Raw genomic sequence first — 55,906 nt, forward strand, 5'->3', positions numbered from 1 at the left:
CTGAACCCTTACGGCGTGGCCGCGGCAGATCGATGCTCAGATCCAGTCCGATGTGGCCCTCTTCAATCAGGATCACCCGATCCGCCAGCGCGATGGCTTCGCTGACGTCGTGCGTCACCAGCAGTACGGTAAAACCGTGCTGTTGCCACAGCGATTCTATCAGCCCTTGCATCTCGATGCGCGTCAGGGCATCCAGCGCCCCGAGCGGTTCGTCCAGCAGCAGCAGGCGGGGGCGGTGGATCAACGCGCGTGCCAGGGCGACCCGCTGCTTTTGTCCGCCGGACAGCGCCGCCGGCCAGTCGCGGGCGCGATCCGCCAAACCGACCGCGGCCAGCGCCTGCAGCGCCGCGTCGCGCCAGTGGCCGCGCAGCCCCAGACCCACGTTGTCGATCACCGTTTTCCACGGCAACAGGCGCGCATCCTGAAACATCAGCCGGGTATCCTCTTTGGCGGCGGCAAGCGGCGCATTGCCGCTGAGCAGCGCTCCGCTGCTGGCCTGTTCCAGGCCGGCCAACAGACGCAGCAGGGTGCTCTTGCCGCAGCCGCTGCGGCCGACCACCGCCACGAACTGCCCGGCAGAGATGCGTAGCTGAATGTTATCCAGCACGGTGCGGTTGCCGTAACGTTTGCCGATGGACTCCAGCGTCACCGGCGTGCCTTGCGCAAGGCGAGCGGGAAGGGTCATAGCGCTTCTCCCTGTTTCAGTTGATAGGCCGGATGCCAGCGCAGCCAGACGCGTTCCAGCAGTTGCGCACCCACGTCTGCCAGCTTGCCGAGCAGGGCGTACAGCACGATCGCCACCACCACCACGTCGGTTTGCAGAAATTCACGCGCGTTCATCGCCAGATAACCGATGCCGGAGTTGGCCGAGATGGTTTCGGCGACGATCAGCGTCAACCACATGAACCCGAGGGCGAAACGCACGCCGACCATAATCGACGGCAACGCGCCCGGCAGCACCACCTGCGTGAACAGGCGAAAACCGCTCAGACCGTAGCTGCGCGCCATCTCCAGCAGGCCGCGATCGATGTTTTTGATGCCGTGATAGGTATTGAGATAAATCGGGAACAACGTGCCGAGCGCCACCAGAAAGATCTTGGCGGATTCATCGATGCCGAACCACAGGATCACCAGTGGGATTAGCGCCAGGTGCGGCACGTTGCGGATCATTTGCACCGAACTGTCCAACAGGCGTTCACCCCAGCGCGACAGCCCGGTAATAAAGCCGAGAATCAGTCCGATGCTGCCGCCGATGGCGAAGCCTAACAACGCACGCTGGCTGCTGATGCTCAGGTGCTGCCACAGTTCGCCGCTTTGGCTCAGGCGCCAGAAGGCGGCCAGCACCGCACTCGGCGCCGGCAAAATGCGGTTGGACAGCCAGCCGGTTTCGACGGCGACTTGCCAGATGATCACCAGCGCCAGCGGCAGCGCCCAAGGGGCCAGCCGGTACAGGATGCGTTGCGCGTTCTTTGCCATCGGGGCGCTCCTCAGCTCTGCGACACTTTTTGCGGAACATAGATGTTGGCCACTACTTCGCCCTGCGGGCGCACCGGTTGAAGGCGCGCGGGTGTTTCCTCCTGCGCCAGATCGAGGTGCGGAAACAGCAGTTCGCCGACGCGGTAGGCCTCTTCCAGATGCGGATAGCCGGAGAGAATAAAGGTGTCGATGCCCAGATCGGCGTATTCCTGCATGCGCGCCGCGACCGTCGGGCCATCGCCCACCAGCGCGGTGCCGGCGCCGCCGCGCACCAGGCCGATGCCGGCCCACAGGTTCGGGCTGATCTCCAGATTATCCTTCTTGCCGCCGTGCAGCGCCGCCATGCGCCGTTGGCCGACGGAGTCGAAGCGGGCAAAGGCCTGCTGCGCGTTGGCGATGGTTTCCTCATCGAGGTGAGCGATCAGCCGATCGGCGGCGCGCCAGGCTTCTTCGGTGGTTTCCCGCACGATGACGTGCAGACGGATGCCGAAGCGTACCTGCCGGCCCTTCGCCGCCGCTTTGGCGCGCACCTCTTCGATCTTCTCTTTGACCTGTGCCGGTGGCTCTCCCCAGGTGAGGTACATTTCTACCTGCTCGGCGGCCAGATCCTGCGCGGCGGCGGAGGATCCGCCGAAATAGAGCGGCGGGCGCGGTTGCTGCACCGGCGGGAACAGCAGTTTGGCGCCTTTCACCTGAATATGCTTGCCGTGGAAATCGACGGTTTCACCTTCCAGCACCCGGCGCCAGATATGAGTGAACTCGGTCGAGGCCTCGTAACGCTCTTCATGACTGAGATGCAACCCCTCCGCCGCCAGCTCTTCCGGATCGCCGCCGGTGACCAGATTGAACAGGGCGCGCCCGTTGGACAGGCGATCCAGCGTCGCCGCCTGACGCGCCGCCAGCGTAGGGGAGATGATACCCGGCCGCAGCGCGACCAAAAAATTTCAGCCGCTGGGTGACCGGAATCAGCGAGGCGGCCACCAGCCAGGAGTCTTCGCAAGAGCGACCGGTGGGGATCAGCACGCCGCCGAATCCCAGCCGGTCCGCCGCTTGGGCGATTTGTTGCAAGTAACCGTGATCGACGCTGCGAGCGCCCTGTGCGCTGCCAAGATAGTGGCCGTCGCCGTGGGTGGGTAAAAACCAGAAAACGTTCAGGCTCATCGTCAATGCTCTCCCGTATTTATTGCGCGCTTGGGCGCCAGATGCGTTGCGAGATGTCGACCTTCACCGGCACCAGCCGGTTGGCGTAAAACAGGTCGGCGGTTTGCTGCTGCGCGGCGATCGTATGCGCATCGAGCGGTGTGATGGCGGTCGGGGGACGGTGATCCAGATAGCTGGCGATCACCGGTTCCGGCAGCCCCATGGCGTTGGCCAGCAAGGTCACGCTTTGCGCCCGGTCGCTGCGGGTGAGTGCATCGGCCTGGGTCAGCACCGTCAGGACCTGGCTGATAAAGGCGCCATTGGCTTCGACATAAGGGCGCGCCGCCAGATAGAAGGAACCGGTCTGGTTCAGATCGGTGCCGTCGCCGAGCACCCGAACGCCGCCCTGCAGCAGCGCGGCGGAATAATAAGGATCCCAGATAGCCCAGGCATCGACGTTGCCCTGCTGGAATGCGGCGCGCGCATCGGCGGGGGTCAGGTAGGCGGGTTGGATATCCGTAAATTTCAGGCCGGCCTTTTGCAGCGATCGCAGCAGCAGGTTGTGTGAGCTGGATCCTTTCTGAAATGCGACCTTATGGCCTTTCAGATCGGCGACGGTTTTGATCGGGCTGTTTTCCGGCACCAGGATCACTTCCGCCTTCGGTTTGGGAGGCTCAACGCCGACATACAGCAGGTCCGCCCCGGCGGCCTGCGCGAAGATCGGCGGAATATCACCGGTGCTGCCCAGATCGATGCTGCCGACGTTCAAGGCTTCCAGCATCTGCGGACCGGCGGGAAATTCAATCCAGCTGATGCGGGTGGCGGGGAAGCGCTCCTCCAGCAGCCGGTGGCTTTTCGCCAGCACCAGACTCACCGAGCCTTTCTGGTAACCGATGCGAAATTGCGCCGGATCCTGCGCGACGGCGGCGTTGGCCCAGACCAGCGACAGCAGGCCGGTGAAGGCCGCTGCGTTCAGCCAACGTCGCAAAGCGTTGCGTTCTTTCATTCAGGCTCTCCTTTTCCAGGCATTTCAGGCGGTTTGACGCGCCGTCAGCGGCGAGGCGACGCGCAGCGCGGGCGGTTTGCGGCGCCCAAGCGCCAGATAGAAACTGGCGAGCGCTTCTTCCAACCGGGCGGCCACGGCGTCGGTGAGCGTGGCGCTTTCGCCGGTCAGCTGGATCTGACTGTCGTCGGCGAACACGCCGTGCAGTACCTCTTGCGCTTTGAGCGCCGCCAGCACCGGTTTCAGCGCATAGTCCACCGCCAGCATGTGACCGACAGAACCGCCGGTCGCCAGCGGCAGCACCACTTTATGGTCCAGCGCGCGTTCCGGCAGCAGGTCCAGCAGGGTTTTCAGCGCGCCGGAGAACGACGCTTTATAAACCGGCGTGGAAATCAGCAGGCCGTCGGCCTGCGCCAGCTGGTCGGCAAACGCCTTGATCGCCGGACTGTTGAAGTTGGCGTACAGCAGATCTTCGGCATCGAAGTCGTGCAGGGTATAGGCCGTCACCTCCACCCCTTGTTGCCGCAGCCAGTTCTGACTCAGCGAGAGCAGCGCGGCGGAACGTGATGGGATGCGTGGGCTACCGGCCAGTGATATAACGCGCATTGCCACTCCTTATAACTAAAAGTTAGGTTTAATTAGAAAATTAATGGGAAGTGTTTTAAACCTACCAGCAACCAGGCGCGTTTTTTAAATCTCATTTTTTGATTTGGATATGCGTAAAAGCGGATTGGCGCCGATTTGGCGATGAAGAGGGAAAACGATTGCGTAAAAACGGCTTTTTTTTGCCTTTTAATCAATTCCAATTAGGCGGGGGATACCGGATAATACGCCCCCGGTTTGCAACCGGGAAATCAGGAGAGTCCATGTACTACCCCCTCATCAGGAAAGCGTTGTTCCAGCTCGATCCGGAGCGCGCGCACGAAGTGACCTTTCGTCAGCTCAGCCGTATTACCGGCACCCCATTAGCGTTTCTTGTCCGTCAGTCCGTGCCGACCAAACCGGTCAGCTGCATGGGGCTGTCGTTTAAAAACCCGCTGGGATTGGCCGCCGGTCTGGATAAAAACGGCGAATGCATCGATGCGTTCGGCGCGATGGGCTTCGGCCATGTGGAAGTCGGCACTGTGACGCCGCGTCCGCAACCGGGCAACGACAAGCCGCGCTTGTTCCGCGTGGTTGAGGCGGAAGGCCTGATTAACCGCATGGGGTTCAATAACCATGGCGTGGACAATCTGGTTGAAAACGTTAAGAAATCCCATTTCGGCGGCATTCTTGGGATCAATATCGGCAAGAATAAAGACACGCCGGTCGAGCAGGGCAAAGACGATTATTTGATCTGCATGGATAAAGTTTATCCGTATGCCGGATATATCGCGATTAACATCTCTTCACCGAATACGCCGGGGTTACGATCCTTACAGTATGGCGAAGCGTTGGACGATCTTTTGGCTGCGATTAAAAATAAGCAGCAGGAATTACATGCGCGCCATCACAAATATGTGCCGGTGGCGGTAAAGATCGCGCCGGATCTTTCTGAGGAAGAATTGATCCAAATTGCCGATAGCCTGGTGCGGCATAATATCGATGGCGTGATCGCCACCAATACCACGTTGGATCGAAAATTGATCCAAGGGCTGAATTACTGCGAACAAGCGGGCGGGTTAAGTGGGCGTCCGTTGCAATCACGCAGTACCGAAGTGATCCGTCGCCTCTCCACCGAACTGCAAGGGCGTCTGCCGATTATCGGCGTAGGCGGCATCGATTCGCTGACGGCGGCGCGCGAAAAAATGGAGGCCGGCGCGAGCCTGCTGCAAATTTATTCCGGATTTATCTATCACGGCCCGCGTTTGATTAAAGATATCGTTACCCATATCTAATATTTTTCCTCTCATTTTATTCCGGGGGTTTATTTCTGTCCCCGGCTCGTCTATATTTTGTTCGTTAGCTTAAATATCGTTCGCGGAATTATCCGATGTTTAAGCTATTTCATCGGTGATAAAATCGCCTTTTAGGGTGAGTGCGGCGTTGGCATGGGCAGCGAGAAGGATACGAAATGAAGATAAAACCTGACGATAATTGGCGTTGGTATTTTGATGCCGAACACGATCGGCTAATGCTGGATTTAGCTAATGGTATGATCTTTCGTTCACGTTTCCCGGCCAAAATGTTAACGCCGGACGCCTTCGATGAATGCGCTTTTTGCGTGGATGACGCCGCCCTTTATTTCACCTATGAAGAACAGTGCAAGCAGGTCAAGCTGAGCCATGAACAGCGCGCCGAGCTGGTGTTGAATGCGCTGGTCGCCTACCGCTTCCTGAAACCTCTGATGCCGAAGAGCTGGCATTTCTCGCAGCAGCACTACCCGTTGCAGCCGAAAAACGGCGAGCTGGCGGCGGTGAAAGTGATGGAAAGCGGCGCGGAAGCGCGCCTGCTGGTGGTGGAGGCCGGGGATAACGCCAGCCTGTGCCTGCTGGCGCAAAATCAGCTGACGGTCGCCGGCCGCACCATGGTCTTGGGCGACGCCATCAAGGTGATGCACGATCGGCTGAAACCTTGCGCGCAGGATGAAAGCGCCGCCCCGGCTTACGACAGGGCGGTATAAGGCGGATTACGCCAACGTTAAATCAGTTTTCGGGATGCAGCTGCAGCACAGGATGGTGCCGTTGTCGCCCAGCGCGCTTTTCTTCAGGGGCGCGACTTCACCGCTCAGCAACGTAATGCGGCAGCTGCCGCAAATCCCGGCGCGGCACGAGTAAGGCACGCGAATGCCTTGCTGTTCCAGTTGTTCGAGCAGGATCTGCTGGTTATTGCCGGTAAATACCTTTCCTTCATATTCGATCGTGACGCTGTGCGCGCTGTCCTGCGGCGCCTGCACGCTCTCCACCACTTTACCTGCGCCATAAGGGCGCGGCGGCTTGGTTGACAAGACTTCCACCGTATCGCCCACGCGAATGACGCCGCTGTTGCGCGCGATCATATTCTGGCCGAAATCGATGTCGCCGTTGTCGGCGGAGCGGAATTTTTGCAGCGTGCTGAGCGGTTCGCCGCTCGGGTGCTTGCGGCCACGCTCGGTGCTGACGGTGGTGAGCACGCAGCGGCTGCAGGGTTTCACCAGATCGAACATCACGTCGCCGACGCGGATCACCTGCCAGCCGTCTTCAGCCCAGGCGGTAGCGCCGCTCACCACCAGATTGGGGCGGAACTGTTCCAGCTTGATGCTGCCGGGGCAACGCTGCTGCAGGTCGTTGAACGAGGCTTGGTTAATCAGCAGATAAGGGTAGCCGTCGGCAAACGTCAGCGGGATTTCAGGGTGTTTCTTGACCCGGCGGGTCAGCTCCGGCCCCAGCCAGCGCAGCTGCACGTCGCGCTGGAAGTAGCCGCTCAGCCAGCGGTTGATCTCATCCGGCGCGATCAGCGCGGTGAAATGGTTGCCCCACACCTCGGTCGGCTGCGGCGTGGCCGCGAAGTCGCTGAAGCGAATGGCGGCGCTTTCACCGTCCGGCGCGGTCAGAAACAGCCCGTCCGGCAACAGCGCCGGCGTGAACAACACCATCTGCGGATATTGGCGCGCGGTAATAAAGGTGCCGTCCGGTTCGGTGATCATAAAGTTGCGGTCAAAGGCCAGACCGCTGCTGCCGACCTGGGCGTAGGAAAGCTGCAAGCCGCGCAGTGATTTAACCGGATGGACGTAGAGTCTGGAAAGCGTGATCACCCTTATCTCCGTGCGATGATTAAATAGAAGGGAGCAACTTTATGACAAGCGGTGCGGATTAGCTATAATGCGCAACAATTTTCTTTTTGGTGATAAGTACGATATGAACTCTCTGTTTGCCAGCACGGCGCGTGGATTGGAAGAACTGTTAAAAAGCGAGCTGGAAACGCTTGGCGCTCACGACTGCAAAGTGGTGCAGGGCGGGGTACATTTTCAGGGTGACGATCGTCTTCTGTACCAAAGCCTGCTGTGGAGCCGCCTGGCTTCGCGCATTTTGTTGCCGCTGAACGAATTCCGCGTGCACAGCGACCTGGATCTGTACCTCGGCGTGCAGGCGATCGACTGGCCGAGCATTTTTGGCGTGGATAAAACCTTCGCCGTGCATTTCAGCGGCGTGAACGAAGAGATCCGCAACAGCCAGTATGGCGCGCTGAAGGTGAAAGACGCCATCGTTGACAGCTTCACCCGTAAGCTCGACCAACGCCCGACGGTTGCCAAACAGCAGCCGGACATTCGCGTTAACGTCTTCCTGCAACGCGATATGGCCAGCGTGGCGCTCGATCTGAGCGGCGAAGGCCTGCACCAGCGCGGCTACCGCGATCTCACCGGCCAGGCGCCGTTGAAGGAAAACCTGGCGGCCGCCATCGTGTTGCGTTCCGGCTGGCAGCCGGGCACGCCGATGCTCGATCCGATGTGCGGCTCCGGCACGCTGTTGATCGAAGCGGCGATGATCGCCGCCGATCGCGCGCCGGGCCTGCACCGTCAACACTGGGGCTTCAGCGCCTGGAATGGTCACAACGCCGAACTGTGGCGTGAAGTCACCACCGAAGCGCAGGTGCGCGCGCGTCGCGGCCTGCAGGAAACTACCTCTCGCTTCTTCGGTTCCGATATCGATCGTCGGGTGATTGAGATGGCGCGCGGCAACGCCCGCCGCGCCGGCGTCGCCGAGCTGATCACCTTCAACGTCGGCGACGTCGCGCGCTTGACCAACCCGCTGCCGGAAGGCCCGCACGGCACGGTGATCAGCAACCCGCCGTACGGCGAGCGTCTGGAAAGCGAACCGGCGCTGATCGCGCTGCACAACATGCTGGGCCGCGTGATGAAAAGCGCCTTTGGCGGTTGGCAGCTTTCGCTGTTCAGCGCCTCGCCGGAGCTGTTGAGCTGCCTGCAGCTGCGCGCCGAGCGCCAGTTCAAGGCGAAGAACGGCCCGCTGGAGTGCGTGCAGAAAAACTATCAGCTGGCGGCAAGCCCGGCCGGCAACGCTACCGGCGGCGTGCAGGTGGCGGAAGATTTTGCCAACCGTCTGCGCAAGAATTTGAAGAAGCTCGACAAGTGGGCGAAGCAACAAGGCATCGAATGCTACCGCCTGTACGATGCCGATCTGCCAGAATACAACGTCGCGGTGGATCGTTACGGCAGCAAGGTGGTGGTGCAGGAGTATGCGCCGCCGAAAACCGTCGATGCGCAGAAGGCGCGTCAGCGCCTGTTCGATGTGATCAACGCGACGCTGGCGGTGCTGGAATTGCCGTCGAATCAGCTGATCCTGAAAACCCGCGAGCGGCAGAAGGGCAAAAACCAGTACGAGAAACTGGCGCAGAAGGGCGAGTTCTTGCTGGTGGAAGAGTATAACGCCAAGCTGTGGGTCAACCTGACCGACTATCTCGATACCGGCCTGTTCCTCGATCACCGCATTGCGCGCCGTATGCTGGGCGAGATGAGCGGCGGCAAGGACTTCCTCAACCTGTTCGCCTATACCGGCACCGCCAGCGTGCATGCCGGGCTGGGCGGCGCGCGCAGCACCACCACGGTGGACATGTCGCGCACCTACCTGGAATGGGCGGAGAAGAACCTGCGCGCCAACGGCCTGACCGGCCGCCAGCATCGGCTGATCCAGGCCGACTGCCTGTCGTGGCTGAGCAATGCCAATGAACAGTTCGACGTGATCTTCATCGATCCACCGACGTTCTCCAACTCCAAGCGGATGGAGAACACCTTTGACGTGCAGCGCGATCACCTGGCGCTGATGAAAGATTTGAAACGGTTGCTGCGTCGCAACGGGACCATCATGTTCTCGAACAACAAGCGCGGTTTCCAAATGGATATGGCAGGGCTGAGTGCGCTGGGCCTGGAGGCGAAAGAGATCACCGCCAAGACGCTGTCGCAGGATTTTGCCCGTAACCGTCAGATCCACAACTGCTGGCTGGTGACTCACGCCGGCGAAGGAAAATAATTACTATGTCGTTAATCAGCATGTCCGGCGCCTGGCTCTCTTTCAGCGATGCGCCATTGTTAGACAACACCGAAATTCATATCGAAGACAACGAGCGCGTGTGTCTGGTCGGGCGCAACGGCGCCGGCAAATCCACGCTGCTGAAAATCCTCGGCAAAGAGATCCCGCTGGACGACGGCCGGGTGATCTACGAACAGGATCTGATCGTGGCGCGTCTGCAACAGGATCCGCCGCGCAATATCGGCGGCAGCGTGTTCGATTTCGTGGCGGAAGGCGTCGCGGAGCAGGCGGAACACCTGAAGGCGTATCACGCGATCTCCCACCTGGTGGAAAGCGACCCGAGCGAGAAAAACCTGGCGCGCATGGCGCAAATCATGGAGATCCTCGATCACCAGGGGCTGTGGCAGCTCGACAGCCGCATCAGCGAAGTGCTGCTGCAGCTGGGGCTGAACGGCGACGCAGAGCTTTCCTCGCTGTCCGGCGGCTGGCTGCGCAAAGCGGCGCTGGGCCGCGCGCTGGTGAGCTCGCCGCGCGTGTTGTTGCTCGACGAACCGACCAACCACCTGGATATCGAAACCATCGACTGGCTGGAAGGTTTCCTGAAAGAGTTCGACGGCAGCATTGTCTTCATCTCGCACGACCGTTCGTTTATCCGCAACATGGCGACGCGCATCGTCGATCTGGATCGCGGCAAGCTGGTTTCCTGGCCGGGCAACTACGATCTGTACCTGCAGAGCAAAGAAGAAGCGCTGCGGGTGGAAGAGCTGCAAAACGCCGAGTTCGACCGCAAGCTGGCGCAGGAAGAGGTCTGGATCCGTCAGGGCATCAAGGCGCGCCGCACCCGCAACGAGGGCCGCGTGCGCGCGCTGAAGGCGCTGCGCGTCGAGCGTTCAGAGCGCCGTGAAGTGATGGGCACCGCCAAGATGCAGGTGGAAGAGGCGACCCGCTCCGGCAAAATCGTATTCGAGCTGGAAGACGTCAATTATCAGGTTGGCGAAAAGGTGCTGGTACGCGGTTTCTCCGCCCAGGTGCAGCGTGGCGACAAGATTGCGCTGGTGGGGCCGAACGGCTGCGGCAAAACCACGCTGCTGAAACTGATGCTCGGTCAGCTGAAAGCCGACAGCGGCCGCGTGCACTGCGGCACCAAGCTGGAAGTGGCCTATTTCGACCAGCACCGCGCCGATCTCGATCCTGAGCGCACGGTGATGGACAACCTGGCGGAAGGCAAGCAGGAAGTGATGGTCAATGGCCGTCCTCGCCACGTGCTGGGCTACCTGCAGGACTTCCTGTTCCACCCGAAACGCGCGATGACGCCGGTGAAGGCGCTGTCGGGCGGTGAGCGTAACCGCTTGCTGTTGGCTAAGCTTTTTCTGAAACCGAGCAATCTGCTGATCCTCGATGAACCAACCAACGATCTCGACGTCGAAACGCTGGAGCTGCTGGAAGAGCTGATCGACGGCTATCAGGGCACCGTGTTGCTGGTCAGCCACGATCGTCAGTTCGTCGACAACTCGGTGACCGAGTGCTGGATCTTCGAAGGCAATGGCGTGATCAACGCCTTCGTCGGCGGTTACTACGATGCGCATCACCAGCGCGCGACAGCGAAACCGATTCGTCAGGCGGCACCGAGCGCGAGCAAGCCGGCGGCGGAGAAAAAGGCCGAACAGCCGAAGAAAGCGGCGGTCAAGCTGAGTTACAACCTGCTGCGCGAACTGGAACAGTTGCCGCAGCGGCTCGAACAGCTGGAAGCGGAAATCGAAGCGCTGCAGGCGCAGATGAGCGACGCCGACTTCTTCACGCGGCCGCACAGCGAAACGCAAGAAGTGCTGACGGCGTTGGCTAACGCCGAGCAGGCGCTCGAGCAGGCCTTTGCCCGCTGGGAAGAGCTGGAAGCGATGAAAAACGGCTGACCGTTGCGATACCGCCCGCGCGCTGCTGCGGGTGGTATCGACGTGCCGGTGAGCAACGTTATTTAGGAGGAATATGGTGTGTTCCCACAACAATCATCAGCAGCATAATCATTCCGCACCCTCGGCGGCGCAGCAGGATAACCTGATGCTGTGCCCGCAGTGCGACATGCTGGTGGCGCTGCCGCCGCTGGCCTATGGCAGCAAAGCGGTATGCCCGCGCTGCAAAACCACGCTCAGCGCCCGCTGGGACGAGCCGCGCAAGCGGCCGATCGGTTACGCGCTCAGCGCCTTGTTCATGCTGGTGCTGGCCAACATTTTCCCGTTTATCAACATGCGCGTCGCCGGCCTCGGCAACGAAATCCGGCTGATCCAAATCCCGGAAGTCATGGTGGCGGAAGACTACGCCAGCATGGCCACCTTGTTTATGGTGTTCGTGCAGCTGATCCCGGCGTTTTGCATGGTGGCGATCATCCTGCTGTGCGCCAGGGTGCGCTTGCCGCTGGGTCTCAAAGAGTGGATGGCCCGGGTGCTGTTCCAGTTCAAGACCTGGTGCATGGTGGAAATTTTCCTCGCCGGGGTGCTGGTCAGCTTCGTCAAGCTGATGGCCTACGGCGACATCGGCATCGGCAGCAGCTTCGTGCCTTACTGCCTGTTCTGTCTGCTGCAGGTGCGCGCTTTCCAGTGCGTGGATCGGCGCTGGCTGTGGCAGGATATCGAACCGGCGCCGCGGCTTAATCGCCCGCTGACGGTGGGGCGCACCGGCATGCGCCAGGGCGTGCGCTCCTGCGCGTGCTGCACGGCGATCCTGCCGGCCGATCAGGTGCGCTGCCCGCGCTGCCACACCAAGGGCTACGTGCGTCGCCGCCACAGCCTGCAGTGGACGCTGGCGCTGCTGGTGACCTCTGTCATGCTGTATATTCCGGCCAACCTGATGCCCATCATGGTGACCGAGGCGCTGGGTAACAAGATGAATTCCACCATCATGGCGGGGGTGATCCTGCTGTGGGGGGACGGCTCTTATCCGGTAGCGATGGTGATTTTCATCGCCAGTATCATGGTGCCGTCGCTGAAAATGTTGGCGATCGGTTGGCTGTGCTGGGATGCGAACGGCAGGAAGAAACCGCGCGCCGACAGCGAGCGTATGCATCTGATTTATGAAGTGGTCGAATTCGTTGGTCGTTGGTCAATGATCGACGTGTTTGTGATCGCCGTGTTGTCGGCGTTGGTGCGAATGGGGCAGTTGATGAGCATTTATCCCGCGACGGGCGCCGTGCTGTTCGCGCTGGTGGTGATCCTTACCATGTTCGCCGCCATGACATTTGATCCCCGGCTGACCTGGGATCGCGCAAGTGAAACAATAAACAAGGAGCCGCAAGGTGACGGAAAATAATCATAGCGTCGCGGACGTCGAGAAGATCAAACGCTGGTCGCCGGTGTGGATCATTCCCATCGTGACCGCGCTGATCGGCGCCTGGATCCTGTTTTACCACTTCAGCCATCAGGGGCCGGTGGTGACGCTGGTGACCACGACGGCGGAAGGGCTGGAAGCGGGTAAAACCAAAATCAAAAGCCGCAGCGTTGACGTCGGCGTGGTGGAAACCGTCACGTTGAGCGATGACCTGAGCAAGGTGATGGTGCAGGCGCGTCTCAATTCCGGCATGGAGAAATTGCTGCGCCAGGATTCCGCCTTCTGGGTGGTGAAGCCGCAGATCGGCCGTGAAGGCGTCTCCGGGCTGGGCACGCTGCTCTCCGGCGCCTATATCGAACTGCAGCCGGGCAACAAAGGCAAAGACGGCAAAGACAACTATCAGCTGCTCGATGCGCCGCCGCTGGCTTCCCCGGACGCCAAAGGGTTGCGCATCGTGCTGGACAGCGAGAAGTCAGGCCAGCTCAACGCCGGCGATCCGGTACTGTTCCGCGGCTATCGCGTCGGGTCGGTGGAAACCAGCTACTTCGATCCTAAAGAGCGCGCCATGCGCTATCAGCTGTTCATCACTGCGCCTTACGATCAGTTGGTCACCACCAACGTGCGCTTCTGGAAAGACAGCGGCGTGGCGTTTGACATGTCGGCACAGGGCATGCGGGTGGAGATGGGCTCGTTGACCACGCTGTTCAGCGGCGGCGTCAGCTTCGATGTGCCGGACGGCTGGGATCGCGGCGAACAGGCGAAAGAGAAAGCGGAGTACCGGCTGTTCGACAACCAGCGCAGCACGCAGGATTCGCTGTATACCGTGCATAAAGACTACCTGCTGTTCTTCTCCGACTCGGTACGCGGCCTGCAGCCGGGCGCGCCGGTCGAGTTCCGCGGCATCCGTCTGGGGACGGTGGCGCAGGTGCCGTTCTATAAAGACGGCATGGCGCAGCGTCTGGATAACGACTACCGCATTCCGGTGCTGATCCGCATCGAGCCGGATCGCTTCCAGAAACAGCTGGGCGGCAACTTCGATATTGAAGGGCACTTGAAAGATGCGGAATCCCGCGGCATGCGCGCCTCGATGAAGTCCGCCAACCTGCTGACCGGTTCGCTATACATCGATCTCGACTTCTATCCGCAGGAAAAACCATGGAAAGGGCCGCGCGAGCTGTTCGGTTATCCGCTGATGCCGACCACCAGCGGCGGTCTGGCGCAGATCCAGCAGAAACTGATGCAGACGTTGGATAAGATTAATTCGATGCCGATCAATCCGATGATCAGCGAAGCGACCAAGACGCTGGCGGAAAGCCAGAAAACCATGAAGTCGACGCAGCAGACCATGAAGTCGTTGAACGACATCATCGCCAGCAAAGAGATGCAGGCGCTGCCGCAGGACATGCAGAAAACGCTGCTGGAGCTGAACCGCAGCATGAAAGGGTTCCAGCCTGGTTCACCGGCTTACAACAAGATGGTGGGCGACATGCAGCGCCTCGATCAGGTCTTGCGTGAGCTGCAACCGGTGTTGCGCACCCTGAATGAGAAGAGCAACGCGCTGGTGTTTGAAGCCGCCGGCAGCAATGACCCTCAGCCGAAGAAGGCCACGAAATGATGAAATGGATCCCGGTAGCCCTGGCGCTGTTGCTCAGCGCCTGCAGCAGTTCGCCTCAGAAGACTTACTATCAGTTGCCGGCGCTGGGCGCGCCGGCCGTGGCCGGCAGCAGCGCCGCCTCCACGCGCCAGCTGTGGCTGGAGCACGTGAGCGTGGCGGATTATCTGGCGCAGAGCGGCGTGGTGTATCAGACCAACGACGTGCAGTATGTGATAGCCCAGAACAACCTGTGGGCCAGCCCGCTCGATCAGCAGCTGCAGCAAACGCTGGTCACCAACCTGAGCAGCGCGCTGCCGGGGTGGGTGGTCTCTTCGCAGCCGATGAGCAGCGATCAGGATGTGCTGAACGTGACCATCAGCGGCTTCCACGGCCGCTTTGACGGGAAAGCGATCATTCGCGGCGAGTGGGTGCTGAACCGCCAGGGGCGTTTGATCAAAAGGCCTTTCAACCTGGAGCTGAAACAGGGTGAAGACGGCTATGATGCCCTGGTGCGCACTCTGGCGCAGGGGTGGCAGCAGGAAGCCCAGGCTATCGCAGCACAGATGGGCGGCATTTAGTCATAATTTGGTCTAAAATCGTCTAATCCCTGTCGGCGTGAAAAGTCGTTTTTTCTCGCTGGCAGGGATTTCTATTTTATTTCAATTGGTTAACCCCTTCCCCTGCAGATCAGCCACTTAGCATTTTCCTCGGGCGTAGCTCACAAATATGACATTGGCGTGAATTTTGCGCATTGATCTTCTCTTCTTTTAGCGCTATTGATTACTCGTGGCTGCGCAAAAAGCAGCCATTGTTTTCTTTCCACCAGACCAAAATGAGGGAAACGAGGCATGAAGAGACAGAAACGCGATCGTCTGGAAAGGGCGCATTCGAGAGGGTATCAGGCAGGTATTTTAGGGCGTTCCAGGGAACATTGTCCCTACCAATCATCAGTGGACGCCCGGTCTCAATGGCTGGGAGGTTGGCGAGAAGCCATGGAAGACAGGGCTGTGACCGCTTAAGCGGCTCCCTGTCAAATAAAAGGAATAACCTCCGCCCCCTGGCGGAGGTTTTTGTTTCAGGCGCTTATTCATCCCGCCAGCGTTTCAACAAAATACTCGCATTCACGCCGCCAAAGCCGAAGCCGTTTGATAAGGCGTAGGTCATGTTCATCGATTCCGCCTGTTTCGCGACCAGATGCAAACCTGCCGCCGCCGGGTCGGGGTTATCCAGATTTAGCGTGGCAGGGGCTATCTGATCGCGCAGAGCCAAGGCGGTAAAGATGGTTTCCAGCCCGCCGGCGGCGCCCAGCAGGTGCCCCGTCGCTGATTTTGTTGAGGTCACGGCGACAGTCCCGGCCGTGCCAAACAGGTGTTTGATGGCGTTGATTTCGCCCAAATCCCCTACGGGTGTCGACGTCGCGTGCGCATTTAAATGCTGTACCTCCTCGGGAACGACGTTCGCCTGCTTCAACGCGATTTTCATCGCCCGATAGGCGCCGTTGCCGTCTTCAGCGCCGGATGTCATATGGTAGGCGTCGGCGCTGGTGCCATAGCCGACGATTTCCGCGAGCGGGGTGGCGCCGCGCGCCAGCGCGTGTTCCAGCGTTTCAATGACCAGCATGCCGGCGCCTTCCCCCATGACAAATCCGTCCCGGGCGCTGTCGAAGGGCCGAGAGGCCTGGTGCGCCAATTCGGCCGGAGCGGTGGACATGGCGCGCGCGGCGGCGAACCCGCCCAGGCTGACGGTATCTATCGCGGCTTCGGTACCGCCGCACAGCGCGATATCGGCCTCATCATTGCGGATCAGACGCACCGCGTCGCCAATGGCCTGCACGCCGGCAGCGCAGGCGGTGACCGGTGCGCCAATCGGGCCTTTGAAGTAATGCTTGATGGAAACATGGCCGGCCGCCAGATTGACCAGGAAAGAGGGGATGGTGAATGGCGACAGGCGTTTGGCACCGCGGCTGTCGGTGGTGCGTACCGCTTGGGCAATCGCTGGGAAGCCGCCGATGCCCGAAGCGATGACGGTGGCGGTGCGTTCTTGTTTCTCCTCCGTATCGGCTATCCAGCCGGCCTGACGAACGGCTTCATCCGCTGCTGCCATGGCAAACAGGATAAAGCGATCCATTTTCTTTTGGTCCTTGGGGGCGACGGAAGCGTCGGGGTTGAATCCCGCTTCAGCATCTTGCGCCAGCTCCTGTACCTGGCCGCCGACCTTGACCGGCAAATCTGCGACGATCTCGTCAGGCAAAGCCCGAATGCCGGATTCTCCTTTTAACAAACGTTGCCAGATAGTCTCCACGCCGCACCCTAACGGTGAAACGGCGCCCATGCCGGTAATAACGATACGACGATTGCTCATGACTGCTCCTTGGTAAGTTCGGATAAATCGGCGAGGCGCCGCTGCCGCATCAATTCGGCGCGTTGACGTATGCCGTCATTTGCCGCAGGCCCTGGCGCCAATGTGACAAACTGCGGCGGCACCGGCTGTTGGGTATCGACATTGACCAACTGGACCTGGATCGGCCGATCGGTGCGTCCGTCGACCAACAGGGCGCTGACGTCCCCGTCGGTCAGATGATTGTTGCCCCATTGTGAGAGCGCCGCCAACACCGGGAGAAAATCGTTGCCGCGCTCAGTAAGCAGGTAGTGATAGCGCGCCGGCCGCGTTTGATAACGTTCCTTATGCAGAATGCCGTGGGCCACCAAATCCTTCAGGCGACGCGCCAGTAGCGTGGGTGACATCCCCAGACTTTGTTGGAATTCGTCGAACCGGGACAGTCCCTGAAAAGCATCGCGAAGGATCAGGATGCTCCACCATTCCCCCACGCGATCCAATGCACGCGCTACGGGGCAAGGCGCGTCGCTAAAGCGGGTTTTTTGCATACCTTTCTCACTAAGTACAATAATTGTAGTTACTATGCTAGTCATGTTAGAGGATCTTGAGGGGCAAGAGAATAACCGGATGCAAAAAAACCGCTATCGCACTGATGCGGGTATTGAGGGAGGCCGCCTTTCAGGCTGCCTGTTGCTTTGGCCGCTTCGGGTAAGCATAGGGCAGAGAGCGGTGGGGGAAGACATTTCGATGTCGGGCGATGAAATAAGGAGCACCCAGCGTCTTCATATCGCCCAACAGTGCATCTTCGCTATCGGCCCTAATCCTCTTTGATGAGAACTGAATAATAAGATGATGCTAACGGCGGCTAAAAAGAGGGGCGGGAGTCTTTGAAAGGCCGGGAAAGGATAAGAGAAAGAAATGCCATCACGTCGAACATGACGGCATGCGAAGAACGTTAGAGAGAAGGCGGTAGCCGCCTTCTCGTCAGCGTGATTAGAACGCGGTGGTATCTTTGAACAGACCCACTTTCAGATCGGTGGCGGTATAGATCACTTCACCGTCAACCAGCACTTCGCCATCGGCGACGCCCATGATCAGCTTGCGGGTGATGACGCGTTTGAAGTTAATACGATAGGTTACCTTTTTCGCGGTCGGCAGCACCTGGCCGGTGAACTTGACTTCACCGACGCCCAGCGCGCGGCCTTTGCCTTCGCCACCGAGCCAACCGAGGTAGAAACCGACCAGCTGCCACATCGCATCCAGGCCCAGGCAGCCCGGCATGACCGGATCGCCGATAAAGTGGCAACCGAAGAACCATAGGTCCGGATTAATATCCAGCTCCGCTTCCACATAACCTTTGTTGTGAGTCCCGCCGTCTTCAGTCATTTTGACCACGCGGTCCATCATCAACATGTTACCCGCCGGCAACGGTGGGCCACCGGCGCCGAACAGCTCGCCGCGGCCGGATGCTTCGAGGTCTTCTTTCGTATAGGAATCGCGTTTATCTACCATGTTCTCAGTAAGCCTTATTTTAATGAAGGACGCAGGTTAGCTAACACGTGTACGCTGAACAAGTCCGATCAGCCGTGGTTGAACCAGTTGAGCCAGCGTAGCGGCCATGGACGACGGCGTTCCTGCAGGCTCACCTGCGCAATCCGTTCCTGAATGGCCGCCAATAAATTCGGCTGTTGTTCGTCAGAGTAGAGGCAACCGGTGAGCAAAGGCAAGGCTTCCGCCGCGCTCTCTACCGCCCACAGGTGGAATTGCCCCTCGCGCACTGCGTCAACGACATCCTGACGCAGGCACAGGTGGCGCACGTTGGTCACGGGCAGTATAACGCCCTGTTTGCCCGTCAGGCCGCGGCGTAAACAAACCTCGAAGAAACCTTCGACCTTTTCGTTAACGCCCCCTATCGGCTGTACGTTGCCGAATTGGTCAACGGAGCCGGTGACGGCGATCTGTTGTGTGATCGGCTGCTGTGACAGGGCGCTGATCAGGGCGCACAGTTCAGCCAGCGAGGCGCTGTCGCCGTCCACTTCACCGTAAGATTGTTCAAAGACGATCGAGGCGGAGAAGGGCAGCTGCTGATCCAGGTCCAGTTCGGCGATCACGAACGCTTGCATGATCATCATACCTTTAGCGTGCAGGTTGCCGCCCAGCTCGGCCTTGCGTTCGACGTCGGTAAATTCGCCGTCGCCGAGATGCACAACGCAACTGATGCGCGACGGTTCGCCGAAGCTGCGTGGGTGGCCGGGATAATCCAGGACTGACAGGCCGTTGATTTGCCCAACCACTTCACCCTCGGTCTCGATCAGGATCTGACCCAGTTCGATCTCATCCTGCATACGCTCGGCGAGATAGCTTTCACGCCATTCGCGGGCATTCAATGCCGCTTCAAACGCTTTGGCCGTAATGCGGTCTTCTTCGGCGTACAGTGCAGCTTCGGACAACTGCTGCCCAAGCCAAACCGGTGAGAGTGGCAGGATGCCCTGATCGCCACTATAACGCACCGCCTGAACGATCAGCGGCAGCCAGGCATCGGCCGCCAACATCGGTAACTGCCGCTCGGCGATCACACCGTTGACGTAGCCGCACCACTGCGCCATATCATCAACTTCAGTCAGTTGCAGATCGTCTTCATATTCGCCATAGACCGCTTGTTCACTCAGTTCTGGCTCGATATCGTGGAAATCGGCCAGGCCGTGGCGGTCGCCGACTACAATCAGCCGCAGATCTAGCGGCATCGGCGGAATAGCGACCGGCAGCGGGCGGGTTTCGTCAGGCGAAACCCAATGGAACTGACGCTGGCCGATCATTTGCTTCAACCGCAGCCATAGCAACGGCTGGGCCAGCAGCGCCCGGGCTGACAGGATCAGAATACCGCCGTTGGCCTGGTGCACCAGGCCGGGCTGCAGAGTGATGTCGCCATTGTGGATCCGCACGCAACCAAACAGCTGCTCCGGTTCAATCCACTCTTGGAACACGCAAGCACCGCCGGCAGCGAAAGGTTCATCGCCATGGCTGGCAGGCTCTACGCTGACCTTGCCATCCTGAATGACATAGTGGCTGCCGAGGCATGCCGTGTTTTGCGGCAGCAGTGGTTTGACGGCGTTAGCGATCAGTTCCAGGTATTCTCGCGTTTCTTGCGCTTTCAACAGCATGAATCGCGGTGGCGATTGGGGGTGACAAAATAGCGTCAGGGCATTTTCCAGCCGAGGCTGAATGGCGGAAAAGGGCACGGGTGCCAACTGAGCGGCGGTATCAAATATCGCCTGATAAGGCGTTACGTCCGGCAATAAAGATTGCCATTCAAGTCGGTTATTGGTCAAAGTGTTAGATGCAATCGTTAAAAAGGGAAAGGGCGATTATACAAGAATAACGGCAGCTTGATACATGTGGAGTGCCAGTTGGCATCAGGGAGTTTGACATCGCGCGATGACTGTGCAAAAAACAGTCTAAAAGACGGCTTAATTGCCGGGGAAATTCGGCGTAAAGCTGTTATGCTTATTTGAAGTTACGCGGTCACTGAAGAGCTCAAGATGAAATATCAGCAACTGGAAAATCTGGAGAGCGGTTGGAAATGGAAGTACCTGGTGAAGAAGCACCGGGAAGGGGAACTCATTACCCGCTACATTGAAAACAGCGCTGCTCAGGAAGCGGTTAACGAGCTGCTGAAGCTGGAAAATGAGCCGGTAAAGGTACTTGCATGGATTGCCGCTCATATGAATCCGGATCTGGATAACCGGATGAAACAAACGATCCGCGCCCGCCGCAAACGTCATTTTAACGCAGAACACCAGCATACGCGTAAAAAATCTATCGATCTGGAGTTTTTGGTTTGGCAACGCTTGGCTGCCCTGGCGCGTCGTCGCGGCGTGACGCTGTCGGAAACCGTCGTGCAGCTTATCGAAGATGCTGAGCGCAAAGAGAAGTATGCGAATCAGATGTCGTCGTTGAAAGAAGACCTGAAGGCGATTCTCGGCAAAGAACCTAAGTAAACGGGGCAGCGTGCCTCGTTGGGCCTGGCCTTGAATGCTCTGACAAAAACAGGACGAAAAAAACCCCGCATTGCGGGGTTTTTTATTAGGCGAGTAAACTTAGCCTTGAGGCTGAGTTACAACGTCTTTGATACCTTTAACTTCGATCTCTACGCGACGATCTGGTGCCAGGCAAGCGATCTGAGCTTTGGTAGCGCGGCCAGATTTGTAGCCACAGGTGTTGCCAGTAACTGGCTCTGCTTCACCCATACCACGTGCAGAGATTTTGTCTGACGGGATGCCTTTGGAGACCAGGTAGTCAACAACGCTCTGTGCGCGTTTTTCAGACAGTTTCTGGTTGTACTGGTCAGAACCAACGGCGTCGGTGTAACCCAGAACCACTACGGAACCGTCTTTAGGATCCATGGAGCTCAGCTGGGTGTACAGCTGATCCAGAGCCTGCTGGCCTTCTGCTTTCAGAGTAGACTTGTTGAAGTTGAACAGCACGTCAGACTTCAGAGTGAAACGCTTGGTTTCAACAACTGGAGCCGGAGCTGGAGCTGGAGCAACTGGAGCAACTACGTCATCCTGACCGAAGCGGTAAGAAACGCCCAGGCTCAGCATGGTGTTGTCTGGACGCGCGCCAACGGTACCTGCATCGCCGATGTTGCTTACGAACTGGTAGTCCAGGCGGGTAGCCCAGTTTTTGGTCAGTGCGTATTCAACACCAACAGCAGCCAGCGGAGAAACGCCGGTGTCGTGGTCGCTCAGACGAGTGCCGTTGCCGTAGTTAGCTTTGGAGTCTGCGCGCCATACCATACCACCCAGACGAGTGTAGATGTCCAGATCGTCAGCAATTGGGTAGCTCAGTTTAGCGGCCAGTTGAACGCCCTGTGCTTTGAAAGCACCGTTGTTCACGCTGCCTTTGTAAGGCATACGGCCAAGCCAGTCATAGCCCAGTTCGAAGCCCAGGTATTGGTTTGCCTGGTAGCCCAGGAACGCGCCTGCACCCAGCTGATCTTTGTGGGTTGGGCCGTTGCCGATACCGTTCTGGTAACCGTTGCCGTAGAAGCCAACGTCATGGTACTGGGACCAGCCCAGTTTAGCACCGGTGTACCAGGTGTTATCTTTTGGAGCGGCTTGCGCTACGGTAGCGAAACCTGCCAGTGCCACTGCTAATGCGATAGCTGTCTTTTTCATTTTGCGCCTCGTTATCATCCAAATAGGCAATGAGCTTTAAAGCTGTTTTAAGCCCTTGGTTAAATTCCTTCGCCAAGGTTTAAGCCCTCGTTTGTTACTCGCCAGTTTTTCTGACGTTATAGAGCAACCTTGGCGATGTAAAGTCTACAACGTGGCGCGAAAGTTACAAGTGTGATGTGATAAGGCTCTAAAAAAAAACGCAGAATCGTACATATTTGCTAACATTCTCAGCTCAAAAAAACGGCGATCAACAGGGCGTTTTCCCTTGCCAAACCGCGGCTGGACTAGCTTTTTGCCTTATTCCGCAAAGGTTCCCTTTACGGGGTGCGAAAATGATGGGAAAAATCCTAAATTTACTTAATGATACAAAGAAGAGTGAATTTTTAGGGTAGAACACTGTCCGTGAGTCGGGCTAATGTCACGTTGTGGACGCATGATAAACCCGTATGCGTTACCCAATTCTGCCGCACGTCTTAATTTTAGACGATCCTCCTCCGTTAGCTCGGGCAACCAGCCGAGAACCACGCTGTAATTCCCCGTTTGCAGCGCTTTTTCCATTGCCTCAACCGTATTCACCGGGCTGATCTGGCTCAATTGCACCACTTTATCCACCGGCAGGCCGGATTGCTGCAGCCATTGTTTGCTTAATTTTTGCTGCGGCGTGAGCCACAGAAGCCAGCGAGACTGCTTGCCCAGTTGCTGCAGCAGGGGCAACAGCAGTTGAGCCACTGCGGGCTGGCGTTCGTTGTAAACAAGTTCACTGATCAAGCCATTCTCTTTGCCGACATCCGTGTTCTTCGCAACATTGCGCGTTGTATAAGAGCCATGGCCGAAATGAGGTTGGTAGAGTGATTGAGTACGCATAAAGTTCCCGCCCGTCGTGTTGCTGTATGTTTATACAGTATCCCTGATTTAGGATAAGATCAACCCAAATTTTCGTAGCGGCTCGCATAATTGCGATCATTTTTTGTACCGACGATTTTTGTGATTGGCAGGCGGACGGATAGTGCGTATTTTTCTAATTAGTTGTTCACGTTACTTTTTTCATTGATGAGAGAAATAATACGGCCAGAACCTAAAGGCCAGAACCTAAAAAGGAGGAACGCTATGAAAAGGATGTCGACGAGAAGAATCGCGCAGGCTAAAAATTGCTTTGCGGCATTGGGGGCCATCACGACTCGGTCGCAGTTCGGCGGTTACGGTCTGCTGGCTGAGGGCGTCATGTTTGCGGTGATAGCGGAGGGGGAGCTGTATTTGCGGGCTACGGCAAGCATGGAACCCGCCTTTCGCGCCCGCGGAATGGTCAATATGGTCTATTCCAAACGCGGTGTGCCCATTACCTTGCGCTATTACTGGGTTGACGAGTCGCTGTGGCGGGAACGCAACGAGCTGGTGGGGCTGGCCTGGCAAGCTGTCAGGGAGGCGCGCCGGGAGCAGCGGCTTAAGGCTGGCGATCACGGCCGACTGAAGGCATTGCCGAATATTGACGTCAATATGGAACGTCTGCTGTGGCGAGCGGGCATTCGCAACGCTTATGACCTGCGGCTGCATGGCGCCAAACGCAGCTATCTCCGTTTATTGAAACAGCAGACTAATTTGGGGCTACGAGTGCTGCTGTCGCTGGGCGGGGCGATAGCCGGTTATCATCAGGCGGCGTTGCCGGCCGAATTACGCAGCGAGCTAGTGCGTTGGTTCGATCATACGATGGCGATGCGCCGCCATGGGCATGAGCCGGTTATTCAGGGCCCATCGAACGGGCCCTGAATAGTTAGGCTGCCTTATTGATTTGGGCATGCAGCGCGGTGAGCTCCGGCAGCAGTTCGAGCACCAATCCCACCTGCTGCAAGACCAATTGTTCTTTGCTTTCAGGTTCCGGAACGGCTTTGCTGATGCGCTCCGCCAGCTGTTCCAACGCCTGCGCAATGCGCTGGCTGTTCCGTTCTTCCTGATGCAGGGCGCCGTCCACGTAACACACGGCGTCATTGAGCAGATCGAGCGTGGCCGGGGTGTTCAGCCGCTCGCGGTGCGCCCCCAATGCGGAGATATAGCTCAGGAGCGTGTGGTTCAGACAGAGCAAGCGGAAGGCGGCTTCCTGCAGCGCTTTGTCGGCCTTGGGATCGGCTGACATGTTGGAGATGACCGAAGCCAGTTCCGCATCGCTGTTATGGGCATCTCGTCGTGCGATGCGGTAAGCGAGGCCGTTATCCTTACCTTGATGATATTGCACCAAAATGGCGTCCAGATAGCGGCAGTTGGCATTCAGCGTTTTATCCACCACCGCCGGCAGTTGGCGGAACTTCCAGTCTGGCCAGATGAAGCTGACGGCCGCCCAGGCGATGGCGCAGCCCAGCAAGGTATCGTAAACGCGCGGGGCGGCCACTTCGAATCCTTCACCCAACAGGTTGAAGCACAGCAACACCAGCAGCGTGATGAACATCGTCGCGTGGGCATATTGCACGGTGCGGAAAGCGAAGAACAGGACGCCGGTGATGACGATCAACACCAGTTGCCCTTCTACGGAAGGCACGAAATAGAGGATTGGCAGGCCGATCAGGATACCTGCCAGAGTGCCGATGATGCGCAGTGCCAGGCGCCGGCGGGTGGCGTTGTAGTTCGGTTGGCAGACGAACAGGCTGGTCAGCAGGATCCAGTAACCGTGCTGCATACCGGTGAACTGGATAAAGGCGTAACCGACGCACAGCACCGCCGACATGCGGATCGCATGGCGGAACAGGGCCGACTGCGGCGTTAAATGGCGGCTGATGCGCAGCCGGATGTCGCTCCAACCGGTCAAGCGATCGTCGGCCAGGCTGTTCTCTTCCGCTTGTCCGCTCGCCAGCGTTTGCTCGGACTCGATATTGGCCAACTGCGCATCTATCGCATGCAGGTTTTTCAGCAGATGCGCCAGCGCCTTGGTCTGTTCGCTATTGCCCTGGGTTTCGGCGATGCGCGCCAACGCCTCCTGAATGCGGCTGAAGGCCGGCTCAAAACGCGGGTTGTGCTGGTACTTTTGCCGCAGCAGGATAGATTGCGCCAGCTGGCGGCAGGCGCGCGCCTGCATACTCAGCAAACGCTGGAAGCGGAACAAAATGTCGCTGTGACGGAATTGCCGGCTGAGCGCAGGGTATTGAACGTGAGAAGAACTGGCGCGTTCGTGGATATCCTGCGCGACAAAATAGTAGTGCAAGGTGCGACGGGTGCCGCGCTGGCCGCGATCGCCTTTCAGGCGTGTCAATAACGAGGCTTTGGTCTGGTTGAGTAACGCGACCAACGCGCTGTTGGCCATTGCGACGTCCATCCATGGCAGATCGGCGTCGCGTTCGGCGTCGGGATCGAACAGGTTGGCTTTGGCGTCCAGATAATTGGCCAGTTGATCGTAACAGCGCGCCAGGTTTTCTTGCAGCGGTCGGATCGGGAACAACAGGTGGCCCGCCAGCGTCAGCAGGTTGTACCACAATGCACCGATCACCAGCAGCAGCGGTTGCTGATACCAGGCATCGTACATGGAAGTGCCGAGCATGGTGTAAACCGCGATCAGCAGCGCACCGAAGGCGATGGTGGCGTAACGTTGCCCCAAGGCGCCCAGCAGGATAAAACCGCAGGTCGAGGTGGTTAAGCCAAGCGCGAACAACCAAGGGTAGGGAAACAGCAGCTCAATCGAGGCGGAAGCAATAAAGAAGCATACCAACGTGATCAGCAGATTGCGTAATCTGCCGGCCAGGCGGTCGTCCAAATCAGTCAGGGCGGCTGCCACCACGCCCAGCGTTAACGGGATAGTCAGCTTGGGAATGCCGAGCCACCAGGGAACGGCGGTGGTGCCGATCAGCGCAATGAGGATGCGCAAGTGATACAGCAGGTTGCTGTTGTAAGTATAACGACGAACTGCGGGTGCAAAAGAGAGCACGAAAAACTCCTCAAACGGAGAAAAAATTAACGCTGTTGATAGTGGCGGCGAGCATTCTCAATACGGGCTTGCTGAGCCATTTCTACCGAGACGACGCGGCGTCCCACCGGCCACAGCGCGATGGCGGCTATTTTGAAATTGGCGATGCCGACCGGAATGCCGATGATTGAAACGCATTGCACGATACCGGCGGCGATGTGTGACAGACACAGCCACCAGCCGAACAGCACCAGCCAGATAATGTTGAGCAGTGAGCCGCCGGCGGAGAGCAGCGCATTGCTTTTTTCCGGATACAGTTCATCGACGTGTATCGCTTCGTTGCCGAACGGCACCAGCGACAGCTTGGTGATTTCCCAACAGGAGCGGGTAAGCGGCAGTGTGATGACAAGCAGCACGCTGAACACCGTAGCAATAAGCCAGCCTAGCGTGGTGAAGAAACCGCCCAACACAAAATTAAGAATATTCAGTACAGTACGCATAGACGTCATTCTGCTCTAATGATAGCCAAACCGCGATGCGGGCGTATTCACGATAAAAACGCAAAATCTATTCTACCCTTTTTTTAGCGCTAGAGTGCCACTGCTTATCGCAGGTAAACTGGCAGATATCCGTTATTTAATCTCAACATAGTCATGGCGCGACGATATGGAACTTAAAGCGACATCGCTGGGGAAACACCTGGCTCAGCACCCTTATAACCGCGTGCGGTTGCTGCACGCCGGCGTTGAGGTGAGCGGGGAAAAACATGAATACCTGATCCCCTTCAATCAACTGATTCAGGTCAGGTGCAAGCGTGGCATCGTCTGGGGCGAGCTGGAATTTGAATTACCGGACGAAAAAGTGGTGCGGCTGCACGGCACCGAATGGCAGGAAACGCAGCGTTTTTATCACTTTCTGCAGCAGGCGTGGCAGCAGTGGAGCGCCGAAATGAGCGACGTCAGCGCCGGCGTGTTGCAACAGCAGGTGGCGCAGATTAAGCGCATTGAGCAACAAGATAAATGGTTCAAAAAGTCTGAGCTGGGCAAGTTGCAGCAGCAAATTCGCGAGGCTTTCTCCGCGCTGCCGATGCCGGTGGCGCGCCTGGAGGAATTCGATAACTGCCGGGCTGATTACCATCTGTGTTTACAATGGTTGCAGCAGGGGGAGCGCAGCATAGAGCAACGCAACCGGCAGTGGACCGAGCGCATGCTGGATCAACACCATGATTTCTTCCAGACCGTCGAGAGTTCGCCGCTCAACGACGCCCAGAGCCGGGCAGTGGTCAATGGCGAGGATTCCGTGCTGGTGTTGGCCGGCGCCGGCAGCGGCAAAACGTCGGTGCTGGTGGCGCGCGCCGGCTGGCTGCTGCGTCGTCAGGAGGCTGAGCCGGGTCAAATCTTGCTGTTGGCGTTCGGCCGTCAGGCCGCCGGCGAGATGAACGACCGCATCAAAGAACGTTTGGGGGATGTCGGTATTCAGGCCAAGACCTTCCATGCCTTGGCGCTGCAAATCATTCAACAAGGCAGCCGCAAAGCGCCGGCCATCAGCCGGTTGGAAACCGATGCCAAAGCGCGCAAAGAGCTGCTGATCACCCATTGGCGCCAACAGTGCGCGGAGAAGAAAGCGCAGGCCAAGGGGTGGCGCCAATGGTTGACCGAAGAGCTGGAATGGGAAGTGCCGGAAGGCGACTTCTGGCAGGATAAGCGCCTGGCGGATCGCCTGGCAAGCCGGTTGGAACGCTGGTTGGGGCTGATGCGCATGCACGGTGGCAGCCAGGCGGAAATGATCGAGCAGGCGGATGAAGAAATCCGCGATCTGTTTTCAAAACGTATCAGGCTGATGGCGCCGCTGCTGAAAGCCTGGAAAAGCGCCTTGAAAGAGGAAGGGGCGGTGGACTTCTCCGGCCTTATCCATCAGGCGGTCAACATTCTCGACAAGGGGCGCTTCGTCAGCCCGTGGAAACATATTCTGGTCGACGAGTTTCAGGATATCTCACCGCAGCGTGCACTGTTGCTGGCGGCATTGCGCCGACAGAACAAGCAGACCTGCCTGTTTGCTGTAGGGGATGACTGGCAGGCGATTTATCGCTTCAGCGGCGCAGAACTGACGTTAACCACGGCCTTCGCCACGAACTTCGGCGAAGGCGCGCAGTGCGCGCTGGATACCACCTATCGTTTCAATGAACGCATCGGCGAGGTGGCCAACCGGTTCGTGCAGCAAAACCCGCACCAGCTGAAAAAACCGCTCAATAGCCTGAGCAAGGGCAATAAAAAGTCGGTGACGATCCTGCCGCACGAGCAGTTGGAGCCGTTACTGGACAAGCTGAGCGGCTACGCCAAGCCGGATGAGCGCATCCTGGTGCTGGCGCGTTACCACCATCTGAAACCGGAAGCGCTGGCGAAAGCGGCCACCCGCTGGCCAAAGCTGGATCTGGAGTTTATGACCATCCACGCCAGCAAGGGGCAGCAGGCGGAATACGTCATCATCGCCGGTTTGCATGAGGGGCGCGACGGCTTCCCCGCCGTGGCGCGCGAGTCGGTGTTGGAAGAGGTGTTACTGCCGCAGCCGGAGGACTTTCCGGATGCTGAAGAGCGCCGTCTGCTGTATGTCGCGTTGACTCGCGCCAAACATCAGGTATGGCTGTTGCAGGATCGTGAACGTCCTTCGGTGTTCGTCGACCACCTGCGTGAGCTTGGCGTTCCGGTGCAGAAAAAACCATAAGCAGCTGGCCTGGCGGTAGCCAGGCCGAAAGGACTATTTCAGGCGGTCTTGCAGGTAACGCTGATAGTCGGGGATGGCGATCTCCACCTCGCTTTTGAACAGCGGAGAGTCAATCAGAAAATCAGCGGTCGAACGGTTGGTCGCTACCGGAATATTCCAGACGGTCGCCAGCCGCAGCAGGGCCTTCACGTCCGGATCGTGCGGAACCGCGTTCAGCGGATCCCAGAAGAAGATCAGCATGTCTATCTTGCCTTCCGCAATCAGTGCGCCGACTTGCTGATCGCCGCCCATTGGGCCGCTCAGCATGCTGGTGACGGGAATGCCGCTGGCACGCTGGATCAGGTTGCCGGTGGTGCCGGTGGCGTACAACTGGTGCTGCGCCAGAATGGTCTTGTGGCTTTCAACCCACTCCAGCAGGGCCTGTTTGCGGTGATCGTGCGCCACCAGCGCAATGTGTTTGCGCTCGGCGATAGTGCGGGTGGTCAATTCCATCTCAGTGTCCTTCGCTAATCGGTGATGTGCGACAGATTACTGAAACTGTTTTTCACTGCCTAGCGTTTGCAGTTGAAAATGCGAAGAAAAGGCGCCTTCGCGGCTAAGGCGCCGGGAGGGATCAGCGAACCGGTTGTTTGTTGGCCCAGTGCAGGAAGCGCTTCTGGGTTTCCTTGTCCGCCTGTTGGAACCAGTATTGCAGCATCTGTTCCGACACGTTTTCACCTTTCAGCGTCACCGTCGGGGCATTCACCGGTGCGCCGGCCGGCAGGGAGGCTGTTGTGTTGCCTGCGTTCGGCTGGACGAAAAGCGGGACGGAAGCCGGGCTGTTTTGGCGGTTGTAATCCGTCATCACCTTTTCCAAATCGGCATTGAAGGTGACGCTGTCGGGATGCAGCACATCATGCTGGAACGGCAGGGCATTACCCTCTTTATCCACTACCCGATAGTTCAGCGTTTTATCGAAGCGTTGCGCGTCACGATCGTTCTCGATGCGCGGCAGTTCGATCGCCACCTGACTGATCTTTTGCGTATTGAAGGTGGCAACCAGCGGCAGGGACGCATAGGCCTGCGTATGCTGGCCGGAACGTACGGTTTTGGTCACTTTAAACAGCAGCTGGTGCTGTCCGCCATCCAGTTCAAGGCTGTCGGCGCCTTTTAACAACGAACCTGTCATTTTCTTGCCGTCGACCACCAGCAGATCGATGTCCGGGGAGAGTTTCAGGGTCGTAGCCGCGGCAGGCATGCTGATGCTGAGCAACGCCGCAACCACCAGACCAAATTTCATCATTATCTCCTTATAAAGTGACGTAGCTCTAAGTGTTGAACATGGCATAGGTTGTGTCAAAATTTTTCAATTGGGTATTTTATTTACATTTTTACATATTTATTTGTAATTAGACACGTCTGTGCGTGGCTGAACCGCGACAGCCTCAGACCATAAGATTACGCTGAAGTTTCCTGCGCGTAGCGTTTAGCTGCGCGAATGCCGATCGGTTACACTCGAAACGGAAGAGTGACGCAGTGATAAACGGGAGTTGAAGATGCAAGATCAAGAGATTGTTGAGTTATTGCAGCAGGTGAAAACCATCGCGCTGGTGGGCGCCAGCGATAACCCGTCGCGGCCCAGCTATGGGGTGATGGCTTATCTGTTGTCGCAGGGATATCAGGTGATCCCGGTGAGCCCAAAACTGGCGGGGCAGACGCTGTTGGGGCAGCCGGTTTATGCCACGCTGGCCGCCATCCCGCAGCCGGTCGATATGGTCGACGTTTTTCGCAATTCGGAGGCAGCCTACGGCGTGGCGCAAGAGGCGATAGCGATCGGTGCCAAGGCGCTGTGGTTGCAGATCGGCGTGATTAATGACCAGGCGGCAGTGCTGGCGCAACAGGCCGGGCTGCAGGTGGTGATGGATCGCTGCCCGAAAATCGAAATCCCGCGTTTGGGGCTGGAGCGCTAAATAAAAAGAGCCCGGCGCGATGCCGGGCTCTTTCAGGGTTTCTCAGGTCTTGGCGCGGTCAATTGCGCAAGCGTGGCGCCTGTAACTGGTGACGGATGGATTCCGCCAGTTCATCCAGCGATGGTTGCTCGGGATGCGCTTCCTGGGGCTCGCCATCCAGCTGCGCTTCCGCCAGATAGGTATGCACCGGTTGGCCTTCCTCGTCTTCCATCACCACGTGGTACCAAGGAGCGGAACGCAGTTCATCGTTCGCCGCTATCTCGTCAGCTTTGGGTTGTTCCAAAGAGTATTCAGGGTCGATATCGATAACGACGCCCAAATACCCCAGCAGTTTATGCCTAACCTGTTGTCCGATACCGAATTTGCTGGCAATCATGATGACCTCCTGAGAAACAATGCCTTGCTCATATATGGGGGCAAGGCAGCGCATTTCAAGTTACATCACCCGACAAGCGAAGCCTTTCAGATACAGCCCCTCAGGGTACGTGGCGATCACCGGGTGATCGGCAGCCTGGCGGAACTGTTCTATAAATTGTACATCACGTCCGGCATCTACAGCGGCGTCGGCCAAAATTTTCTGGAACAGATCGGTCGGCATCAGCCCGGAGCAAGAGAAGCTGAGCAGAATGCCGCCCGGGTTCAGCAGCTGCAGCGCCAGCATATTAATGTCTTTGTAGCCACGGCAGGCGCTGGCCAGCTGGTTTTTGTTCTCGACGAACTTCGGCGGATCCATGATGATCAGATCGAATTTCTCGCCCTGGGCGCGGTAGTTGCGCAGCAGTTGGAACACGTCATCGCGAACGAACTCTGCCTTGTTCAGATCCAACTTGTTGAGCTCGACGTTCTGTCTGGCGATATCCAGCGCCGCCTGCGAGGTATCTACACTGATCACCTGCGCGCAGCCGCCCATCAGAGCGGAAACGGCGAAGGCGCCGGTGTAAGAGAAGCAGTTCAGCACCCGGCGGCCGGCGGAGTAGTTACGCGCCGCCAGGCGGCTGTCGCGCTGATCGAGATAGAAACCGGTCTTGTGCCCTTGCTGAATGTCCACCAGCAGTTTCATGCCGTGTTCGGTGATCGGCAGCAGCTCCGGCGGCAGATCGCCCAGCACCGGGCCTTGCGCCAGCGGCAGGCCTTCTTTTTTACGCACCGCCACGTCGGAACGGTCGTAAATTGAACATTCCGGGTAACAATGCTGCAGAGCGGAAAGCAGAGCCGGGCGCTGATATTCGGCGCCGGCGGACAGCAGCTGCAGCACCAGGAAATTCTGGAAGCGATCGATAGTGATGCCCGGTAGGCCGTCGGACTCGCCGGCGATCAGGCGGTATCCGTCCAGGCCGTCGCGCTGCGCGACCCAATCACGCCAGCTTTGCGCTTGCTGCAGGCGGCGAATGAAGAAATCGATGTTAATCTCTTCATCCTGCTGGAAAGTCCAGACGCGTGCGCGGATCTGCGACTCGGGCGAATAGGCGCCGCGAGCCAGCCATTTGCCCTGGCTGTCGAGAATATCGATGGTTTCACCGGAGAGCGCTTTGCCCTCGACGCGTTGAACGGCGCCGGAGAATACCCAAGGGTGACGACGGAGTAAGGACTTTTCACGTCCTTTGGCGAGAAACAGGCGTACGGTCATAATTAATAATGCTGCCAGCTAGGATAGAAAGAGTGACACGGCGGTGCAAAGGCACGGCAATGCCATAACGAAAACTGAATTAAGGGGGCGATTATGACACAAGTTTGCATTGCTGCGTATGTGTATGGCGTGGTGCAGGGGGTAGGGTTTCGCTATTCCACTCAGCGGCAGGCTGAGGCGCTGGGGGTGACGGGCTATGCGCGCAACCTTGATGACGGCAGCGTTCAGGTGGTGGCCTGCGGCACACAGGCGCAGGTGGACTCGCTGGTCGCATGGCTGAAGCAGGGCGGCCCGCGCAGCGCGCGCGTCGAACGCGTGCTGGTGGAGCCGCAGGGCGTGACCGACTACGACGGGTTCGGCATTCGCTATTAAGTGCTCGCCTGCAGCGGCGCTGCGGGCGGAGCGGTCAGATGCATTTTACCGGTTTGGGCAATCCGGCGATCTTGGTGGCCTGTTTGGCCGGCCCTTTCGGGAACAGGCGGTACAGATAGCGGCTGTTGCCTTTTTCTTCGCCGTATTTCTGCGCCATGGCTTTGACCAGCATGCGAATAGCCGGTGAGGTATTGAATTCCTGATAGAAGTCGCGCACAAAGCGCACCACTTCCCAGTGTGCTTCGGTGAGCACGATCTCTTCCTGCGCGGCCAGCAGCGGCGCCAGGCCTTCATGCCAGTCGGCGCTGTTTTTCAGATAGCCCTGCGCGTCAGTGTCGATAACCCGACCTTCAAACTCCAACATACTGCCTCGATAACGGATAATTCGGAACGGCCGCCAGTTTAGCAAATTTTTTCAGCCGCAAAAAATAAAGCCCCGCCGGAGCGGGGCCTGGAAGGCGGGGTAACACGCGATCAGTTGCTGCGGGCGAAGCCCAGGATGCTCAACAGGCTGATGAACATGTTGTACAGCGATACGTACAGGCTGACGGTGGCGCGAATGTAGTTGGTCTCGCCGCCGTGAATGATGTTGCTGGTTTCCCACAGGATCGCGCCGGCGGAGAACAGAATGAACAGCGCGCTGATCGCCAGGTGCAGAGCAGGGATCTGCAGGAACAGGTTGGCGATCACCGCCACCAGCAGCACCACAAAACCGGCCATCATCATGCCGGACAGGAACGACATGTCTTTACGGGTGGTCAGCACGTAGGCCGAGCAGCACAAGAACACCGCGGCGGTGCCGCCCAGCGCCAGCATGATCAGATCGCCCGCGCCGGCGTTCAGGAACGAGCTGAGGATCGGGCCGAGGGCATACCCCATGAAACCGGTCAACGCGAACGCCGCCAGAATGCCTGCCGGGCTGTTGGCCAGTTTATGCGTCAGGAACATCAGGCCGTAGAAGCCAACCAGCATCAGCAGCAAGCCCGGCGCAGGCAGGCCCAGCAGGGTACTGGCGGTTGCGGTCAGCGCCGAGAAAGCCAGCGTCAGGGATAACAGGAAATAGGTGTTGCGCAGGACTTTATGCGTGCTGAGCAGGGAGTCGCGCGAGGAAGACGAGACGACAATGCGGTCCATAATGATCTCTCTTATCAGGCCATCACAAAATAATCCCGATGATAGGCAGCGCAAGCGCTTGATTAAAGTTTGTTTACCAATCTTTACCCTTAGTTATCATTGTTGCAACAGCGGGGGGAGCGGCCACGCGTTTGTTCGCCGGCTTGCATCATTCCGTCGATTTTTCGCGCGGTTGAACGCGCCTGGGCTTTACAAGCGAATAAGCTCTGTTTATAGTGCGCGTCGTTGCGGAGGGGTGGCCGAGTGGCTGAAGGCAACGGTCTTGAAAACCGTCGACGGGAAACCGTTCCAGAGTTCGAATCTCTGCTCCTCCGCCATACATTCTGACCCCGCGCTCTTAGAGCGCGGGGTTTTTTGCTTTTGCGTGCTGAGAACTTGACGGTCGCCCGCAGGAAACGCGAACGGCTATTGATAAGGGCTACGCATCGGTGAGATTATGCGGTCATCAAGGCAGGCTGCTCGGATGCCTGCTGCTGTCAGGCGTGACCGGCACGATAATTAACGCCGCCTTATCGATTTTGCTTAATACTCTTAGGAGACAGAGATGAACTGGTATCAAGTCGCCCTATGGACCATGATTTTTCTCAAGTCCGGCGCTTTCCTGGTGTTCGTATGGTGGTGGATGTTCAAACGTGCGACCAAACCCTATGAGCGTCCGAAAGACGTTGTGGTCGACGAGACGCCGTATGACGATAGCCTTACGATGGAAGAGGTGATGAAGAATCACGGCATCGTACGGACTGAAAAGCCGCTCTGATCGTCGAATGTCTGTGTTGCTATCAACCCGAGCCTGTGGCGCTCGGGTTTTTTATTCCCGCCGTTACTCGCGATGCATCCCTTTTCCCCAATCTTGTTTGACCCCTGTAGCGATTTATTTAAATGAATTATCTTTCAGTATATTTTTAATATACTTTAAAGGTGGGTTTTATATTGATAGGGAAAGATATATTTTTCTCTGAAAAATTCATCCTTATCGACTGAGTAAAGAAAAATTCGCACGCTGTTTCTTGTGTGTCTGAATATTCATGTGCAGAGAGTATCGCATTTCCGGGCTACTCCTATAGCGGTAGGTCGGATAATTTTTAAGGTAGGGGAAAAGTAAACCTTACGTGGAGGGATGAGGAGGGTTAAGGAATCTAAGATTTTTCTTTGTGTGTTTTTTCTTTTTATATCAATGGCTTTTTGTTTTTTATGCCACAAGCGCTTTTATGAGGAAATGGCGGCCCTCATTTGACCCGCGCAGTAAGCAGCCTGCCGTACTCACTCTTTTAAGGCACACATCCTTCCGGTCATTGCTCGATTCATTTTTTTTATTGTCATGAAAATTATTTGATTCGATGTTGCAATTTTTTTTGTCTTTGGAATTAATATGTCCTGCATCTGGCGGTGAATGAGATTTTTCCCATTGTCGGATATCTTTTAGAATACACTTGGATATATATAAATATATACCGTCGCATATAAACTTTTAGATGGCAGGATGCTGTCAATACTCTGCTATTGCCTAAGCTTCGTTAGCCTCTAAACGGTTTAATGGTGTAGGTCATTTTATATATGCTCTCTCAGCGAAGAAAGTAATGGGGTTTATTATGATTAAGCAAGGCATCTCTTTGGCGGTATTGGCTGCCGCGTTAACATCTGTGGGCGCAACGGCGGCAGATAATTCCGCCGGTGGCGTTATTTCGTTTAGCGGTGCCGTTACGGATACCACTTGTACCATCAATGGCGGGAAAAGCGCCGATTTTACCGTTGCGCTCAGCCCGATTTCCGTGACTGATGCGGGCACCGTGGTCGGCCCCATCACCAAAAACAAGAAATCTTTCTCGCTGACGTTCTCCGGCTGCACGCCGGCGGCGGGAACGGCCGGTACGCCGCTGAAGATCTACTTCTCTTCGGCGAATAATATCTCTACCGACGGGAAATATCTGCTGAACAGCTCCGTGAATGAAAGCGACGCCGCCGTAGCGAAAAACGTCGGTTTTTCTCTGGCTGAGCCGGGTTCATCCACGCCGATTCCGTTGAACGTGCCTTATGTCACCAAGATCAAAGGCGATAAAACGGCGCCGGATGCCGAAACGCTGACGCTGGACGCCTATTACTACAAGACCAATGCATTGGCGGCAAAAGTGGGGGAATTGAGTTCCAACGTGACTTACACCATTTCTTACCTGTAATTGCAATTAAGCCAGGCCTGCGCCCAAGGCAAAGGCCTGGCTTCTGGGGTGACTATGAAACAGTGCTTAATCTTTGCTGGATTGTTTCTCAGCAGCTTTTGCGCCGATGCCAATATTGTAATTAATGGAACGCGCGTTATTTATCCGGAAAAAAACAAGGATGTTATCGTTCAGTTAGTCAACAATGGTGACGATCCGGCACTGGTGCAGGCATGGATTGATGACGGTGATATAAATTCGACGCCTGAAACGGCAACCGTGCCGTTCTTGTTATCCCCGCCGGTTGTGAAAGTTGCCGGAAATAATGGCCAGCAATTACGCATACAAAAAATGAACGCGGCGCTTCCCGGCGATCGTGAGTCGGTATTTTATTTGAATGTGCTGGATATCCCGCCTACGCCGGAGAATTTGCAGGGCGTCAATACGCTGCAATTAGCCATCAAATCACGCATCAAGCTATTTTATCGCCCGGCAGGGTTAACCGGCAGTGTCAATAACATCACCGACTTCATTGAACTCCAGGCGGCGGGGAAGGGATTTAAGGTTATCAACAAAGGCCCTTACTATTTTACGTTGGCCAATGTTGATCAGAAAGGCAAAAAGAATCTGTTGGTCGATTCAGTGATGGTCGGGCCATATTCCAGCCTCTTTGCCCCGACCAAAGTTGGCGTGAGCCGGAATATTCCCTACACCCTGCTCTATATCGACGACCTGGGGGCTTATAAATCTAAAGCCATTACAGCCCGCTAACGTGAAGAACGGCCATGAAGCTTAAACTAAAATTGCTTTCGATACTGACCGCATCTGTATTCATACCGTTAAATAAAGCATCGGCGATGAAATTCGACACTTCTCTATTGGCCGGTGCGTCCAGCGAATCCGATCTGTCGCGTTTTTACCTCAATAATGACATGCCGGCAGGCACGCAAACGGTCGACGTGTATGTCAACCAGAGTTGGAAAGGGCGGTTCTCGTTGCAGTTCGGCGAACATAAAGGCGATATTCGCATCGCCCATCGTGACGCCGCCCTGTTGGGCATCGATATGAGTCGTTTGTCCATCGGGGTGGACAAGGGGCCGATCCCCGTCCAAACGTTAGTGCAAGGAGGAAGGGCGGACTTCGATGTGGGGACGTTGAGCCTTAAGCTGACGGTGCCCCAGTCGCGAGTGATTCGCGCAGAGGCCGGCTATGTTGACGCCAAATTTTGGGATCGCGGCGTGCCTGCGTTGCTGCTGGCCTATAACGCCACCTATTACCACGTGCAGTCGTTGCAGGGCGACAAGGCGTCAAACGACGATTTCTATACCGGTTTGGAATCGGGGATCAATCTGGCGGGTTGGCAATTCAGAGACAGCAGCAATTTCCGCAGCAGTTCGCGGCAAGGCAGCGATTGGCAAAATAATACTCGCTATGTGCAGCGTGGCTTCGCCGCCATCAAATCGAACCTGACGATGGGCGATTTCTATTCGCCGGGTGATTTGTTCGACTCGATTCGGGTGCGGGGCGGCGCTTTAGCCTCGGATATCAACATGCGGCCCAATTCGCAGCAGGGCTTTTCGCCGATAGTACGGGGCGTGGCGCAGAGCAATGCCCTGGTGAAAGTATTGCAAAACGGCAACCTCATCTATCAGGAGAACGTGCCGCCGGGCGCCTTTACGCTGGACAATATATTGCCGACCGGTTCTGCGGGGGATCTGTTGGTCGTGGTCAGGGAAGCCGACGGGCGGGAACAATCCTTTACCGTGCCGTTTTCCGCCGTTCCCAACATGTTGAAGCAGGGCGTCAGCAAATATGGCCTGGTGGCCGGTAAGGTCAATCAGGCGGATACCGACTATGCGCCCGCTTTCGTGCAGGGCACGCTGCAGTACGGCTTCAATAATCTGGTCACCGGTTATGCCGGTACGATCCTCAGCGAGGACTATCGCGCCTGGCTGCTGGGCAGTGGCTGGAATCTGCCGTTCGGCGCGGTATCCGTCGATGTGACTCAGGCCTCGACGCATTTGCAGGATCGCAACGAGAATGGGCAAAGTTTTCGGATCGCCTACAGCAAGTTTTTGGACGCTACCGCAACCAACTTCACGCTGGCGGCTTACCGTTATTCGACCAAAGGTTATTACAGTTTCAACGATGCCATCTACACCCATCAAGGCTACCGCGAGCGTGACAAGCGCTTTCACGATTATTGGAACGATCGGGATGACGATGAGCTTGCCCCGCTGGATTTGAATACCTGGGACGCCGTTCGCGCCGCTCGTCCGCGCAATACCTTCAATTTGAACCTGAATCAGAGGCTCGCAGACGGGTGGGGCACGCTCTATTTCTCCGGCACCCAGCGCGACTATTGGTCGGATACGAATAAAAGCCGGGAATACCAGCTCGGGTATTCAAACGCCTTCGCGCGCGTCAGTTACAACATTTCCGCGAGTCGCGTGAGAAATTCCGATCGCAAAGAAGAGACGCGGTTTTATCTCTCTTTGAGCGTGCCGTTGTCGATGTTCGACAACAATGCCTATCTCAGCACCAGCTTATCCGCCACCGATTCGCACTATCAGCAAAGCTCGCTGAGCCTGAGCGGCAATGCGCTGGAATCAAACCGTCTGAGTTATGCGCTTGCCGGCAGCAATCAAAGCGGCGGCAACAGCATGGCGAGCGTGAATGCCGCCTATCGCGCCAACGCGACGACCGTCGGCGGCTCCTACAGTGAATCATCAGACTATCGACAGTTGGGCATGAGCGCCCGCGGCAGCCTGGTGGCGATCCCTTGGCATTTGCTGGCGTCCAACGAAATGGGCAACACCATGATGGTGGTGGACGCGCCCAAGGCCAAAGGGCTGATGGTGAACGGCGACGAGAGCATCGTCACTAACGACGAAGGGCTGGCTTTGGTGCCTTACGCCACACCTTACCGGCAAAACTCCGTGACATTGTCGGATACCGGCAACAGTTCCGGCGCCGAGATCGTCGGCAATATCGCCAACAGCGTGCCCTATGCCGGCGCCGTCAACTATTTGAGATTCGAAACCGATCGGCGTCGGCCTTATACGCTGCGCGCCTTTAAGCGCGGCAATAAGCCCCTGCCATTTGGTGCGGAGGTGGCGGATCAAAGCGGGCATGCCATTGGCTTCGTCGGGCAGGCCAGCGTCCTGTATCTGCGGGTGGAGCAGCAGCCAACGTCGCTGGAGGTCAGGCTGAATGACGGTGTCTGCAAGATTGAACGCCCGAAAATCTCGATGGACAGCGCAGCCAACACATGTCGATAAAAGGATAATTACACCATGCTCAGGATACTCGCACTGACCCTGTCCCTGTTGTTCAGCGGTTACAGTTACGCTTCATGCTACGGCAACGGCATCCAATATGCGCCGCCTATCTACGTCGATTTGTCGGATAAGCTCAGCGATAAAACGCCGGTCTGGGAAGGCAGTTTTTATACGCAATACAGCGGTTCATTCAGTTGTTCAACCTCGAACAGCGAATTCGGCTATACGCGCATCCTGTCAACCGACAGCACAAAGGCGACCATTCTGGGATTCAACAACGGTAAATATTGGATACGCGCGGAAATAACCAACGACATCGCCAACAAAAAACTTAGCGGTTGGGGATCGCACTCCGCTTCGGAATTGAATCAGCCGATGAATATTCGTTTCAGTCTGGTCAGCAAGACGGGCACATCGATACCCGGCGACACGGTTAGCCTTAAGGACGTGATGTTCGTGACCGATCTGAGCGGGATGTCCTTGCTGGAGATCATTTTGTGGCCCGCCAAGCAGTTGGTGAAGATCTTGACCTGGCTGCTCAACGGTTTCAATTGGCCTTACGATCAGCGCGACATGTACGGGCAGCCGATGACCATCAAGTATGCGCCCAAGATGACGACCTGCACTTTCGACAATGCCGGCCTGGCGGTGAAGTTGCCGACGCTGGGGATATCGCAGATTACTCAGGGGGCGCAAAATGGCCTGACGCCCTTTACGCTGAATTTCAGCTGCCAGAATCGGCAAAGTGGCGGCACGGCCGATCGGGATATCAATATGTTTTTATCCAGCAATAATCTGTTATCTTCGGATAATACGGTTTTGATTGATAAAAGCGCTGAGGCGGCAAAAGGCATTGGCATCCGGCTGGTCAAGACGGCTTCGCCGAATAATCCCGTCACTCTGTCGCTTTCCAGCGTGACGCCAGGCGCGGCGACTTCATTATTTCACGTGGGAACCGGCAATACCTTGGATGCGCAATTTTCCATAGGCATGGCGGCCTATTATTATCCTTACAGACCCACCGCAATGAGCAGCGGGGGAATTAACACATCGGCTACGCTTAACATTATATATAAATAATTCTTTTGTTATTTTTAATAATAAAAAACAGGTTGCCACATATAAGAAAAATCTTAACATGGTAATTGGTGGCGAATATTATTTGCTTGAATAATATTGGTGTTTAATCCGGATCTCTATGTTGAGGATGAATTGTATGACGGAACAAATCCAGATCGGTGTCAAAGTGGAAAAATCGCTAAAAGATGAGGTTGACGTCATTCTTCGCGGTTTGGATATTAAGCCGACGACGGCGATAAATGGGCTTTATCAATATATCTCGCAGCATGGAGAGCTCCCTTTTGTCATATCAACCAGCGTGAAAACACCGAAGGATATCGCCGGCGGGTTGTTCAAGAACCTGTTTTCCTTACAAAGCACGCTCAGCGTTTTCCTGGATAAAGTGCAAATGAAGCGGTGTGTCAGCAGGGAGGAAGTATTGATTGTGCTCGATATATTGCGCGATTTTATCGTTGGTTTTCGCCAAAGCGCGCAATATCTCGGCGCTTCGCCTTTCGGTCGGCGCGTAGTTTGGAAGGATGCCGTATGCGCCGTCGAGAGTATTCATGAAATTCTAGATAATAACGTGAAATACAGTGAAGATGGCATTATGAATTTGGATGAAAAATATCTTTCATCGCTGTCCGCATTGCTGATCTCATTATGTTCTTCACTTAAGTAAGTCGAACCAATAAATTTAATTGACATGACTGCCATGGGGGCGTTGTTAAAAACGCGCCCATGATAAATAGCAATGGGGTGATCCTGTGCGAGTGGCTATATTTTCTGATGATTACTATTTATTCTATGGCATATCGCAGATCTTAATGTCGTTGGAGGGCGTTGAAGTTATGGGGCTGCATTCATCTGCACGCCGTGGATTACATGCCATGTATTGTCATGCAGAAGTGGTCATTGTCTCTTTCTCGTCTATCTGTCGGGTTATGAATTTCTTATCGCATATTATCGACAGGCCTGACAATACGATCGTCTTAACCGGCGTGGAAACGCCGCGACTGGCGAATTTTAACTGTCTGAAAAAAAACATCGGTCTTACGACGTTCGTTGAGGCAATAAAAATGTTCACCGCGAGCTGCAAAGGGCAGAGCCTGTCGCCGCGCGAGCTTTCGGTGTTGGCCATGCTGCTGGCGGGAAAACCGAATACCGGCGTCGCTAAGGCGTTGGGCATTTCCGAGAAAACCGTCAGCCAGCATAAAATGAACGCCATGCGTAAATTGGAAATCGAACGTTTTCACCAATTTATTGTTGCGGCGGATGAGCGAGTGTAAGCGTGATGCCGTTGGCGGAGTGAGCGCCGTCTGATGCCCGAGTAAAAATAAACCCGCCGAAGCGGGTTTTTCCGTCAGTTTTTGCAGCCCATCAACTCCGGCAGAACGCCGGGCTTGTTCTTCAGCGAAGCCTGTACGTCGTCAGGCAGACCAGCCCAGATGATCAGGCCGGTGCGTTTCTCGATCTCGTCCACCGTCACGCGGAATTGGCAAAAATCGGCGCCCTTCGGCGTGTTTTGATCGAACAGGAAAGCGGCATAGTGGTTCACCGCCGGGCTGTTGTTGATGAAAATCACCTTCCAGTAGGCGCTGGGGATGGTGTGCGCTTTCTGGGTGCCCGGCAGTTTGCCCATATCGCGTTCATACAGCGGCCCGGTCACGGTATAGACCGAAGAGATGTCCGCGCGATCGATAAGCTTGCGCTCCTGCTCTTCCAGCCGCGCCCAGGCGCCCTGGTTCAAGTCAGACTTTTGCGGCGTGATGTTGGACAGGTAGTTCAGCGATTCCCAGTCGGAAACGCCGGCCAACGAGGCCAGCGGCGCCTGATGGCCGCGATCGACCTTCAGCGCCGCGTTGGCGCCGGTGTAATCGGCAGGGGCCAGGGTATCTGCCGGATTGAGCGCCGGGTCGGTTTTCCAGTTGCGCGTCTTGCCGCTGGCCGGCGTGTCTTTGGTGATGTGATAGGCCACCCAGTTGGCGAATTTGGTGGTGCTGTTATTGTTCAACGTATAAGCATGACGCACGATCGACACATTGCTGCTGCCGCCGGTCGGGCAGCCAACCGCGCAGTTGTCGATAGATTCGAGCGTCTCGGCCGACGCCTGTGCGGCGAACAGCAGGGCGGCCAGGGCCAACATCTTGTTGTTAAAGCGCATATTCATATCCTCAATAAGTTAAAAAATACTGTATATATTTACAGTAAATTAAACTTATCGCAGTGAAACGAATACAACAATGCAACACATTCATGTTGTGAATGTGTCAGTCATGGTACAGCTATACCGCACGTTAAAGTCGGTAGAAATAAAAACGGCGTCCAACAGACGCCGTTTCAAAAGGGGGTTATTCCAGCAGGTCGTTGACCGTGCGGCGAACGTAGTGCGTCATCTGCGCCAGATCGTCCGGTGATACCGGCCCGCCGCCGGCGCGCACCACCTGCTGCTCAATTTGGGCGATCTCTTGCTCGACCTTGTTGGCGATCTGCACTTTGACTATCTTGTCCACCGAAGACAGCAGCACCTTCAATACCACTTTCAACGCGATGTTTTCGCAGAACGAGTCGTAGTGATGAACCGGCGGCGGCGGGGCCGGAGCCGGCTCGGGCGCGCGCGGAGCCAGAGCTTTGAAGCTGTCTACATTTTCAATAATAAGATCCATGTCTCTTATTAGTTCATCAAAATCTTTAGACACTGACTTATTCCCTTCGCTGTGCGCAAAAAACAGAACGCCCGTCCTCGGGCTGAAAGCCGATGAGCGACGGGCAGAACGAATTCGGGCCTGGCCTTCAGACGCTGAATGGCCGGGGGAGGGGCATTCTAACCTTGCGGCGGGTCGGCAACAAGATGGGGCCGTGCGAATGCGCGGCCCTTTGAATCACGGGTGCAGGGGGGCGATTAACTTTTCAGCTTGGCGGTGATTTTCGCCACGTGCTCGCCCTGATAGCGGGCAATGGTCAGCTCTTCGTTGCTCGGCTGTCGCGAACCGTCGGCGCCGGCGATAGTGGTCGCACCATAGGGGGTGCCCCCGCGCACCTGCGAAACGTCAAACAGCTCCGGCGTCGCATAGCCGATCGGCACGATGATGAAGCCGTGGTGCGCCAGCGTGGTCCAGGTCGAACTGATGGTTTGCTCCTGGCCGCCGCCGGTGCCGGTGGAGGAAAATACGCTGCCCACCTTGCCGTACAGCGCGCCGGAAGCCCACAGGCCGCCGGTCTGATCGAGGAAGGTGCGCATCTGTCCGGCCATGTTGCCGAAGCGGGTCGGCGTACCGAAGATAATGCCATCATAGTCCGCCAGCTCTTGCGGGGTGGCGACCGGCGCCTGCTGGTGTTGTTTGCCCCCGGCCTTGGCGAAGGCTTCCTGCGTCATGGTTTCCGGCACGCGTTTGACCGTTACGTCCACGTTATCGACCCGATTCGCCCCTTCGGCCACCGCCTGCGCCAGGCGTTCGATGTGGCCGTACATTGAGTAATAAAGCACCAACAGTTTCGTCATGTTTCGTACTCCCGCTCAGATGATTAACAAAAAACCCCTGATAAGCATAGAAGCGAATGACGAACTTGGCGTCGCGGCGTTACCTGATGCCGGCGATCGCCAACAGGGCGCCAAAGACAATCAGCAGCCCGCCAAAGGTGCGATCGATGCCGCGGCGCAAACGCAAAAAGCGCGCATTGACACCCGGCGCGGAAAACAGCAGCGCGACGGCGGCGAACCAGAATACATGGACGGCGGCGATAAAGAGGCCATAGCCTATCTGTACGCCGAGCGCGGTGTGGGGAGAGACCACCTGCATGAACAGACTGACGATGAAGATGGTGGTTTTCGGGTTTAACGCGTTGGTGAGAAAGCCGGTTTTCAGGGCGGCGAGATCGCTGATGGCGGCCGGCGTCGTGGTGGGCGCGGCGTCGTGATGGGTTGCGTTGCGCAGCAGCGTAAAGCCGAGGTAGATCAGGTAGGCGGCGCCGATGCCTTTGAGCAGGTTAAACAACCAGGGCGACTGTTGGATCAACACGCCGACGCCAATCAGCGTATAGCTGACATGGATCAGTACGCCGGCGCCAATGCCGCAGGCGGTGAAGATGCCGGCGCGGCGGGAGAGCAGCAGGCTGTTGCGCGAGACCATGGCGAAATCCGGCCCGGGGCTGATTACAGCGAGTAAAGTAATGGTGACGACAGCGATGAGTTCAGTCATAGTTATCCTTGCGATGTTTATCAATAGAGTGACTGATTTATAAGAGTAATTTTTCTCGGTGACAAACGATGAATAGTGACGATATCGGTGAGAAAAACTCACGCAATAGAGCCAGGCCATTGCCGTTGGGCGGGCTGCGCTGTTTCGAGGCCGCCGCGCGGCTGGAAAGTTTCACCCAGGCGGCGCAGGGGCTGAATTTGACGCATGGCGCCATCAGCCGGGCGGTGAGGGCGCTGGAAGAGGAATTGGGCGTGGCGTTGTTTGAGCGCCGCCATCGGCGGGTACTGCTCACGGCGGCGGGCCGCAAGCTGTTTCAGGCGACGCAGCAGGCCTTCGGCATTTTGGACCATACCGCGCTGGAGCTGCGTCAGCAGGCGCTCAATGCGCCGCTGGTCTTGTCCTGTGAACCGACCTTATTGATGCGTTGGCTGATCCCGCGTTTGCCGGCTTTTCAGCGGGCGCACCCGGACATCAACTTACAGCTGGTGGCGGGCGGCGGTCCGTTTTCGTTCCATGACGGCATCACGGCGGCGATCCGGCGCAATGACTTCGATTGGGGAAAGCAGGCGCATAGCCTGGCGTTGTTCAATGAAAAGGTCGGGCCGGTGTGCCAACCCGAGGCGCTGACGAGGCTGACGGCCTCTGTGGACGGACGGCGGCTTTTGCAGCCGGGCGCCAAACTGCTGCATGCCGCGACCCGGCCGGATGCCTGGCGGCACTGGGCGCATCAGCAGGGGGTGACATTGGCGGGGCATCCGGAACAGCGCTTTGACCATTTCTATTTCAGTCTGCAGGCCGCGGTAGCTGGCCTTGGCATCGCAATCGGCCCATGGCTGCAGGTGCGAGACGATCTGGCCGCCGGCTTGTTGAGCGCGCCGTTCGGTTTTACGCCCGACGGCAGCGGCTATTACCTGCTGTCGCCGCAGCCTATCGTGCCGGGCAGCGCGTTGGCCCGGCTGGCCGAGTGGCTAACGCTCACGGCAGGCGCCTGAGTTTTTGCGCCAGCCGCTGTTCCTGCCAGCGGCTGAAGACGTTGCGCAGCAGCAGGGTGCGCACCGCCCGCATGATCAGCGCGAGGCTCATGCCGCCGATCGCCCATAGCGCCCAGAGATAGTGCGGGTGGGTAAAGACGTTGACAGCGAGCAATATCGTGCCGATGACGGCGAAACGCACCGCCATGCTCAGCAGTTTACCCTCTGCCGCAACCTGGCGACGAAGGCGCTGCGCCTCAGGCGTCTCCTCCTGCGGTGCCTGCGGCGGCGCGTTGAGATCGCTGACCTGCACGCCCAGCGCGGCGGCGATTGCGGTCAAGGTTTCCAGGCTGGCCTGTTCGCCGTTTTCAATCCGCTGTACGGTGCGGGTGCTGAGGCCGGCGATGGCCGCCAACTGCTCCTGCGACCAGCCTTTTTCCAGGCGTAATGGTCTGATGCGGTACTTTTGCATGGTGCACTCCCGAGTTCGCTGTCACTGTCATCCAGTGTAGGAGGTGCGGGGTAGCGGCGCCACGACAGCGGCACGACAGCGACACGACATCCGCCGCCGGCGCGGGCCGGCGGGCAGTCAGAAGGCGACGTTGCGGATAAAGCGCAGCGGGAGATCGCCGTGGTTGGCGTAAGCGTAGCGCTGATCGCTGTTGAAGGTTTGCGTGGCGCCGGCGCTGAGCGTCAGCGTGCCTTGTTCCAGTTCCAGCGTCAGGGTGCCGGCAATCACGTAGAGGATTTCGCTCCAGCCTTCGGCGTCCGGCGCCGAGTCGTAGCGCTCGCCCGGCATCAGCGTCCATTCCCACAGCTCGGCCCGTTGGCGTGCCGGCACGCTGGCGGCAAACAGCGCCTGGCTGCCCGGCTGCGCGCCTTGCCAGGCCAATTCGCCCACCAGATGGTTGCCGCGCGCTTCCGGCGCCTGAATCAGATCGGTGAACGAAATCGCCAGGGCGGCGGCGATCTTGTCGAGCACCGCCAGACTGACGTTGCGATCGCCGGCCTCGATGCCCGCCAGCATGCGGCGGCTGACGCCGGAAAGTTCGGCCAGCGCCATCTGGCTCAGGCCCGCCTGTTGGCGGTAGCCGCGCAGATTGCTGCTCAGGTACTGCAGCACTTTGGGGGGATCGGTTTTCGCGTTATGCGCCGTATTGCTCATCGCCGGACTTTATCTCATACTGGCAGGATCTGTGCATTATATTGCACTCAGCAGGAAGGGCAAGCCGGTGTCAGCAGCAAAAAAATCCTTTATTTCCGCCGTGGTTCCGCAAATCAGGTTGCCGGAAGCGGTGTTGATTTTCATCACCATGATCTGGGGCGGCACCTTTTTGGCCGTGCATCACGCGATGCAAGTCAGCGGGCCGTTCTTTTTCGTCGGTCTGCGTTTCGCCACCGCCACGCTGGCGTTGACGCTGTTTTCGCTGCGCGTGCTGCGCGGCCTGACCCTGTATGAACTGAAGGCGGGCGTACTTATCGGGCTGGCGATCATGTTCGGCTACAGCATGCAAACCGTCGGTCTGCAGACGATTACCAGCAGCCAATCGGCGTTCATCACCGCCATGTACGTGCCGATCGTGCCGCTCTTGCAATGGCTGGTGCTGGGGCGGTTCCCCGGCATCATGTCGTGGATTGGTATTCTGCTGGCCTTTACCGGCCTGATGCTGCTGGCGGCGCCGAGCAGCACGGACATGTCGCTGAGCCTCGGCGAAATTCTGACGCTGGCCGGCACGCTGGGCATGGCGGCAGAGATCATTCTGATCGGCGCCTTCGCCGGCAAGGTGAATATCCGCCGGGTGACCATTGTGCAGCTGGCGACCGCCTCGCTGGCCTCATTTTTGATGATGGCGCCGACCGGCGAATCGCCGCCGCCGTATTCGGATTACCTGCTGTACAGCGCCATTGGGCTGGGGCTGGCCAGCGCGTTGATTCAGCTGACCATGAACTGGGCGCAGCGCAGCGTTTCACCCACGCGCGCTACGGTGATCTACGCCGGCGAACCGGTCTGGGCGGGCATCGTCGGGCGGCTCGCCGGTGAGCGTTTGCCGGGCGTCGCGTTGTTGGGGGGCGCGTTGATTGTGATCGGGGTGGTGGTCAGCGAGCTGCGCGTACGGCGCAAGGGGAAAGCGGCGGTGGCGACGGAAGCGGATTAGCGCAGAGGCAAAAAAGAGCAAAGGGGCGGAGATATCCGCCCCTTTTTGCATCACGCGGTTTTCTTCTTGCGCAGGAACACGTAAGACAGGCCGAGCAGGATGAACCACAGCGGGGTGACGATCAGCGCCTGGCGGGTGTCTTCGCGCAGCGACAACAGCACCAACACGAACACGAAGAACGCCATGCACACCCAGCACATCAGTTTGCCGGCCGGCATTTTGTAGATCGATTTCTGGTGCAGCGCCGGGCGCCGTTTGCGGTAGACCAGATACGAACACAGGATGATGGTCCAGACGAACATGAACAGAATCGCCGACACGGTGGTCACCAGGGTGAAGACCGTCATCACGTTCGGGATCAGGTAAATCAGCACCACGCCGCCCAGCAGGCAGATGCAGGAGAAGGTGAGGCCGTTGGCCGGCACCGCGCGCTTGGACAGGTTGGCGAACGATTTCGGCGCGTCGCCTTCCTGCGCCAGCCCGAACAGCATGCGGCTGGTGGAGAACACCCCACTGTTGGCGGAGGAGGCGGCGGAGGTCAGCACCACGAAGTTGATCACGCTGGCCGCGGCCGGCAGGCCAATCAGCACGAACAATTCAACGAACGGGCTCTTGTCCGGCACTACGGAGCTCCACGGCGTCACCGACATGATGACGATCAGGGCGAACACGTAGAACATGATGATGCGGATCGGAATCGAGTTGATGGCGCGTGGCAGTGACTTCTCCGGATCCTTGGTTTCCGCCGCGGTGGTGCCCACCAGTTCAATGCCGACGAAGGCGAATACCGCGATCTGGAAGCCGGCGAAGAAACCGCTGATGCCTTTCGGGAACATGCCGCCGTCATTCCACAGATGGGTGAACGAGGCTACGGTACCGGTCGGCGACTGGAACTGCATGGCGATCATCACCAACCCGGCGACGATCAGCCCGACGATGGCGACGATTTTGATCATCGCAAACCAAAACTCCATTTCGCCGAACATCTTCACCGTCGCCAGATTAAGGCCGAGCAGCAACAGCACGCACAGCAGCGAAGCGATCCACTGCGACAGTTCAGGGAACCAGAACTGGGCGTAGGCGGTGATCGCCACGACGTCGGCGATGCCGGTGACCACCCAGCAGAACCAGTAGGTCCAGCCGGTGAAGAAGCCGGCCCACGGGCCGAGCAGATCTGCGGCGAAATCGCTGAACGATTTGTATTCCAGGTTGGACAGCAGCAGCTCGCCCATGGCGCGCATCACGAAGAACAGCATAAAGCCGATGATCATGTACACGAAGATGATCGAAGGGCCTGCCAGGCTGATGGTTTTACCGGAACCCATAAACAGACCGGTGCCGATGGCGCCGCCGATGGCGATCAGTTGAATATGTCGGTTAGTGAGGTTTCGCCGTAGATGATCTTCTGAAGCGGGCGTCGCGTCAGTCGCTATTTTAGAGTGATCTACCATCTGATGATGTCCTGTTTTACCTGTCATTAGTGAAGTCGTGAGCTCTGAAGTGGCTCTTTTTTATACATTTATCCGGTTGGTCCGGCTTTAGTAAGGTAGTGCAATAACGCCACCTTTGTGCAACATGTTTACAACATTTATACGCGGGATAAAAGTCGATCAATCTTTACACGAGAGGAGGCAAATCGGACGTTCAGGGAGCGGAAGATTACTCTTCAAACGGTGGGATTAACAGACCTTATGCGGCTTATCTCGTTGATTAAACAAAGGGTTGTAAAATTCGCATGAGAAAAAGTAATGGGTGTAAGCGTTTGACAGCGAGGCTGACAAGAAGGGCGATTTATCTCGTTGGGCCGTTAGCTCAGGCGGTAGAGCCGTTGATGTCTAATCAACGAGACAGAGATTCGCCCCCTGTACGGCCCGTCAACCAAATCAGCGTGTTACGCTCAGAAATTTCTTTGATCGTGCCCTCATGGCGCCGTTTTAAGCGCGTATTCTGCAAAAAAATTCGCATTTTTCGACTGATGTTCAGAAAGGTGATCTGGCGCAAACTGCGATGTTGCACCGTACTTTATACGGCAAGGGAGGCTGTGCGCTGGCGCAACGTCGGCGCAGGGATGGGGCATTTGCCCAAGAATCTTTCAGGTCAAGAAACGGGGAACACATGCGCGGCCGACATCAAGAGCAGTGCCCAAACGGCGGCTGAGAGTGCGGCGGTGGCATAGACGTGCCTCGCCGGCAGTTGCAGCATGCCGGCCATCAGCGGCACGGTGTAACGCATCACCGCCAGAAAACGCGAGGCGAACAGCAGCGGCAGCCCGCGCTTTTGCAAGGAACGTTGCGCTTTGCGCAGCGGGGCGTGAAAGCGTGCCGGCAGCCGGCGGCCAAGATCGCGACGGCAGAACAGTGCGCCGCAGTGGAAAGACAGGATTGAGCCCAACGCCGCGCCAAGGGCGATGGCCGCCCAAACCGCGCCGATCGGCAGCGCATGTTTGCCCGCAAGGATGCCCATCAGCAGCGTCACCGAGGCAGGCGGCAGGACGGAGGACACCACGATCACGGATTTTCCCAGCGCGAACAGGAAAATCAGCAGTAGCAACATCTCCGGTTCCGGGCTGTATTTGGCGATAATGTGCGTCAATTCATCCATTTAACACCTGTGGGCGAGAGGGCTGACTGTCAGTGTCCCATCCGCAGGTTCAATAATGGCTAAATAACGCGTCGCTATCCGGTTATCTCTGCGTCTTGCTTGCGCGCCTCGGCATGCCGATGTCTGAGCGCCCCTAACAGCACGGCGCACAGCAGCGAAAAGGCGGCCAGCGCCAGCGGCCCGGCATGCGGGCTGTGAAAACGCTGTTCCGCCTCAGTGCGGATCAGCGGGGCTAAAAAGCTGAATGCGGCGCCGAGCGTGGTGCAAAAACCGATGCCGGCCGCCAGCGCCGGACCGGTGAGCAGCTGAGCGGGAAACGTCCAGAAAATGGGTTGTACCGCCAGAAAACTGACTGCGCAACAGCTCAGGGCGACGATAGCGAGCAACGGGCTGGCATAGGAAGAGACGACCAACCCCAGCGCTGCCGCGACCATGCAGCCAACGGCGATCGGCAATCTTCTGGCGGTTTTTCTGTCGGCATAGCGCGGCAGGAAATAGACGCCAAGCGCGGAGCATGCCCAGGGAATGGCGGCTACCAACGAGGCCTTGAAGCCGAGATGGGTGCCCATCAGCGAGGCGATCTGCGACGGCAGAAAAAACATCAGGCCGTATACGCCGATTTGCAGGGTGCCGTAGATCAACGCCAGATGCCAAACTTTGCCGCTTCTCATCGCCGCTTTAACGCTGCTGGTTTCGGTGCGCTGCTGTTCAGCGGCCAGCTGTGTGACCAGCGCATTACGTTCTTCCTCGGTGAGAAAGCGGGCCTGCCCTGGGCTATCGTCGAGATAGAAAAAGGCGAAGACGCCGAGGACGACGGCCGGCAACCCTTCCAGCACGAACATCCAGAACCAGCCGGGCTTGCCCAACACGCCGCGCATCTCCAGCAAGGCCCCCGACAGCGGTGAGCCGAGCGTCAGGGCCGCCGGTACGCCAAGCACGAAAATGCCAATGACCGAGGCGCGCACCTTATTGGGAAAATAGATCGACGCCAGCAGCAGGATGCCGGGGTAAAAGCCGGCTTCGGCGATCCCCAGCAGAAAGCGCAGGACAATAAATTGCTGCTCGTTGGCCACCAGCCCGGTACAGGCCGACAATGCCCCCCACAGCGCGGTGGTGGCGCTGAGCCAGCGTTTGGCGCCCCAGCGATTCATCAACAGGTTGGCCGGAATGCCGAACAGCGCATAGGCGGCAAAGAATATCCCCGCGCCCAGCGCAAAGGCGGATTGCGACAGCGCGATATCGATGGCCATCGCGTCTTTGGCAAAGCCGACGTTGACCCTGTCGATAAACGCGATGAAGTACATGGCGAACATCAATGGCACCAGTCTGCGCCAGGTTTTGCGGATGGCGGCGTTGAGCGCTGGAGCGGCATAGGTGACGTGATTCACTGGCGGTAACCTCTCTTCTGAGAATGATAAGCGTCGGTCATAAGGACCGTCCTGGCGCCGTGGCCCATCATGCGGCGATGACATGGCTTTTCTGCGTGAGCTGTAAAGGTCTAAAGGACTAATGGTCAGGCCTTTAGGGGCGAAAAAAACGCCGCGTATTGCGTCGGCATATCGGTACAGATATCACCATGGTGAATGGTGTGTTGCTTTTTTGTTAATTGAAAGTTCACACAGGGCCAGGACGCGTTCAAGCGCTTTGATCGAGATCTGTGTGCGCTATCACCGAATTGGGAACCCGATGACAGACACGGGAGAGTGGCGCTTTCATCTCGCGAGGGAGGGCGATAAGGTGAAGCGCGGCACAACAGAACGCAGGAGCGCAACATGCTGAAGGTCATTGCTGAAGATTTCATTCACCCGGAACACATTGACACCGTTATGCCGTGGTATCGCGAGCTGGTGGAGAAAACCCGGCAGGAGCCGCTGTGCATCAGTTATGAACTGTGCATTGACCAGCAGGATCCCGGGCACTTTATTTTTATCGAAAGCTGGCCGGATCGCGCGGCTCTCGAAGTGCATTGCCAGACCGAGCATTTCACCCGGCTGGTGCCGCAGATCAATCAGTATCAGCGCAAGCCTTGCACCTTCCTGTTTATGCAGGCGTTCCCTGAAACAGGCGATAAATAGGCGAAAAAATCCCCGCAGGGGGCGGGGTTAATGGCTTCTCAACACTATCTTGTTGTGATTAAAAAATAGGCTGATAATGATTTTCATTCCCTAGGAATGCTCTTAAATTAATCAATCTGGTGAATGATTTGCCGTCTGCTTTTCGCTGGCGGTTTTAATGGCGCGCAGCATGCGGCGTCTTATCAACCCACTCACCAGGCGAATCGCATACCAGTAGGGGTAAACCGCCGCCGGCTGGCGCTGTCGGGGCAGAAGATGCGCGTTTCCGTTACCAAGCGGCAGCGCCCACCCTCCAGCGGGCTCGCGGCATACCCCAGCGCCAGTTTGGCGACGCCGGGCTGAGCGAAGGCCTGAAAGTCCGCCCCGTCAGCGACCTTCACCAAACCGTATTCGGCCTGCCAAAACCGGCCGATCAGGCCATAGACCAACGCGGTTTCATCCTGCTCAAGCAGGCAAAAGTTATGCAGGCCAAACGGCGGAGGACGAGGCTTATCGCGTGGCATCAGCCGCGCGGGCAATTCGCGCAGCGCTATCATGCTGCGGAAAAAACGATCGCGCTTGGGATCGTAAGCGGCCACGGCGTCCAACACCCGCGATTGCGGCGCGGTGATGACGATCGTATGCCGCTCAGAGAACTGGTATTGCCCGAGGTATTTATTCAACAGCGTCATGTTGTTCATGCTCTCGCCATTCGTTATGCAGCAGGGCGAAACCGAATTCATCACCCCATGCGCCTTTGAAAAACACGTTTTGCCGCCAACAGGCCTCACGGCGAAAGCCCAGCTTGCTGAACAACGCGGCGGCGCGAAGATTACGCGCGTCTACCACGGCGGTAATGCGGTGTTTCGCCAGCGGCCCGAACAGCAGGGCGATGACGGCGCTTAGCGCCTCGCGCGCCTGTCCTTGCCGCTGATGAACCGGATCGAAGGTCACGCCCAGTTCAGCCTGACGCCCTTCATCGAAAAAATGCACCGCGACATCGCCCAGCAACGCGCCGTCCTCGCGGCGCTCGACCGCCAGTTGAAACCAACTGTCATCACGGTTGAACGCGAGCCGCTGTTGCTGTGCGAAAAAGGCCTGCGCCTGTGCGGCGCTGTAGTCGCTCCAGCTCTGGTAGCGCGCCACGTCAGGATGGTTGCGGTAGGCGGTAAAGTGGGGCAGATCGTCGGCGGTGAACGGGCGCAAGATCAGTCTGGGGGTCAGCAGAGGCAAGTGGCGCATTATTTTTCCTTATCAGCGCATGAGGGCTACCGGCAGTGTAGCCCAGCGCCGAGAGGCGGGCTGCGTAAAATGAGCTGTGGCGGGGAGGCGCAGCGGGAAATGCCGGCTCAGGCAAGCCGGCAAGCAATAAGGGGGTTAACGACGAGCGGCCGCCTGACGCAGGCGTTCGACCGGCGCCTGCTGAAAATCGAACGATGGCGCCTCGCGCTGCGTCAGCCCCTGGCGCACGATGGCCTTCACGGCCAGGCTGGCGGCGAGATCCTTCCCGGCGATCTGCTCGGCGATGCGCAGCGCTTCCTCCCGGGCCGAGCCCTCGCTGATACGGGAAATGGCGCCGTGTGACAGGGCCTCCCGCGCACCGACGGTTCTGCCGGTCAGCAGCCAGTCGAGGGCGACATAGGGAGAAACTCGCGCCGGCAAGCGCGCGCATCCGCCTTGCGCGGCGACCAATCCGAGCCCGGTTTCGGGGAAGCTGAAGCGCGCGTTCTGGCCGGCGACGATCAGATCGCAAGCCAGGGCGAGCTCAAAGCCGCCCCCGTAAGCGATGCCGTCAACGGCGGCGATGATCACCTTGGCGATCTGCGCATGGATCAGCCCCCCGAATCCCTCTGGCGTGACGATGGGCAGTTCGCCCTGTCGGAACGCGTTGACATCCATGCCGGCGGAAAATACCGCCGGCTGACCGGCCAGGACGATCGCGCGTATCGTATCGTCATTATCCGCCTGCCGCAGGTAACTGCGGATCAACTCGGCCATCTGCAGGTTGATGGCGTTCTTTTTCTCCGGCCGATTGAGGGTGATGACCGCAACCTGCGCGCCATAACGTTCGTAAAGCACCGGCGGTGATTCACTCATCGCTGGCCTCCCCGCGGAAAAAGATCAGCGTCAGCAGCAGGGCGATGGCGCCGAGCGGCAGCGAGAACAGCGGCAAATAGTGGGCCGGCAACGCGTAGAGCGTCAGGCCGCCCAGCATGCCGCCCGCCGCGATGCCGGCGTACAGCACCGAGCTGTTGAGCGACACGGTCAGCGCGCCAAAACGTTTCGATAGCGACAACAGGTGATGTTGGATCGGCACCAGATACATCCAGCCGGTGATGCCCCAGATAAGAAAGATGGCCAACACCCACCACGGTGAGGTGACGTAAAAGGCCAGCAGGAACAGGGACAGCGTCTGGATCGCCACCGAAAACAGCAGCACGAATTTGCTGCCCAGGGCGTCGGTCAGCGCGCCGGAGGCAAAATTGCCGATCACCGCGCCAATGCCGAACACCAGCAGCGCCAAAGGCAGAATGGCCTCCGGGCCGAACTGGGTGTCTTTCAACAGCACGCTGACGTAGCTGTAAACAATGTGTTCCGAGCACACGGCGAAAAAGGTGATCAGCAGCGTGGTCAGCACCGCCTTTTGCCGCAGCGGGGCGAGCCGTTCTTTCAACGAATGTTTGCCTGGCGCCGCAATAGCGCGCAGCGCCAGCGACAGGCCGAGCAGCGCCACCGCCCCCAGCAGGGCGATGAACAGAAAGATGTCGCGCCAGCCGATCAGTTTGGCCAGAAAGGTGCCGAACGGAATGCCGAGCGCGATGGCCAGCGTCATGCCGCCATAGACGATGGAAATAGCCAGGCCGCGGCGTTTTTCCGCCACCAGCCCCACCGCGGCGGCGGCGGCCTGCGGGGTGTAACAGGCCGCGCCCAATGCCGCCAGCACTCGGCCGAACGATATCTGCAGATAGCTGGTGGCCCAGGCGCAGGCCAGGTTGCCGGCGATGAACAGCACCAGCGCCAACTGCAGGATGTGCTTGCGGTTGACGTTGCCCAGCAGCCAGGCGGTCAGAGGCGCAAACAGCATGTAGGCCAGCGCGAATACCGATATCAACTGCCCCGCTTGCGCGGGGCTGACGGCAAAGGTCGCGGAAATGTCGCTGAGCACGCCGGCGACGATAAAGGCGTCGGTGCCGATGGCGAAGGTGCCGGTCGCCATCAGACACAGCGTGACCAGATGGCCGTTATAATCCGCTAACTTCATCCCGCCCTCCGCAGATCGTTTACCGCCCAGACCCGGCTCAACGCCGCCAGGAAGGTCTCCACGTCGGCATGGGAATGCGCCGAGGTCGGCGTCACCCGCAGCCGCTCGCTGCCCGCAGGCACCGTCGGGGCATTGACCGGTTGCACGTAAATATCGTGCTCATCGAGCAGCACTTTACTGATGTGTTTGTTGCGATGGGGATCGCCGACCCGCAGCGGCAGGATATGGCTATCTGCCGACACCAGCGGGATGCCGGCGGCGCGCAGACCGGTCTTCAGGTGATCGACGATCGCCAGCAGGTGCTTGCGTTGGGTGTCGTGCTCGAGGTTGTATTTAAAGCTGGCCAACGCGGCGGCCACCACCGGCGCCGGCGACGAGGTGCTGAAGACGAATGCCGGCGCCCAGCTGCGCACGGCTTCCACCACCGAACGGGGCGCGGCGATATAGCCGCCCGCCGCACCGTAAGACTTGCCGAACCCGCCCTGGATAATGGTGAT

General features: G+C 57.8%; 56 protein-coding genes, 2 tRNA genes and 1 pseudogene (2 of these 59 cut by a window edge). 25 read left to right on the forward strand and 34 right to left on the reverse strand.

Annotation, left to right across the window (positions count from 1 at the left end):
- From ssuB to ssuE, 5 genes and pseudogenes are all read right to left on the reverse strand, one after another.
- Positions 1-685 carry the 5' portion of an aliphatic sulfonates ABC transporter ATP-binding protein gene (ssuB, locus tag SERRSCBI_RS08345; protein WP_042784124.1) on the reverse strand. 89 nt of this gene lie to the left of the window's left edge, so the window shows 685 of its 774 coding nt (coding positions 1-685); it begins with the start codon at positions 683-685; its stop codon lies off the left edge, out of view.
- The gene (gene ssuC, locus SERRSCBI_RS08350; RefSeq protein WP_033642581.1) at positions 682-1,476 is read right to left on the reverse strand and encodes an aliphatic sulfonate ABC transporter permease SsuC; all 795 of its coding nucleotides are present in this window, start codon (positions 1,474-1,476) and stop codon (positions 682-684) included. Before ssuC ends, ssuB begins: the two co-directional genes overlap by 4 nt.
- A gap of 11 nt (positions 1,477-1,487) precedes the next feature.
- Positions 1,488-2,637: pseudogene (ssuD, locus tag SERRSCBI_RS08355) on the reverse strand (FMNH2-dependent alkanesulfonate monooxygenase).
- A gap of 19 nt (positions 2,638-2,656) precedes the next feature.
- Positions 2,657-3,622: a sulfonate ABC transporter substrate-binding protein gene (locus SERRSCBI_RS08360; RefSeq protein WP_042784125.1), complete on the reverse strand. Its 966-nt coding sequence runs from the start codon at positions 3,620-3,622 to the stop codon at positions 2,657-2,659.
- A 24-nt stretch (positions 3,623-3,646) separates the two neighbouring features.
- A complete protein-coding gene (gene ssuE / locus SERRSCBI_RS08365; RefSeq protein ID WP_033642583.1) occupies positions 3,647-4,225 on the reverse strand; it encodes an NADPH-dependent FMN reductase in 579 nt (192 codons plus the stop codon).
- 260 nt (positions 4,226-4,485) lie between these two features.
- Here ssuE and pyrD point away from each other — a divergent pair, with 260 nt between their 5' ends.
- Positions 4,486-5,496 (forward strand): quinone-dependent dihydroorotate dehydrogenase, encoded by a 1,011-nt coding sequence (pyrD, locus tag SERRSCBI_RS08370; RefSeq protein ID WP_019454516.1) that lies wholly within the window; start codon positions 4,486-4,488, stop codon positions 5,494-5,496.
- Between the two features lie 176 nt (positions 5,497-5,672).
- The gene (locus SERRSCBI_RS08375) at positions 5,673-6,221 is read left to right on the forward strand and encodes a cell division protein ZapC (RefSeq protein ID WP_004928171.1); all 549 of its coding nucleotides are present in this window, start codon (positions 5,673-5,675) and stop codon (positions 6,219-6,221) included.
- A gap of 6 nt (positions 6,222-6,227) precedes the next feature.
- Here SERRSCBI_RS08375 and SERRSCBI_RS08380 read toward each other — a convergent pair whose 3' ends face one another.
- Positions 6,228-7,331, reverse strand: a complete 1,104-nt coding sequence (locus SERRSCBI_RS08380) for a YcbX family protein (protein ID WP_033650684.1) — start codon at positions 7,329-7,331, stop codon at positions 6,228-6,230.
- 103 nt (positions 7,332-7,434) lie between these two features.
- On the opposite strand from SERRSCBI_RS08380, the gene rlmKL reads away from it, so the two are divergent.
- From rlmKL to rmf, 6 genes are all read left to right on the forward strand, one after another.
- Positions 7,435-9,561 carry a bifunctional 23S rRNA (guanine(2069)-N(7))-methyltransferase RlmK/23S rRNA (guanine(2445)-N(2))-methyltransferase RlmL gene (gene rlmKL / locus SERRSCBI_RS08385; protein WP_089192583.1) on the forward strand — a complete coding sequence of 709 codons (2,127 nt, stop codon included), beginning with the start codon at positions 7,435-7,437 and terminating at the stop codon, positions 9,559-9,561.
- 5 nt (positions 9,562-9,566) lie between these two features.
- Entirely contained in the window at positions 9,567-11,471 is a 1,905-nt protein-coding gene (locus SERRSCBI_RS08390; RefSeq protein WP_042784127.1) for an ABC transporter ATP-binding protein, read from the forward strand.
- A 76-nt stretch (positions 11,472-11,547) separates the two neighbouring features.
- A complete protein-coding gene (gene pqiA, locus SERRSCBI_RS08395; RefSeq protein ID WP_369795931.1) occupies positions 11,548-12,861 on the forward strand; it encodes a membrane integrity-associated transporter subunit PqiA in 1,314 nt (437 codons plus the stop codon).
- Entirely contained in the window at positions 12,848-14,494 is a 1,647-nt protein-coding gene (gene pqiB, locus SERRSCBI_RS08400; protein WP_033642587.1) for an intermembrane transport protein PqiB, read from the forward strand. Before pqiA ends, pqiB begins: the two co-directional genes overlap by 14 nt.
- Positions 14,491-15,051: a membrane integrity-associated transporter subunit PqiC gene (pqiC, locus tag SERRSCBI_RS08405; RefSeq protein ID WP_033650689.1), complete on the forward strand. Its 561-nt coding sequence runs from the start codon at positions 14,491-14,493 to the stop codon at positions 15,049-15,051. Before pqiB ends, pqiC begins: the two co-directional genes overlap by 4 nt.
- A 270-nt stretch (positions 15,052-15,321) precedes the next feature.
- Positions 15,322-15,492, forward strand: coding sequence for a ribosome modulation factor (gene rmf / locus SERRSCBI_RS24030; protein WP_004928150.1), 171 nt, complete (start codon positions 15,322-15,324; stop codon positions 15,490-15,492).
- A gap of 64 nt (positions 15,493-15,556) precedes the next feature.
- On the opposite strand, the gene fabF is transcribed toward rmf, so the two are convergent.
- The 4 genes from fabF to SERRSCBI_RS08430 form a co-directional block, all read right to left on the reverse strand.
- Positions 15,557-16,834, reverse strand: coding sequence for a beta-ketoacyl-ACP synthase II (gene fabF / locus SERRSCBI_RS08410; RefSeq protein ID WP_042784129.1), 1,278 nt, complete (start codon positions 16,832-16,834; stop codon positions 15,557-15,559).
- Entirely contained in the window at positions 16,831-17,358 is a 528-nt protein-coding gene (locus SERRSCBI_RS08415; protein WP_042784130.1) for a helix-turn-helix domain-containing protein, read from the reverse strand. Before SERRSCBI_RS08415 ends, fabF begins: the two co-directional genes overlap by 4 nt.
- Before the next feature lie 445 nt (positions 17,359-17,803).
- A complete protein-coding gene (gene fabA, locus SERRSCBI_RS08425) occupies positions 17,804-18,322 on the reverse strand; it encodes a bifunctional 3-hydroxydecanoyl-ACP dehydratase/trans-2-decenoyl-ACP isomerase (RefSeq protein ID WP_004928144.1) in 519 nt (172 codons plus the stop codon).
- A 68-nt stretch (positions 18,323-18,390) separates the two neighbouring features.
- Positions 18,391-20,139: a Lon protease family protein gene (locus SERRSCBI_RS08430; RefSeq protein WP_071883543.1), complete on the reverse strand. Its 1,749-nt coding sequence runs from the start codon at positions 20,137-20,139 to the stop codon at positions 18,391-18,393.
- Between the two features lie 210 nt (positions 20,140-20,349).
- Between SERRSCBI_RS08430 and matP the strand changes: the two genes are divergently transcribed.
- Positions 20,350-20,808, forward strand: coding sequence for a macrodomain Ter protein MatP (matP, locus tag SERRSCBI_RS08435; protein WP_033642591.1), 459 nt, complete (start codon positions 20,350-20,352; stop codon positions 20,806-20,808).
- Between the two features lie 99 nt (positions 20,809-20,907).
- Here the strand turns inward: matP and ompA are convergent, their stop codons facing one another.
- Positions 20,908-21,987 carry a porin OmpA gene (ompA, locus tag SERRSCBI_RS08440; RefSeq protein WP_033650775.1) on the reverse strand — a complete coding sequence of 360 codons (1,080 nt, stop codon included), beginning with the start codon at positions 21,985-21,987 and terminating at the stop codon, positions 20,908-20,910.
- Between the two features lie 357 nt (positions 21,988-22,344).
- A complete protein-coding gene (gene sulA / locus SERRSCBI_RS08445) occupies positions 22,345-22,851 on the reverse strand; it encodes an SOS-induced cell division inhibitor SulA (protein ID WP_033642592.1) in 507 nt (168 codons plus the stop codon).
- Positions 22,852-23,094: 243 nt separating this feature from the next.
- On the opposite strand from sulA, the gene SERRSCBI_RS08450 reads away from it, so the two are divergent.
- Complete coding sequence (locus SERRSCBI_RS08450) at positions 23,095-23,751, forward strand: TfoX/Sxy family DNA transformation protein (RefSeq protein ID WP_033650692.1); 657 nt, start codon at positions 23,095-23,097, stop codon at positions 23,749-23,751.
- 4 nt (positions 23,752-23,755) lie between these two features.
- Here the strand turns inward: SERRSCBI_RS08450 and yccS are convergent, their stop codons facing one another.
- Together yccS and SERRSCBI_RS08460 are read right to left on the reverse strand one after the other, a co-directional pair.
- On the reverse strand, positions 23,756-25,891 hold the full coding sequence (gene yccS, locus SERRSCBI_RS08455) for a YccS family putative transporter (protein ID WP_042784133.1): 2,136 nt from the start codon (positions 25,889-25,891) through the stop codon (positions 23,756-23,758).
- 26 nt (positions 25,892-25,917) lie between these two features.
- The gene (locus SERRSCBI_RS08460; RefSeq protein WP_025302313.1) at positions 25,918-26,370 is read right to left on the reverse strand and encodes a YccF domain-containing protein; all 453 of its coding nucleotides are present in this window, start codon (positions 26,368-26,370) and stop codon (positions 25,918-25,920) included.
- Positions 26,371-26,536: 166 nt separating this feature from the next.
- Between SERRSCBI_RS08460 and helD the strand changes: the two genes are divergently transcribed.
- Positions 26,537-28,591 carry a DNA helicase IV gene (gene helD / locus SERRSCBI_RS08465; protein WP_033642595.1) on the forward strand — a complete coding sequence of 685 codons (2,055 nt, stop codon included), beginning with the start codon at positions 26,537-26,539 and terminating at the stop codon, positions 28,589-28,591.
- 33 nt (positions 28,592-28,624) lie between these two features.
- Here helD and SERRSCBI_RS08470 read toward each other — a convergent pair whose 3' ends face one another.
- Together SERRSCBI_RS08470 and SERRSCBI_RS08475 are read right to left on the reverse strand one after the other, a co-directional pair.
- Positions 28,625-29,083 (reverse strand): methylglyoxal synthase, encoded by a 459-nt coding sequence (locus SERRSCBI_RS08470; protein WP_042784134.1) that lies wholly within the window; start codon positions 29,081-29,083, stop codon positions 28,625-28,627.
- A 121-nt stretch (positions 29,084-29,204) separates the two neighbouring features.
- Positions 29,205-29,870 carry a DUF2057 family protein gene (locus tag SERRSCBI_RS08475; protein WP_042784136.1) on the reverse strand — a complete coding sequence of 222 codons (666 nt, stop codon included), beginning with the start codon at positions 29,868-29,870 and terminating at the stop codon, positions 29,205-29,207.
- Between the two features lie 256 nt (positions 29,871-30,126).
- On the opposite strand from SERRSCBI_RS08475, the gene SERRSCBI_RS08480 reads away from it, so the two are divergent.
- Positions 30,127-30,540, forward strand: coding sequence for a CoA-binding protein (locus tag SERRSCBI_RS08480; RefSeq protein ID WP_033642598.1), 414 nt, complete (start codon positions 30,127-30,129; stop codon positions 30,538-30,540).
- A 58-nt stretch (positions 30,541-30,598) separates the two neighbouring features.
- Here the strand turns inward: SERRSCBI_RS08480 and hspQ are convergent, their stop codons facing one another.
- Together hspQ and rlmI are read right to left on the reverse strand one after the other, a co-directional pair.
- Positions 30,599-30,916 (reverse strand): heat shock protein HspQ, encoded by a 318-nt coding sequence (gene hspQ, locus SERRSCBI_RS08485; RefSeq protein ID WP_004928104.1) that lies wholly within the window; start codon positions 30,914-30,916, stop codon positions 30,599-30,601.
- 60 nt (positions 30,917-30,976) lie between these two features.
- Positions 30,977-32,167 (reverse strand): 23S rRNA (cytosine(1962)-C(5))-methyltransferase RlmI, encoded by a 1,191-nt coding sequence (rlmI, locus tag SERRSCBI_RS08490; protein WP_042784137.1) that lies wholly within the window; start codon positions 32,165-32,167, stop codon positions 30,977-30,979.
- Positions 32,168-32,260: 93 nt separating this feature from the next.
- Here rlmI and yccX point away from each other — a divergent pair, with 93 nt between their 5' ends.
- Positions 32,261-32,539: an acylphosphatase gene (gene yccX, locus SERRSCBI_RS08495; protein ID WP_042784138.1), complete on the forward strand. Its 279-nt coding sequence runs from the start codon at positions 32,261-32,263 to the stop codon at positions 32,537-32,539.
- A gap of 34 nt (positions 32,540-32,573) precedes the next feature.
- Here the strand turns inward: yccX and tusE are convergent, their stop codons facing one another.
- Positions 32,574-32,903 carry a sulfurtransferase TusE gene (gene tusE / locus SERRSCBI_RS08500; protein ID WP_033642601.1) on the reverse strand — a complete coding sequence of 110 codons (330 nt, stop codon included), beginning with the start codon at positions 32,901-32,903 and terminating at the stop codon, positions 32,574-32,576.
- A 110-nt stretch (positions 32,904-33,013) separates the two neighbouring features.
- Positions 33,014-33,673 carry an FtsH protease modulator YccA gene (gene yccA, locus SERRSCBI_RS08505; protein ID WP_042784139.1) on the reverse strand — a complete coding sequence of 220 codons (660 nt, stop codon included), beginning with the start codon at positions 33,671-33,673 and terminating at the stop codon, positions 33,014-33,016.
- Positions 33,674-33,902: 229 nt separating this feature from the next.
- On the opposite strand from yccA, the gene SERRSCBI_RS08510 reads away from it, so the two are divergent.
- From SERRSCBI_RS08510 to SERRSCBI_RS24520, 8 genes are all read left to right on the forward strand, one after another.
- A tRNA-Ser gene (locus SERRSCBI_RS08510) sits at positions 33,903-33,990 on the forward strand.
- 227 nt (positions 33,991-34,217) lie between these two features.
- The gene (locus SERRSCBI_RS08515) at positions 34,218-34,430 is read left to right on the forward strand and encodes a hypothetical protein (protein ID WP_004928089.1); all 213 of its coding nucleotides are present in this window, start codon (positions 34,218-34,220) and stop codon (positions 34,428-34,430) included.
- 820 nt (positions 34,431-35,250) lie between these two features.
- Entirely contained in the window at positions 35,251-35,847 is a 597-nt protein-coding gene (locus SERRSCBI_RS08520) for a fimbrial protein (RefSeq protein WP_369795919.1), read from the forward strand.
- Positions 35,848-35,901: 54 nt separating this feature from the next.
- The gene (locus SERRSCBI_RS08525; protein ID WP_042785679.1) at positions 35,902-36,597 is read left to right on the forward strand and encodes a molecular chaperone; all 696 of its coding nucleotides are present in this window, start codon (positions 35,902-35,904) and stop codon (positions 36,595-36,597) included.
- A gap of 14 nt (positions 36,598-36,611) precedes the next feature.
- Positions 36,612-39,107, forward strand: a complete 2,496-nt coding sequence (locus SERRSCBI_RS08530) for a fimbria/pilus outer membrane usher protein (protein ID WP_042784141.1) — start codon at positions 36,612-36,614, stop codon at positions 39,105-39,107.
- 15 nt (positions 39,108-39,122) lie between these two features.
- Complete coding sequence (locus SERRSCBI_RS08535) at positions 39,123-40,187, forward strand: fimbrial protein (protein WP_042784142.1); 1,065 nt, start codon at positions 39,123-39,125, stop codon at positions 40,185-40,187.
- 136 nt (positions 40,188-40,323) lie between these two features.
- Positions 40,324-40,848, forward strand: coding sequence for a hypothetical protein (locus SERRSCBI_RS23765; RefSeq protein WP_049866670.1), 525 nt, complete (start codon positions 40,324-40,326; stop codon positions 40,846-40,848).
- Positions 40,849-40,933: 85 nt separating this feature from the next.
- Positions 40,934-41,455 (forward strand): LuxR family transcriptional regulator, encoded by a 522-nt coding sequence (locus tag SERRSCBI_RS24520; RefSeq protein WP_198036336.1) that lies wholly within the window; start codon positions 40,934-40,936, stop codon positions 41,453-41,455.
- A gap of 74 nt (positions 41,456-41,529) precedes the next feature.
- Here the strand turns inward: SERRSCBI_RS24520 and SERRSCBI_RS08550 are convergent, their stop codons facing one another.
- From SERRSCBI_RS08550 to SERRSCBI_RS08565, 4 genes are all read right to left on the reverse strand, one after another.
- Positions 41,530-42,330, reverse strand: coding sequence for a DNA/RNA non-specific endonuclease (locus SERRSCBI_RS08550; protein WP_042784143.1), 801 nt, complete (start codon positions 42,328-42,330; stop codon positions 41,530-41,532).
- Between the two features lie 187 nt (positions 42,331-42,517).
- Complete coding sequence (locus SERRSCBI_RS08555; protein ID WP_016928271.1) at positions 42,518-42,832, reverse strand: hypothetical protein; 315 nt, start codon at positions 42,830-42,832, stop codon at positions 42,518-42,520.
- 236 nt (positions 42,833-43,068) lie between these two features.
- Positions 43,069-43,668 (reverse strand): NAD(P)H:quinone oxidoreductase, encoded by a 600-nt coding sequence (gene wrbA / locus SERRSCBI_RS08560; RefSeq protein ID WP_042784144.1) that lies wholly within the window; start codon positions 43,666-43,668, stop codon positions 43,069-43,071.
- A gap of 79 nt (positions 43,669-43,747) precedes the next feature.
- Positions 43,748-44,365 (reverse strand): LysE family translocator, encoded by a 618-nt coding sequence (locus SERRSCBI_RS08565; RefSeq protein WP_033642607.1) that lies wholly within the window; start codon positions 44,363-44,365, stop codon positions 43,748-43,750.
- Positions 44,366-44,433: 68 nt separating this feature from the next.
- Here SERRSCBI_RS08565 and SERRSCBI_RS08570 point away from each other — a divergent pair, with 68 nt between their 5' ends.
- Complete coding sequence (locus SERRSCBI_RS08570; RefSeq protein ID WP_033650700.1) at positions 44,434-45,357, forward strand: LysR family transcriptional regulator; 924 nt, start codon at positions 44,434-44,436, stop codon at positions 45,355-45,357.
- Here SERRSCBI_RS08570 and SERRSCBI_RS08575 read toward each other — a convergent pair.
- Complete coding sequence (locus SERRSCBI_RS08575; protein WP_042784146.1) at positions 45,341-45,808, reverse strand: helix-turn-helix domain-containing protein; 468 nt, start codon at positions 45,806-45,808, stop codon at positions 45,341-45,343. The genes SERRSCBI_RS08570 and SERRSCBI_RS08575 overlap by 17 nt on opposite strands.
- 117 nt (positions 45,809-45,925) lie before the next feature.
- Positions 45,926-46,501: a helix-turn-helix domain-containing protein gene (locus SERRSCBI_RS08580; protein WP_042784147.1), complete on the reverse strand. Its 576-nt coding sequence runs from the start codon at positions 46,499-46,501 to the stop codon at positions 45,926-45,928.
- Positions 46,502-46,568: 67 nt separating this feature from the next.
- Between SERRSCBI_RS08580 and SERRSCBI_RS08585 the strand changes: the two genes are divergently transcribed.
- Positions 46,569-47,492 carry a DMT family transporter gene (locus SERRSCBI_RS08585; protein ID WP_033642612.1) on the forward strand — a complete coding sequence of 308 codons (924 nt, stop codon included), beginning with the start codon at positions 46,569-46,571 and terminating at the stop codon, positions 47,490-47,492.
- A 50-nt stretch (positions 47,493-47,542) separates the two neighbouring features.
- Here the strand turns inward: SERRSCBI_RS08585 and cycA are convergent, their stop codons facing one another.
- Entirely contained in the window at positions 47,543-48,943 is a 1,401-nt protein-coding gene (cycA, locus tag SERRSCBI_RS08590; protein WP_033642613.1) for a D-serine/D-alanine/glycine transporter, read from the reverse strand.
- Positions 48,944-49,293: 350 nt separating this feature from the next.
- On the opposite strand from cycA, the gene SERRSCBI_RS08595 reads away from it, so the two are divergent.
- A tRNA-Arg gene (locus tag SERRSCBI_RS08595) sits at positions 49,294-49,366 on the forward strand.
- A gap of 223 nt (positions 49,367-49,589) precedes the next feature.
- On the opposite strand, the gene SERRSCBI_RS08600 is transcribed toward SERRSCBI_RS08595, so the two are convergent.
- Positions 49,590-50,093 carry a DedA family protein gene (locus SERRSCBI_RS08600; RefSeq protein WP_042784148.1) on the reverse strand — a complete coding sequence of 168 codons (504 nt, stop codon included), beginning with the start codon at positions 50,091-50,093 and terminating at the stop codon, positions 49,590-49,592.
- Positions 50,094-50,167: 74 nt separating this feature from the next.
- Entirely contained in the window at positions 50,168-51,481 is a 1,314-nt protein-coding gene (locus tag SERRSCBI_RS08605) for an MFS transporter (RefSeq protein WP_042784149.1), read from the reverse strand.
- A gap of 384 nt (positions 51,482-51,865) precedes the next feature.
- Here SERRSCBI_RS08605 and SERRSCBI_RS08610 point away from each other — a divergent pair, with 384 nt between their 5' ends.
- A complete protein-coding gene (locus tag SERRSCBI_RS08610; RefSeq protein ID WP_033633403.1) occupies positions 51,866-52,168 on the forward strand; it encodes a putative quinol monooxygenase in 303 nt (100 codons plus the stop codon).
- Between the two features lie 191 nt (positions 52,169-52,359).
- Here SERRSCBI_RS08610 and SERRSCBI_RS08615 read toward each other — a convergent pair whose 3' ends face one another.
- The 5 genes from SERRSCBI_RS08615 to hemA form a co-directional block, all read right to left on the reverse strand.
- Entirely contained in the window at positions 52,360-52,848 is a 489-nt protein-coding gene (locus SERRSCBI_RS08615) for a hypothetical protein (protein ID WP_232230755.1), read from the reverse strand.
- Positions 52,823-53,389: a GNAT family N-acetyltransferase gene (locus SERRSCBI_RS08620; RefSeq protein ID WP_042784150.1), complete on the reverse strand. Its 567-nt coding sequence runs from the start codon at positions 53,387-53,389 to the stop codon at positions 52,823-52,825. The genes SERRSCBI_RS08615 and SERRSCBI_RS08620 overlap by 26 nt, the downstream gene beginning before the upstream one ends.
- Before the next feature lie 135 nt (positions 53,390-53,524).
- On the reverse strand, positions 53,525-54,244 hold the full coding sequence (locus SERRSCBI_RS08625; RefSeq protein WP_033650705.1) for an enoyl-CoA hydratase-related protein: 720 nt from the start codon (positions 54,242-54,244) through the stop codon (positions 53,525-53,527).
- A complete protein-coding gene (locus tag SERRSCBI_RS08630; RefSeq protein ID WP_033642618.1) occupies positions 54,237-55,409 on the reverse strand; it encodes an MFS transporter in 1,173 nt (390 codons plus the stop codon). The genes SERRSCBI_RS08625 and SERRSCBI_RS08630 overlap by 8 nt, the downstream gene beginning before the upstream one ends.
- Positions 55,406-55,906, reverse strand: the 3' portion of a protein-coding gene (gene hemA, locus SERRSCBI_RS08635) for a 5-aminolevulinate synthase (RefSeq protein ID WP_042784152.1). Its footprint extends 711 nt past the window's final position; 501 of the gene's 1,212 nt are visible here — the last part of the coding sequence; its start codon lies beyond the right edge, outside the window; its stop codon occupies positions 55,406-55,408. Before hemA ends, SERRSCBI_RS08630 begins: the two co-directional genes overlap by 4 nt.

Origin of the sequence: Serratia sp. SCBI, assembly GCF_000747565.1 — a bacterium.
Taxonomy (GTDB): Bacteria; Pseudomonadota; Gammaproteobacteria; order Enterobacterales; family Enterobacteriaceae; genus Serratia; species Serratia ureilytica.

Bases quoted from the DNA above. Each gene is read 5' to 3' on its own strand.
- SERRSCBI_RS08580 (WP_042784147.1), bottom strand. From the start codon at position 46,501: ATGAGCAATACGGCGCATAACGCGAAAACCGATCCCCCCAAAGTGCTG.
- SERRSCBI_RS08615 (WP_232230755.1), bottom strand. From the start codon at position 52,848: ATGAACAACATGACGCTGTTGAATAAATACCTCGGGCAATACCAGTTC.
- rmf (WP_004928150.1), top strand. From the start codon at position 15,322: ATGAAGAGACAGAAACGCGATCGTCTGGAAAGGGCGCATTCGAGAGGG.
- fabA (WP_004928144.1), bottom strand. From the start codon at position 18,322: ATGGTAGATAAACGCGATTCCTATACGAAAGAAGACCTCGAAGCATCC.
- SERRSCBI_RS08390 (WP_042784127.1), top strand. From the start codon at position 9,567: ATGTCGTTAATCAGCATGTCCGGCGCCTGGCTCTCTTTCAGCGATGCG.
- hspQ (WP_004928104.1), bottom strand. From the start codon at position 30,916: ATGATTGCCAGCAAATTCGGTATCGGACAACAGGTTAGGCATAAACTG.
- ssuC (WP_033642581.1), bottom strand. From the start codon at position 1,476: ATGGCAAAGAACGCGCAACGCATCCTGTACCGGCTGGCCCCTTGGGCG.
- rlmI (WP_042784137.1), bottom strand. From the start codon at position 32,167: ATGACCGTACGCCTGTTTCTCGCCAAAGGACGTGAAAAGTCCTTACTC.
- SERRSCBI_RS08415 (WP_042784130.1), bottom strand. From the start codon at position 17,358: ATGCAAAAAACCCGCTTTAGCGACGCGCCTTGCCCCGTAGCGCGTGCA.
- SERRSCBI_RS08620 (WP_042784150.1), bottom strand. From the start codon at position 53,389: ATGCGCCACTTGCCTCTGCTGACCCCCAGACTGATCTTGCGCCCGTTC.
- cycA (WP_033642613.1), bottom strand. From the start codon at position 48,943: ATGGTAGATCACTCTAAAATAGCGACTGACGCGACGCCCGCTTCAGAA.
- SERRSCBI_RS23765 (WP_049866670.1), top strand. From the start codon at position 40,324: ATGACGGAACAAATCCAGATCGGTGTCAAAGTGGAAAAATCGCTAAAA.
- SERRSCBI_RS08460 (WP_025302313.1), bottom strand. From the start codon at position 26,370: ATGCGTACTGTACTGAATATTCTTAATTTTGTGTTGGGCGGTTTCTTC.
- ssuE (WP_033642583.1), bottom strand. From the start codon at position 4,225: ATGCGCGTTATATCACTGGCCGGTAGCCCACGCATCCCATCACGTTCC.
- pqiC (WP_033650689.1), top strand. From the start codon at position 14,491: ATGATGAAATGGATCCCGGTAGCCCTGGCGCTGTTGCTCAGCGCCTGC.
- SERRSCBI_RS08630 (WP_033642618.1), bottom strand. From the start codon at position 55,409: ATGAAGTTAGCGGATTATAACGGCCATCTGGTCACGCTGTGTCTGATG.
- rlmKL (WP_089192583.1), top strand. From the start codon at position 7,435: ATGAACTCTCTGTTTGCCAGCACGGCGCGTGGATTGGAAGAACTGTTA.
- SERRSCBI_RS08575 (WP_042784146.1), bottom strand. From the start codon at position 45,808: ATGCAAAAGTACCGCATCAGACCATTACGCCTGGAAAAAGGCTGGTCG.
- SERRSCBI_RS08360 (WP_042784125.1), bottom strand. From the start codon at position 3,622: ATGAAAGAACGCAACGCTTTGCGACGTTGGCTGAACGCAGCGGCCTTC.
- SERRSCBI_RS08520 (WP_369795919.1), top strand. From the start codon at position 35,251: ATGGGGTTTATTATGATTAAGCAAGGCATCTCTTTGGCGGTATTGGCT.
- SERRSCBI_RS08600 (WP_042784148.1), bottom strand. From the start codon at position 50,093: ATGGATGAATTGACGCACATTATCGCCAAATACAGCCCGGAACCGGAG.
- SERRSCBI_RS08535 (WP_042784142.1), top strand. From the start codon at position 39,123: ATGCTCAGGATACTCGCACTGACCCTGTCCCTGTTGTTCAGCGGTTAC.
- SERRSCBI_RS08625 (WP_033650705.1), bottom strand. From the start codon at position 54,244: ATGAGTGAATCACCGCCGGTGCTTTACGAACGTTATGGCGCGCAGGTT.
- SERRSCBI_RS08555 (WP_016928271.1), bottom strand. From the start codon at position 42,832: ATGGATCTTATTATTGAAAATGTAGACAGCTTCAAAGCTCTGGCTCCG.
- SERRSCBI_RS08565 (WP_033642607.1), bottom strand. From the start codon at position 44,365: ATGACTGAACTCATCGCTGTCGTCACCATTACTTTACTCGCTGTAATC.
- pyrD (WP_019454516.1), top strand. From the start codon at position 4,486: ATGTACTACCCCCTCATCAGGAAAGCGTTGTTCCAGCTCGATCCGGAG.
- yccA (WP_042784139.1), bottom strand. From the start codon at position 33,673: ATGGACCGCATTGTCGTCTCGTCTTCCTCGCGCGACTCCCTGCTCAGC.
- fabF (WP_042784129.1), bottom strand. From the start codon at position 16,834: ATGAGCAATCGTCGTATCGTTATTACCGGCATGGGCGCCGTTTCACCG.
- sulA (WP_033642592.1), bottom strand. From the start codon at position 22,851: ATGCGTACTCAATCACTCTACCAACCTCATTTCGGCCATGGCTCTTAT.
- SERRSCBI_RS08610 (WP_033633403.1), top strand. From the start codon at position 51,866: ATGCTGAAGGTCATTGCTGAAGATTTCATTCACCCGGAACACATTGAC.
- matP (WP_033642591.1), top strand. From the start codon at position 20,350: ATGAAATATCAGCAACTGGAAAATCTGGAGAGCGGTTGGAAATGGAAG.
- helD (WP_033642595.1), top strand. From the start codon at position 26,537: ATGGAACTTAAAGCGACATCGCTGGGGAAACACCTGGCTCAGCACCCT.
- SERRSCBI_RS08550 (WP_042784143.1), bottom strand. From the start codon at position 42,330: ATGCGCTTTAACAACAAGATGTTGGCCCTGGCCGCCCTGCTGTTCGCC.
- SERRSCBI_RS08475 (WP_042784136.1), bottom strand. From the start codon at position 29,870: ATGAAATTTGGTCTGGTGGTTGCGGCGTTGCTCAGCATCAGCATGCCT.
- ompA (WP_033650775.1), bottom strand. From the start codon at position 21,987: ATGAAAAAGACAGCTATCGCATTAGCAGTGGCACTGGCAGGTTTCGCT.
- SERRSCBI_RS08450 (WP_033650692.1), top strand. From the start codon at position 23,095: ATGAAAAGGATGTCGACGAGAAGAATCGCGCAGGCTAAAAATTGCTTT.
- SERRSCBI_RS08515 (WP_004928089.1), top strand. From the start codon at position 34,218: ATGAACTGGTATCAAGTCGCCCTATGGACCATGATTTTTCTCAAGTCC.
- SERRSCBI_RS08480 (WP_033642598.1), top strand. From the start codon at position 30,127: ATGCAAGATCAAGAGATTGTTGAGTTATTGCAGCAGGTGAAAACCATC.
- yccX (WP_042784138.1), top strand. From the start codon at position 32,261: ATGACACAAGTTTGCATTGCTGCGTATGTGTATGGCGTGGTGCAGGGG.
- SERRSCBI_RS08375 (WP_004928171.1), top strand. From the start codon at position 5,673: ATGAAGATAAAACCTGACGATAATTGGCGTTGGTATTTTGATGCCGAA.
- wrbA (WP_042784144.1), bottom strand. From the start codon at position 43,668: ATGACGAAACTGTTGGTGCTTTATTACTCAATGTACGGCCACATCGAA.
- tusE (WP_033642601.1), bottom strand. From the start codon at position 32,903: ATGTTGGAGTTTGAAGGTCGGGTTATCGACACTGACGCGCAGGGCTAT.
- SERRSCBI_RS08570 (WP_033650700.1), top strand. From the start codon at position 44,434: ATGAATAGTGACGATATCGGTGAGAAAAACTCACGCAATAGAGCCAGG.
- SERRSCBI_RS08525 (WP_042785679.1), top strand. From the start codon at position 35,902: ATGAAACAGTGCTTAATCTTTGCTGGATTGTTTCTCAGCAGCTTTTGC.
- SERRSCBI_RS08470 (WP_042784134.1), bottom strand. From the start codon at position 29,083: ATGGAATTGACCACCCGCACTATCGCCGAGCGCAAACACATTGCGCTG.
- SERRSCBI_RS08530 (WP_042784141.1), top strand. From the start codon at position 36,612: ATGAAGCTTAAACTAAAATTGCTTTCGATACTGACCGCATCTGTATTC.